The following is a 56,995-nucleotide window of genomic DNA, read 5'->3' as shown; positions in this document are numbered from 1 at the left end:
CGTGTGTGACGGTCTCGTCGAGCAGCAGCTTGCCCTCGCGGTAGAGCGACAACAGCCGCGGGATGTCCGCGCGCGGGTTGGCCTCGCCGTACAGGCTGCCGAGCAGGCGCTTCTGGAACAGCGTGAACATCATCAGCGACAGCGATGCCTGGTTGTCGGCCATCGTCGACAGGGCGGTCACCACGACCGCGCCGCCCTTGCGGATGATGTTGACCGCGTCATCGATCATCGTTCCCTCGAGCAGGCCGACGGTCAGGATCGCGGAATCGGCCATCACCCCGCGGGTCAGCTCGGCGACGAGCGCGGTCGCCTCGGGCAGCGACGTCACGAAATGCGTGGCGCCGAGCTGTAAAGCCTTGGCGCGCTTGTCTTCCACGGGCTCGACGACGACGATCTTCTCGGCACCGGCCAGTCGCGCGCCCTGCACCGCGCCGCTGCCGATTCCCCCGAACCCGATCACAACGACAGTGTCGCCGGGTTGGACGTCGGCGGTGTTGACGGCCGATCCCCATCCGGTTGTCACTCCGCAGCCGAGCAGGCACGCCCGCGAGAGCGGGACGTCGTCGTCGATCTTGACGATGGAGGCTTCGGGCACGGTGCCGTACTGGGAGAACGTGCCCACCAGCGACATCACGCCGATGTTCTGCCCGCGGGCGCGCCGCCTGTAGGTGCCGTCGATCTGCGTGCCGGCCATGATGATCGCGCCGAGGTCGCAGAGGTTCTGGTGACCCGTCGAGCAGAATCGGCAGCGGCCGCAGGCCGGAAGAAACGACGCGACGACGTGGTCGCCCGGGGCCAGGTCGCGAACGCCCGGTCCGACTTCGCGGACGATCCCGGCGCCTTCATGACCGCCGATCATCGGCAGCGGGAAGGGCAGGTCACCGGTGCGGATGTGCTCGTCGGAGTGGCACAGGCCGGTGGCCTCCCAGGACACCAGCACCTCGCCGTCACCGGGCGGATCGAGATCGATCTCCTCGATGCTCCAGTCGGAGCCGTACTCCCACAGAATCGCGGCGTTGGTCTTCATCGGCCGAGTCTAAGAAGCGCGTCGGCCCGCCCGCGGCGGATTCGCCCGACAGGTTCAGATCGCCGTCAGGGCCAGGCCGGCCAGTGCGATCAACCAGCTCGCGAAGCTGCCGACCAAGAAGTACTCGGTCACCTCATCGATGCCGGAACCGATTCCGGAACCGATATCCGTGTCGCGGGTTCCTGCGGATTCCTTGCGCGCGGCGCTGAGTTCGGGGAAGCGGATGATGCCCTTGGCCGCGATGACCGCCGAGGCGGCGCCGAACTGGCCGCCGAGCGCCAGCCCGACGATCAGCAGCCGCTCCATCGGGCCCAGCAACCGGCCGCCCTTGAGGCGGTCGGACGGTTGGGGCTCGCCGGCCGGGCGGACCGCACCGACCGCGCCGAGGACGAGCCGCACCAGCTGGTTCGCGGTGACCAGCTGCAGCAGGACGACCCCGACGATGATCAGCGCCCGGCCCGGGTCGACCTCTGCCAGGCCGATCCACGGCAGCCACCACCCGATCGGGCCGGCCACCGGGGACGCCCAGCCGCTGAACACGACGATCAGCACGGCGGCCGCGCCGAACACCGTGAGGGCACGACCGTGCCGCGTCCCGGTGTGTTCGGCGGCGTCGCCGAGGATCACCCAGACGACGGAGACTGCTGCCGCGGCGACGAGGAGGACGATGTCGCCGAGGTGCCAGAGCCCGGCCAAGGCGGCGCTGCCGAGCACGGCGACCGGACCAGCGACCAGTGCCGGCCATCGGTGTGCGCTGAGCTTGCGGCAGATGTCGGCGACGCCGACGGCGATGAGGAACACCGCCAGCGCGCCCATCACAGCTCCCGTAGTTCGGTGGCGGCCGCGAGGAGCAGATCCAGCCCGGCCCGGCCGGCACGCTGGGACACCGCCGAGGCGCTGATGCCCTCCGCCATCGCCAGCTCCTTCTTGGTTCGTCCTGCGCGCATCCCCGCGAGTATTCGCAGGGAGCGTTCGTCAAGCGATCCAAGCAGATGGTCCCGACACATCAGGGCGGCATTGATGGCGCGCGGTTCGGCACCGTCGCCGGTGTCGTTTCGGAATGCGGTGCGCACGTACGTCATTCCTGGTTGCTGCTGGGTGGCCGCGGTCCATTCGATGGCTGCGCGCGCAGCCCACCAGCCCGGTCCGTCCTGGATCCCGGAGTTTTCGTCGAGGGTGGTGACGTCGCCCCAGCCGAGCCCGAACCGGATGTCGACGTCCGGTGCCAGCGTCAGCCGCAGCGTGAGTGCGGCGTCGATCGCGAGCCCGACGGTGGGATACGCGCCCTGGAATTCGTCGCCCACCGTGAGGGCGGGTGCATCGACGGCGCCCTCGGTCACGGTGGCCAGCGCCGCAGTGACACGGCGGTGCAGACCGCGCCGGTCGGCGAACGTACGGGAGCCCACGACGTCACCGATGAGCGTCGCACGGGGCACTGAAGCCTGTAGCTTCACTCCATCCATATGAAGACTATAGCTTCATTCTCGCGATATGAAGCTGTCAGCTTTCGCCACAATCGTATAGCGAGGTTTGTCGGTGGTCGAATATATGTTCGAATCATGTCGGGGGCGCGGGAGGCGGTGGCGGTCTTGCGGGCCGCCGTCGATGGCGTGCTCGCTGCCGATCTGGACCTCGCGACGGCTGCGGAGCTCACGGAGCTACTCGACGAGGTGGAATCGGCGGGCTGCCGGTTGCCGGCGGCCCGGCATCGGGCGTTGGCGCGGCTGCAGGTGGAGACCACCCCGCATGCGATGGGGGCGAAGAACTGGAAAGACGTGCTGGCGATCCGCTGGCGCATCAGCGGCCCAGAAGCGCATCGCCGGTTGACCGAGGCCGCGCTGCTCGGGCCGCGGGTGTCGCTGACCGGAGAGCCGTTGCCGCCGGTGTTGCCCGCGACGGCGGCGGCCCAAGCTTCGGGTCGGATCACGCCCGAGCATGTGGAGATCACCCGTAAAGCGGTGGACAAGCTGCCCGGGTTCGTCGACACGGTCACGCGCGAGCAGTTCGAGGCCGATGTCGTGCGCATCGCGGTCGGTGCCGGCCCCAAGGCCACTCAGGATGCCGCGGATCTGGAGTTGTTTCTGCTCGATCAGGACGGCCCCGAACCCGACGACACCGAACGGGTCCGCAAACGCTCGCTCACGAAATCTCGGCAGGGTTGCGACGGCATGACGGCGTGGTGGGCGGATCTGACGCCGGAGGCGGCCGCGGTGTGGGAGGCGATCTTCGCCAGATACGCCGCCCCCGGGATGTGCAACCCCGACGATGACGAACCCTGTATCTCGGGGACGCCGACGCAGGCCCAGATCGACAACGATCACCGCAGCCTCGCCCAACGCCAACACGACGCGCTGCTCGTGGTGGGGCGGATCGCGTTGATGAGCGGGGAGGTGGGTCAGCTCAACGGGTTACCGGTGGCGGTGATCGTGCGCACCACCCTGCAAGACCTCGAATCCCGCGCCGGGATCGGGGTGACCGGTGGTGGGACCCGGCTGCCGATCAAAGACGTGATTCGGATGGGCGCGCACGCGAGCCACTATTTGGCGGTGTTCGACCGGGCCACCGGCTCCGCGCTGGACCTGTTCCGCACGCGGCGGGTGGCGTCGGTGGCGCAGCGGGTCATGTTGATCGCGCGTGAGGGTGGCTGCACCAAACCGGGCTGCCGTGTCGGCGCCTACGGATGTCAGGTCCACCACGTCACCGCCGATTGGGCTGCGGGTGGGCTGACCAACATCGACGACCTCGGCCTGGCCTGCCCACCTGACAACCGCTCCGTTGGCCCCGGCGGCTGGAGCACCGCGATGAACACCCGCCACGAGGTGGAATGGACCCCACCACCGGAGCTGGACACCGGCCAAACCCGGGTCAACACCCACCACACCCCCGAACGACTCCTCCGCCCACCCGAGGACGACGAGCCCACCCAAGCGTCGGCCGACGCCGCAGAACCCGGCGGACCCGCACCACCCGACAACCAAGTCGCCTGAGGGCCGCGAATGGATGATCGCCGCGTCCGGAATGGACTGTGCTCGCGACCGGATGCCACTTACTGCGTGATGCAGCCGGTGGCCTTCTCCAAGTGCTCGATCGCCTCGGCGACGATCGCAGGAACCAGTTCCGCGCAGGACGGTAGGTCGTCGATGATCCCGGTGACCTGTCCGGAGGCGAGCACACCCGCGTCGGTGTTGCCCTCCACCAGACCGGCTTTCAGCAGCATAGGGGTGTTGGCGGCCATCACGACCTGGGCCCACGTCAGGTCCTTGCCGTGCCGCATCGCCATGCCGTCACGCAGCATCGACCGCCACGTCATGCCACTCATCTTCTTGAACTTCTGCGCGTTGCCCACCGCGGCAGCCAGACCACGCACCGGTGACCCGCTCTCCAGCTTCTCCACCAGGCCCGTACGCAGCACACGGTGAGGCATGCCGTCGACCCGGGTGGAGACCACTGTTCCGTCGAGCGCGGTGTGCAGATAGCGCTGCTTGACGGCGTCCGGCACGGTCGAGTCGGTGGTGAGCAGGAACCGGGTGCCCATGGCGACTCCTGCGGCACCGTAGGACAGTGCGGCCGCGAGACCCCTGCCGTCGAAGAAACCGCCCGCGGCGATGACGGGCATCCCCGTGTCGGCGACCGCATCGAGCACGGAAGGCAGGAGCAGGGTCGTGGCGATCGGACCGGTGTGGCCACCACCCTCGCCGCCCTGCACGATCACTGCGTCGGCACCCCAGGCCGCTACCTTCTTCGCGTGCTTTGCCAACCCGACCGACGGAATCACCACGACACCTGCATCTTTGAGCTTGGCGATGAGATCGGGTTTCGGAGCCAGGGCGAAGGAGGCGACTTTGACTCCTTCGCTGATCAGGAGGTCGACGCGGTCGTTCGCGTCGCCGGCGTCGGCTCGGATGTTGATGCCGAACGGTTTGTCGGTGGAGGCCTTGACCTTGGCCACCGCGGTCTTGAGCTCGTCGAGGGTCATCGTCGCCGAAGCGAGAATGCCCAGCCCGCCGGCATTCGAGGTGGCCGCCACCAGGCGCGCACCCGCAACCCAGCCCATCCCGGTCTGCACGACCGGATGCTCGATGCCGACCAGCTCCGTCAGGGGAGTCTGCAGCTTCACTTGACTTCCTTGTCACGCAACGACTTCGGGTCGATCACCTCGCGCAGAATGCGCAGCTCGTCGGCGGTCGGCAGTCGCGTCGTGTCGGCATCATCGAGTCCGTGCACCTCGAACGAGGTGTTCTCGGTGACCTGCTCGGGTTCGACGCCCGGATGCAGAGACACGGCCCGCATCTGGTGGTCGGGTCCGTTGAAGTCGAAGACGCCGAGGTTGGTGATCACCCGGAAGACGTTGACGAATCGATAGGCGGGGTTGTCGGGATCTACTTTGTCCCATCCGATTCCGGAGACACTGTCCACGGATTCGCCGAACACCCGTGTCGAGTGGTTGCCGACCCAGTAGCTGGTGGCGTGGTTGATCGTATTGCCCGGCGCGCCGCGCACTCCGAACATCTGCCGCTTGGGGTGCTGCAGCGGCCCGAAGGCCGACAGGTTCTGATTGCCGTACCGATCGATCTGATTGGCGCCCATCACGACGTGGCGACGGCCCCATGACAGCGTCTCGAACACCCGGCCGAACGGCATCCAGCCTTCGATGGTGGCGGCCGCTCCGATGGCGGGTGTGTCGGCGATCAGCCGCGCCTCACCGTCGGTGAGCAGGATGTCGGGGGAGAACGTCAGACGAGCGAGCCGCGCGCCGATCGAGACGATCGTGGTCATCGGACTGACCATGATCTCGCCGGCGTCGCGGAACAATTCGGCGCACGCGACGGCGCACACCTCTGCGCGGGTTGCCGACATCACTGGACCGCCTCCTGGAACTTGCGCACCGCTGCCTGATAGTCGGATTCACTTCCGGACAGATACGTGTCGACGAACGCAGACCACGTCTCGTCGGAGCCTGCCGCCTCGGCGTAGTGCCGCTGGAACTTCTCGTCGCGGCGGTAATCGGGCTCGGCGGTGGTGAAGTGCGCTCCGTTCGGCGCCTCGACGACGCTGTCGACCATCATTCGGTTGATCAGCAGCGCCTGCGGTGGAACGGATTTGACGAGTTCGTCGGTCGGCACCACTTTCTCCACCGACAGGAACCGGCGCTGTGCCGACATCAGGAAGAGATCGTCGAAGTACGGGTCGATCCCGGTGTAGGCCGCATTGCCCTGTGCGTCACCGACATTCATGTGCACGAACGCGGCGTCCAGGTTCAGCGCGGGCATCGCGACGAGTTCCTCGTAGCCCCCGCCCGGGGCCGGATACGGCGACTTCACGGTCTTGAGTTCGTCGCCCCAGAACGCGCGCACATCGCTGCCCAGCCCGGCGCGGATCGGCAGGAACGGCAGACGCTGGGCGGCGGCCTGCAGGCCGCAGCGGAGCATGCCCTCGTCCATCTCCCTCGCCTCGATCGCACCGGAGGTGCGAGCCTTGGCGAACCACGGGTCGTAGAAGGGCGGTGAGTCCAGGGACACGAAGCCGTAGTAGGCCCGCTTCACCTTGCCCGCCGAGCAGAGTAGGCCCAGATCTGGTCCGCCGTAGGTGACGACGGTCAGATCGGTGACGTCGGTGCGCAGCAGCGCGCGCACGAAAGCCATCGGCTTGCGCCGCGAACCCCAGCCGCCGATGCCGATCGTCATACCGCTCTCGATGGACGAGACGGCGTCATCGAGTGACGTTCTCTTGTCTGACACTATTTCCCCGCTCGCTTCGCTCGTGCCCGCCGAATCACTATTTCCCCGCTCGCTTCGCTCGTGCCCGCCGCATCACTTCGACCCCTTCTCCGTGCCCGCGAACGCATCCCGATGTTCGTCGGAGACGCCGGCGAGGTTGAGCTCGAAGGTGAAGCCTTGCTCCATCCGGTAGCGGGCGGTGACCGGTTGCACGTCGATGAAGTTGAGTGCTTCCTTGGCCGCGCGGATCACCCGGGTGTCCTTGGACGCGATGTCACGCGCTACCCGCAGGGCCGACTCGTCGAGGTCGGCACGCGGCACGACCTCGTGCACGGAGCCGAAGTGGTGCAGCGTGTTCGCGTCGACTGTTGCCGCGGTGAAGAAGAGACGACGCATCATGTGTTGGGGCACAAGGCGAGACAGGTGGGTCGCGGCGCCGAGTGCGCCGCGCTCGACCTCGGGCAGCCCGAACTTCGCGTCGTCGGAGGCGACGATGACGTCGGCGTTGCCGACCAATCCGATGCCTCCGCCGACGCAGAAGCCGTTGACTGCGGCGATGACCGGAACCGCGCATTCGTAGACAGCCCGAAACGCCTCGTAGCAACCACGATTGGCGTCGATCAGCGCGGTGAAGCCTTCGGTGTTCTGCATCTCCTTGATGTCGACGCCGGCGTTGAAGCCGCGTCCCTCGGCCCGAAGGATCACCACGTGCGTGGTCTGGTCACGCCCGGCGGCGGTGATCGCGTCGGCGAGTTCGAACCAGCCGCGCGACGGAATCGCGTTGACGGGTGGGTAGTCGACGGTGACCGAGACGATCCCCGGCTCCACCGTCGCGGTGGTGATCGGCATGCGCAACTCCTGGGGTGGCTACCTAAGCAAGCACTTGCTTGGTACGCTAGCACAGTGACCGACGCATCCGACAGCGCCATCAGCCTTGCTCTCAGCGGCCGCGTGGTGCTGGTGACCGGTGGTGTGCGCGGTGTCGGGGCCGGCATCAGCACGGTGTTCGCCGATCAGGGTGCCACTGTTGTCACGTGCGCTCGCCGTCCCGTCGACGGGTCACCGTTCGAGTTCCGCGCCTGCGACATCCGCGACGACGGTGCGGTGGCCGCGCTGATCGCCGGCATCGTCGCCGATCACGGCCGGCTCGACGTCGCGGTCAACAACGCCGGCGGATCGCCGTATGTGCCTGCCGCCGAGGCCTCTGCCACGTTCAGCCGCAAGATCGTGGAGCTCAACCTGCTCGGTGCACTCTCGGTTGCCAGTCATGCCAACACCGTGATGCAGCAGCAGGATTCGGGTGGAGTGATCGTGAACATCTCCAGCGTCAGTGGGCGTCGGCCCACACCGGGAACCGTCGCCTACGGCGCGGCCAAAGCGGGGATCGAGAACATGACCGCCACGCTCGCGGTCGAGTGGGCGCCCAAGGTGCGGGTGAACTCCGTGGTGGTCGGAATGGTCGAGACCGAGCAGGCCGAACTCTTCTACGGAGATGCCGATTCGATCGCCGCGATCTCCCGCACCGTGCCCCTGGGCAGGCTCGCCCGACCGAGTGACGTGGGTTGGGCCACGGCGTTTCTCGCTTCGCCGGCAGCCTCCTACATCAGCGGGGCGTCGCTGGAGGTGCACGGTGGCGGGGAGCCGCCGCACTACCTGGCCACCACCACCGCCGACATCAAAAAGTAGAGGAGACAACGGGAATGGGACTGCTCGACGGCCGCGTGGTCATCGTGACGGGTGCGGGTGGCGGTATCGGCCGCGCGCACGCACTGGCTTTCGCCGCTGAGGGGGCCCGCGTCGTCGTCAACGACATCGGCGTCGGTCTCGACGGATCGCCGGCCGGGGGCGGCAGTGCCGCCCAGTCCGTCGTCGACGAGATCGTCTCTGCCGGAGGCGAAGCCGTGACCAGCGGTGCCAACGTCGCCGACTGGGCGCAGGCCGAGGGGTTGATCCAGACTGCTGTCGACGCGTTCGGTGGACTCGACGTCCTGGTGAACAACGCCGGCATCGTGCGCGACAGGATGTTCGCCAACACCAGCGAAGAAGAGTTCGACGCGGTCACCGCGGTGCATCTGAAGGGCCACTTCGCCACCATGAAGCACGCGGCCGCGTACTGGCGCGCCAAGTCGAAGGCGGGCGACGCCGTGGACGCCCGCATCATCAACACCAGTTCGGGGGCGGGCCTGCAGGGCAGCGTCGGACAGGCCAACTACAGTGCGGCGAAGGCCGGGATCGCGGCACTCACGCTCGTGGCCGCCGCCGAGATGGGGCGCTACGGCGTGTCCGTCAACGCGATCGCGCCGTCAGCGCGCACCCGGATGACCGAGACGGTGTTCGCGGACATGATGTCCACGCAGGGTCGGGATTTCGATGCGATGGCGCCAGAGAACATCTCGCCTCTGGTGGTGTGGCTGGGCAGCGTGGAATCCCGCGACGTCACCGGGAAGATGTTCGAGGTCGAAGGTGGCAAGATCCGCGTCGCCGAGGGATGGGCGCACGGACCGGAGATCGACAAGGGCGCGAAGTGGGACCCGGCCGAACTGGGACCCGTGGTCGCCGATCTTCTCGGCAAGGCCCGCCCGGCGGTACCGGTGTACGGGGCCTGACTCGAGGCCTGACTCAGGCCGGATCACAAATGACGATCGGAATCTTGCGATCGGTGTAGGAGCGGTAGTTCTGGAAGTCCGGATACATGGCGTCGAGCTTCGGCCAGTATTCTTCGCGTTCAGCGACGGTGGCATCGCGGGCGACCAGTTTTAGGGTTTCCTTCTTGGTCTGGAAGGTGATCTCGGGATTGGCCCGGAGATTGAGGTACCACATCGGGTTGGTGGCTCGGCCGCCTTGTGAGGCGACGAGCACGATGCGACGGCCCTCCTGGAGAAACAGCAACGGACTGTCCCGGGCCTCGCCGGTTTTGCGGCCGATTGTGGTCAGGATGCCGACTTCGGCACCGCGCAAGAACTTATTGCCGAGCCTGCCGCCCGACTTCTTGAACAGCCACGTATTGGCCTTCGACATCCATTTGATCGCGGTGCCGACCTTGGCCGAGTTGAGGCCTTCGATCTGCTTGGGACTCAGCGGGCGAGGCGGATTGGCCATGGATGCACCTTATCGCGACAGGAAGGGGCGGATCGAGGCGTTGATGTGGTGGATCTGCGCGCGACCCGCCGGGTCGTCAGCGGGGATGAGGAACGTCTCGTCGATGCGGGCGCCGACGCTGCGGCCGCCCATCTTGGGTTTGGTCGAGAGCTCGAACTGCGCGCGCACCGTGTCGCCGTCGATCGTGAACTCCGGTGCGGAGACCTTCTCGATGACCCGGTACTGCAGACCTCGATTGAGGCTGCGGCGCAGGTGATCTCCCGAGAAGCCGGTCTTGAGCCCGACTTCGACGCGGGTGCATCCGGGCGCAAACGGCACGTCGTCGGCGCGGTGGCTGGCCAGTGCGCTGATGTATGACTGCGCCGCGGCGATGCGCTCGGCGTCGGGAACCGCCATCAGATGCGCTCGATGATGGTCCCGGTCGACAGCGCACCGCCGGCGCACATGGTGATCAGCGCCGTCGTCTTGTCGGTGCGCTCCAGCTCGTGCAGTGCGGTGGTGATGAGCCGGCTGCCGGTGCTGCCCACGGGATGCCCCAGCGCGATCGCTCCACCGCTGACGTTCACCGTGTCCATGTCGGGCTCGTGGACCCGGGCCCAGGACAGTACGACGGATGCGAACGCCTCGTTGATCTCGGTGATGTCGATGTCGCCCATCTTCATCCCGGCCTTTTCGAGCACCTTGGCGGTCGATTGCACCGGCCCGTCGAGGTGGTAGTACGGCTCGGCGCCGACCAAGGCCTGGCTGACGATCCGCGCCCGGGGTCGCAGGCCGTGTGCCTTCGCGACCTCTTCGTCCATCCAGAGCACCGCCGCCGCTCCGTCGGAGATCTGCGACGACGTGCCCGCCGTGTGAATACCGCCCTCCATCACCGGGTTCAGCGATGCCAGGGCCTCGAGCGTGGTGTCCCGCAGCCCCTGGTCGCGGGTGACTGGCGCCCTCTCGGCGGTGGGTTGCTTGTTCTCGTCGAGCACCGGAGCCTCGATCGGGCTGATCTCCCGGTCGAAACGTCCTTCGGCCCACGCCTGCTTGGCTTTGCGCTGCGAATCGAACCCGAAGCGGTCGATGTCCTCACGGGTGATGCCGCGGCGCTTGGCGATTCGCTCGGCCGCCTCGAACTGGTTGGGCATGTCGATGTCCCACGACTGCGCGCGGATCTTCGACCGGTCCGGTCCGGCGTTGGCCCCCAAGCCGACCCGGCTCATCGCCTCGACGCCGCACGCGACGCCCATGTCGATGGCCCCCGCCGCGATCAATCCGGCGATCAGGTGGTTGGCTTGCTGGCCGCTGCCGCACTGGCAGTCCACGGTGGTGGCGCCGACGTGCTCGGGCAGACCCGCGGTCAGCCACGCCACGCGGGTGATGTTGTTGGACTGTTCGCCGTATTGCGTGACGCAGCCGCCGATCACCTGTTCGATCCCGGCGGCGTCGATGCCGGCCTTGTCGACGAGCGCCTTCTGGACCGCGCCCAGCAGCTCGGTGGCGTGCAGCCCGGACAGCCAGCCGTTGCGCTTCCCGATGGGGCTTCGGGTGGCTTCGACGATCACAGGGTTACCCATGGCGTCAGGCTAGAACACGTTTCATTACTCTGACAAGCGGCGATGCCGCTGTGCCTTTTATCTGCGGTGGAGGCATGTTTTACTGGCACTAGAACACGTTGCAATTGAGGAGCGCTTCCCTATGCCAGGCCCGAACACCTGCCCGATCAGCCCGCACTTCGACTTCCTCGACGCGAGTCTCAATCTCGAGCGTCTACCCGTCGAGGAGTTGGCAGAACTCCGCAAGTCCGAGCCCGTCCACTGGGTCGACATCCCCGGCGGCACCGGCGGCTTCGGCGACAAAGGCTACTGGCTCGTCACCAAGCACGCCGACGTCAAGGAGGTGTCGAAGCGCAACGACATCTTCGGCAGCTCGCCCGACGGCGCGATCCCGACGTGGCCGGCGGACATGACGCGCGATGCGATCGACCTCCAGAAGGCTGTCCTGTTGAACATGGACGCGCCGCAGCACACCCGGCTTCGCAAGATCATCTCCCGTGGCTTCACCCCCCGGGCCATCGGACGCCTCGAGGAGGAACTGCGGGCGCGCGCGCAGAAGATCGCCGAGTCGGCCAAGGCCGAGGGCACCGGTGATTTCGTCGAGCAGGTGTCCTGCGAACTGCCGCTGCAGGCGATCGCCGAACTGCTCGGCGTCCCGCAGGACGACCGCGACAAGATCTTCCGCTGGTCGAACGAGATGACTGCAGGCGAAGATCCGGAGTACGCCGACGTCGACCCCGCGATGTCGTCGTTCGAACTCATCACCTATGCGATGAAGATGGCCGAGGAGCGGGCCAAGAACCCGACCGAGGACATCGTGACCAAGCTGATCCAGGCCGACTTCGACGGGGAGAAGCTCTCCGACGACGAGTTCGGGTTCTTCGTGGTGATGCTCGCGGTTGCGGGCAACGAGACCACCCGCAACTCGATCACCCACGGCATGATCGCGTTCTCGCAGAATCCCGATCAGTGGGAGCTCTACAAGAAGGAGCGCCCGGAGAGCGCCGCGGACGAGATCGTGCGCTGGGCCACCCCGGTGTCGGCGTTCCAGCGCACCGCGCTCGAAGACACCGAGCTGGGCGGAGTGAGCATCAAGAAGGGTGAGCGAGTGGTGATGTCCTACCGCTCGGCCAACTTCGACGAGGACGTGTTCACCGATCCGGATAGTTTCGACGTCATGCGCAACCCCAATCCGCACGTCGGTTTCGGCGGCACGGGCGCCCACTACTGCATTGGCGCCAACCTGGCGAAGATGACGATCAGCCTGATCTTCAACGCCGTGGCCGATCACATGCCGGATCTCCGGCCGATCGGTGAGCCCGAGCGGTTGAAGTCGGGCTGGCTCAACGGCATCAAGCACTGGCAGGTGGATTACAACGGGCAGGGCTGTCCGGTCAGTCACTGACGCATCGAGACTCGAGGAGGAGTCGGGTGGATTTCACTCCAGACGAGGGTCAGCAGGCTGTTGCCGACGTGGTGACGTCCGTGCTGGACCGCGACAACACATGGGACGCACTGGTTTCCGGAGGCGTTCTCGCGCTGGCCGCCCCCGAGCGCCTGGGTGGTGACGGCCTCGGCATCGCCGAGATCGCGACCGCCCTGACCGAGATCGGCAGGCACGGCACCATCAGTGCGGCGCCGGTCACGCTCGCTGCGGCCGCGGTGCTGCTCGATGTGGCGTCTACGGCGCAGCAGGATCGCTGTCTCGCCGGCCTGGCCAAGGGTTCGGTGCTCACCGTCGCCCTAAACGAGCCGGGTTCATCTCAGCCTGATCGACCAGCGACCACGTTGTCGGGAGGCGCGCTCAACGGCACCAAGCTCGCCGTCGGATACGCCGCCGAGGCCGAATGGTTGCTCGTCACCGCGGATTCGGGCGTCGTCGTGGTGCGTGGGGACGCCGACGGTGTCTCGACGACGAAGACGCCCTCGGCGGCCGGGGCCGACGAATACGTGGTGACGTTCCGCGACGTAGCGGTCGCCGACGACGACGTGCTGGCCGGTGCCGACGCGCACCGTGTGAACCAGGTTGTGCTGGCGTGCTTCGGTGCCTTCGCGGCGGGGCTGGTGGCCGGGGCCCTGCGGTTGACGGCGGATTACGTTGCCACGCGCGAGCAGTTCGGCCGGCCGCTCTCGACATTCCAGACCGTGGCGGCGCAGCTGTCCGAGGTGTACATCGCCTCCCGCACGATCTCGCTGGTGTCGACGTCGGTGGTGTGGCTGCTGTCCCAAGGCCTCGACGCCGATGACGACCTCGCGATCCTCGGGTACTGGCTGACGTCCCAGGCGCCGCCGGCGATGCGGCTGTGCCACCATCTGCACGGCGGGATGGGCATGGACATCACCTATCCGATGGACCGCTATTTCTCCTCGATCAAGGACCTGACCCGCGTGCTCGGCGGCCCGACGCATCGTCTCGATCTGGTGGGAGCGTAAATGTACATCGAACTGACCCCTGAGCAGCGGGCACTGCAAGCCGAACTCCGCCAATACTTCTCAACGCTCATCACGCCCGAAGAAGCCGAGGCGATGACGTCGAACCGGCACAACGAGGCCTACCGCGCCGTCATCAAACGGATGGGTTCGGACGGCAAGCTCGGTGTCGGTTGGCCCAAGGAATACGGCGGCCTGGGCTTCGGCCCGATCGAGCAGCAGATCTTCGTCAACGAGGCCAACCGCGCCGACGTCCCGCTGCCACTGGTCACGCTGCAGACCGTCGGCCCCACGCTGCAGGTGTACGGCACCGACGAGCAGAAGAAGAAGTTCCTGCCCGGAATCCTCTCCGGTGACATCCATTTCGCGATCGGCTATTCCGAGCCGGACGCGGGGACCGACCTGGCCTCACTGCGGACGACGGCAATCCGGCACGGCGACGAGTTCGTCGTGAATGGCCAGAAGATGTGGACCACCGGCGCGCACGATGCCGACTACATCTGGCTGGCGTGCCGCACCGATCCGGAAGCGGCCAAGCACAAGGGCATTTCGATCCTCATCGTCGACACCAAGGATCCCGGCTTCTCCTGGACGCCGATCATCCTGTCCGACGGAGCGCACCACACCAATGCGTCGTACTACAACGATGTACGGGTCCCCGCCGACATGCTCGTCGGCGAGGAGAACGGTGGCTGGAAGCTGATCACCACCCAGCTCAACCACGAGCGGGTCGGGCTCGGTCCGGCCGGCCGAGTCGCGGGCATCTACGACCAGGTGCATGCGTGGGCGTCCAAACCGGGTTCGGACGGGGTGACGCCGATCGAGCAAGCCGACGTGAAAAGGCTTCTGGGCCAGATCAAGACAATCTGGCGGGTGAATGAGTTACTGAACTGGCAGGTGGCTGCGTCGGGCGAGACCATCGCTATCGCCGACGCCGCGGCCACCAAGGTGTTCTCCACCGAGCGCATCCAGGATGTCGGTCGGCTCGCCGAGGAGATCGTCGGCCGCTACGGCAATCCCGCGGATCCGGAGACCGGTGAGCTGCTCGACTGGCTGGACAAGATGACCAAGCGGAACTTGGTCATCACGTTCGGCGGCGGGGTCAACGAGGTGATGCGTGAGCAGATCGCCGCCTCGGGGCTGAAGGTCCCGAGGGTTTCACGGTGAGCGATCTGCGCGCCGGTATCGACGAGATCACTGCCGCGGGCAGGAGCGAGCCGCGCCGCGGTCCCGATCCGGTGAACCTGCCGATGATCCACCACTGGGTGGATGCGATCGGTGACACGAATCCGATCTACGTCGACGAGGCCGCCGCCAAGGCCGCCGGCCATCCCGGCATCGTCGCGCCGCCGGCGATGATCCAGGTCTGGACGATGGGCGGGCTCGGTGTGGGTCGCTCCGATGATGATCCGCTGTCGAGGATGATGGCGCTCTTCGACGATGCCGGCTTCGTCGGCGTGGTCGCCACCAACTGCGAGCAGACCTATCACCGGTACCTGCGTCCGGGCGATGAGGTCGAGATACACGCCGAGATCACCGATGTGGTCGGACCCAAGCAGACCGCGCTGGGCGAGGGCTACTTCATCAACCAGCTGATCACCTGGACCGTCGGCGACGGCGAGAAGGTCGCCGAGATGAAGTGGCGCATCATGAAGTTCGCGCCGAGCAAGGCGGACGGCCCGGTGGTGCCCGAGGATCTGGACCCGGACAAACTGATGCGTCCGGCGTCATCGCGGGACACCAAATTCTTCTGGGACGGGGTGGTGGCCCACGAGTTGCGCATCCAGCGTCGTCCCGACGGCAGCCTGCAGCATCCGCCGGTGCCCGCGGTGTGGGCCGACAAGGACGAGCCGGTGGACTACCTCGTGGCCAGCGGCAACGGCTCCGTGTACAGCTACGTCGTCCACCACGCGCCCAAGGTGCCGGGGCGCACCCTGCCGTTCGTGATCGCGCTCGTGGAACTGGAGGAGGGGGTCCGCATGCTCGGCGAGCTCCGGGGTGTCGATCCCGCCGATGTGAAGATCGGAATGCCTGTCACGGCAACCTATCTCGACTTCCCCGACAGCGACATCAGCCCCGCCTGGACCCTGTACGCATGGGAGCCGCGATCATGAGTGCACCGACCGTGCCGTCCTTCGAGGTGGGCACCACGCTGCCCGAGCTCGCCCTCTATGCAGACCCGACGTTCATCGTGTCCACAGCCATCGCCACCCGTGACTATCAGGACGTCCACCACGACCGGGACAAAGCGCAGGCCAAGGGTTCCAAGGACATCTTCGTCAACATCCTCACCGATACCGGGCTGGTGCAGCGCTATCTCACCGACTGGGCCGGTCCCACCGCGGTGATCAGATCGATCTCGCTGCGTCTCGGTGTGCCGTGGTACGCCTACGACACGGTCACGTTCCGCGGTGAGGTGACCGCCGTCGACGGCGATCTCGTCACCGCCAAGGTCACGGGCAGCAACAGTCTGGGACATCACGTGATCGCCACGGCCACATTGTCGTTCGGTGGTGCCCGGTGACCGGGGGACTGTCCGGCCGGGCGGCCATCGCCGGTATCGGCGCCACGGACTTCTCGAAGAACTCAGGGCGCAGCGAACTGCGTCTGGCGGCCGAGGCCGTGCTCGACGCGCTCGACGACGCGGGGTTGGCACCGTCGGACGTCGACGGTCTGGTGACGTTCACGATGGACTCCAACCTGGAGACCGCCGTGGCGCGCGCCACCGGTATCGGCGAGCTCAGCTTCTTCAGCCAGATCGGCTACGGAGGTGGAGCGGCGGCCGCGACCGTGCAGCAGGCCGCGCTCGCGGTGGCCACCGGTGTCGCCGAGGTCGTCGTCGCCTACCGCGCGTTCAACGAACGCTCGGAGTTCCGCTTCGGTCAGGTGTCGACGGGTCTGACGGCCAACGCGGACTCTCGTGGGGTCGAGTACAGCTGGTCCTATCCGCACGGGTTGAGCACCCCTGCCGCATCCGTGGCCATGATCGCGCAGCGTTATATGCACGAATATGGCGCCACGAGTAGTGATTTCGGGGCCATCTCGGTGGCCGATCGTAAGCACGCCGCCACCAATCCCAAGGCGCACTTCTACGGTAAGCCGATCACCATAGAGGATCATCAGAACTCCCGGTGGATCGCCGAACCGCTGCGCCTGCTGGATTGCTGCCAGGAGACCGACGGCGGCGTCGCGATCGTGGTCACCACACCCGAGAGGGCGAAAGACCTGAAGCACCGGCCCGCCGTCATCGAGGCTGCCGCACAGGCCGCCGGCGCCGACCAGTTCACGATGTACTCCTACTATCGCGACGAACTCGGACTGCCCGAGATGGGGCTCGTCGGTAGGCAACTCTGGCAGCAGTCGGGGTTGAATCCGGCCGACATCCAGACGGCCATCCTGTACGACCACTTCACCCCGTACACGCTGATCCAGCTCGAGGAACTGGGCTTCTGCGGTAAGGGTGAGGCGAAGGACTTCATCGCTGGCGGCGCGATCGAGATCGGCGGCAGGTTGCCGATCAACACCCACGGCGGTCAGCTGGGGGAGGCCTACATCCATGGAATGAACGGCATCGCCGAGGGTGTGCGCCAGCTCCGCGGCACCTCCGTCAATCAGGTTCCTGACGTCGAACACGTCCTGGTGACCGCGGGTACCGGCGTCCCGACCTCGGGACTGATTCTCGGCTGACGTTTCCAGCAAATTTATGACGCGAAAGTGACAGATCCCGGAGCTTTCCGGCGTGCATCATCGTCCGAGGACAGCGCGCACGTTGCGGTGATTTCGTTGTCCGATTTGCGCACTGCCGTCATCGCGCAGGTGCGGGGTCTCGTGGTCGCTAGGCCTACTAGCAGGCAAAACAGTCGGTGTTTGCGGAGGCGTCAACATATTGGGTGGTTGCCGACACAACTAGTAATCGGATTTCAAAAAATTCACACTTGACTGCAAATCTAGCAAACTTACATAATGTAGATGTCCGAGGCGCGGCGAAGGGGGGCGCTATGGCGTCAGGGGAGCATTCGGGTGAGGCCATGCGCTACGTGGCAGGGATTCGCGACGGACGAAAACGCGGGGCCCGACGATGACTCAGATGTGGGACTCGGTCGGCACTCCTGTACCAGCGGTTCGCGACAGATGGGGTGACCACAGTTCGCGCGATGACGCCCGCAGTGACGGCGAGATCGCGGCACTCCTCGACAGCGAAGGTGGACGGCAAGGCGTGTGCACGCCGAACTTTCCGTCGAGTCTGCCGATCACTGAGTCTGAACGGCGCCGAGCCCGCCTCGGCGGAGCCACTTCCGCCGACGGGGTACATCTGGAGTTGCCGGTCGAGGACATCCTGATCGTCGATGACTCCCGCCTCCAGCGCGAGAACCTCGCGACCATCCTTGCCGGCGACGCAGTGGCGCGGCCCGCCATGGCATGGAGTCTCGATTCACTGAGCGCAGCCCTGTCCAGACCGCCACGTATCGTTCTGCTCAATCTTCTGACATACCAGAGCATCTCACTGCTGCATTGCGTACGACAGCTGTGCCCGACAGCCAAAGTGATCGTCATAGGGATCGTCGATGAGGACGAGACCGATGTCATCGCGTGCGCAGAAGCCGGCGTCGCCGCTTACCATCTACGAAGCGAGTCCCTGGGTGAGCTGCGAAACCTGATCGCCAGGGTCGCATTTGGAGAGTCTGTGTGTTCGCCCCGGATCTCGGCGATCCTGCTCAGGTACCTGTCGACCGCGGCAACCGAGCGGCGGTCCGTTCCCGGTGATCCGGATCTGACCGCGCGCGAGATGCAGATCCTCCGGATGCTCGAGCAGGGTCTGTCCAACAAGGACATCGCCGACGAACTCTGCATCGCGGTGCACACGGTGAAAAACCACGTACACAGCGTCCTGGGGAAGCTCGGTGTCCGTACGCGCGCTGAAGCGGCGGCCTTCTGCCGGTCTCTGCGCTGACTGCGTCACCTGTGGGATCTAGACCGGGTCCCGCGTGACAAATCGCTCCATCGATCCATGTACGCGGGCCCCGTCGCTGCCGATAGTTGACGTGCGGGGTGTGGGTTAGCGGATTTCGCTTAGCCCGATGCATCTGAGTATCGCCGACTCTTCCTCGCAGCTGCTGAGGGGAGGTGGCATGTCTGTTCGTCGGAACAACACGGCTTCGCATCGAGCTTCCCGCTTCACCACGCGCCCCGTTCGACGGTCCCACGACATCATCAGCAGCGATGGCAGCGATGCCATTCCAAGAACCGGTGCCGACCCCGGCGCCCGCTCAGTCGACCGCCCCCCCGTTCGGTCGACTCGTCGGGGTCGGCACCCTTCACGGCAGGAGCTGCGGCGCCAACGGCGCCGTCAGCGCCATTTGTGATTGCCGCGATGATGCTCGCACCGACGACCCATGCGCCTCCGAGGCCGATCGAGGAACCATGCAGTGCTGACTACGCCGACGGAAGTGACGTCGATTCGTTTGATGATCAACAAGATTGTGGGAAGCAATCGAAGCCGGACTCGATGGTCTGCGTCCGCGGCGGACGCGACGGCCCCCGTGGCCGAACGTGACTCGCGCGCAGCAGTCCTGGGCAAGGTGTTGATCGTCGATGACTGCGCGCTGTATCGCGAAGCATTGGCTTCGGCACTGAGATCGAACGGAATACCGCGCGTCCGCACTACCTGGGACCTGCCCTCCCTGATCGGTGCCCTGGAATCCGCTGCACCGCAGATGATTTTGCTGAACATGAGCGCCGACAAGGTGCACACGTTCCTGCGGGCCGCTCGTAAATTGAGGCCAGAGGTCCCCGTGGTCGCGGTCGCGACTCCCGAAGACGACCCGAACATGATCTTCGCGTGTGCCGAGGCGGGAGTGGCGACCTACCACATGAAGGCTGATTCGTTGGCCGACCTCGTGGTGTTGATCCATCTCGTAGCGGAGGGACAAACGTGGTGCCCGCCGCAAATCGCAGCAACGCTCCTTCGAAGGGTGCCCACTGTCGCTGGTTCACGACGATCTGCAACCAAGGATTCAGGACTCACGGCGCGCGAGATCCAGGTCTTGCACATGCTGGAACTAGGCTGGTCGAACCAGGACATCGCGCGCGAATTGTCCATTGCGGTTCATACCGTGAAGAATCACGTGCACAACCTGCTGACAAAGCTGGGGGTCAACACCCGCGCCGAGGCTGCTGCGGCGTTCCACAGGCTGCGGGTGGACCATGGCGACCGTCGGGGGCCTGTATCCCGATCTAGTCAAAGTTGGCTCCGATGACCCATGTACGGCAGTTCTGACGACCCCGATAGTGGTTGGTGCCAGACGAGTTAGCTCTGCATCGCGTTCTCGGTGAGTCGGCGAACGGATCACACTGTGATCAACCCTCTCCCGCGACACACGTTGACACAGCCGGTATCCGGGGGGAGGGCCAGTGATGACACAGCTGCGTGTGGGGCGAGACGGTGGGATTGTGCCTTCGTCTCGAGTCGGAGGTGGGACTCGAGATGAATGAGCTTCCGCCTATCCGCCCACTGCTGTCGTCCTGGAATGATGACGACATCGCAAGGGCCGACGATCTGGCCCCATTCGACGGTGACCGTCGCGGAGCAACTTATGATCGGCATCCCGTCGGTAGACGCTCGCCCAACGGTCCACTGGCACTGCAGCATTCGACCGTCGAGTTCCTGGACCGGCTCGTGCGAAAAGACGACGGAGCGGACGCGCGCCACACGGTAGTGAGCGCACTCCAGTCGCACCGTGACGTCCGGATTCTGATCGTCGACGACTGCGCACTCCATCGCGACTGTCTGGTGGGTGTTCTGGCGGCACAGCCAGGCGTGGTAGGGGTCAGCGTGGCATGGGATCTGACGTCGTTGGTTGACGAGATCAAAACCTCACTCCCGCAGGTCATCTTGTTGAACATGGCAACCACTGATAGCGCGATGTTGTTACGACACGCATCGAGATTTGGCCCAGATGTGCGCGTGGTCGCCGTCGGTGTCTCCGAGGAGGACGAATCGGGCATCGTCGCGTGCGCGGAGGCCGGCGCAGCGGGCTATCACCTCCGTACGGAATCTCTCGACAACCTGCTTGTGTTGATACACAGAGTTGCTGCTGGTGAATCATTTTGTTCGCCAGCGGTGTCGGCAATATTGCTCAGGCGTCTGTCGACCTTGGCTTCACAGCGTCGGCGGCCCGCAGCCAGGGAACTACCTCTCACCGCTCGGGAGATCCAGATCCTCCGCATGTTGGAGGCGGGACTGGCGAACCGCGAGATCGCGGGCCGGCTCTGTATCGCCGTCCACACTGTGAAGAATCACGTGCATAGTGTGCTGACCAAGCTCGGTGTCAGCAGCCGGGAAGAGGCCGCCGCGCTCGCCCGCAACATCTTTGCAGCGGAGGACTTCTCGTCGTACTAGATCTCGATTCAGTTCCGGGTCCAGTCCGAAAATCGCTCTCATGGTCCATGTACGAACGGTAGCGAGGTCGTCAATAGTGAAGATGTGTTTGCGGGGGAAGATGAAAGTCGTTGCGAGACAGCGATGGCGATAGGGAACCGGCCGGGGCCGGACGAGTCCCTCTCGCATCGCAGTGCATCGCAGTGCGCAGTCGACAACGACGCATCGCGTGCACATGTTTCGCTTGTGAACTGTCAGGATCCGTCTCTCGCAACAGGGTCGTCCATCGCGGATTACCGACACACATCCGCTGGCGACGAACGAGGAGTTTGGTGATGTGCGGAATCATCGCCTGCCGGACACACCGGCCGGCATTGGACAACCTGCGGGTCGGGTTACGAAGTAGTTCCCTTGAGGCGCTGCTGGGTCGGTGTGCAGGAACCAAGTTCACCGGGGTGGGGATCGGTCACACGCGAAGGGCGTCCAGCCTGCGCGCCGGGCTCGCCTGCGCCGGAAACAGTTTCACGACCCCGGTCGACAGTGAAGTTCTCTGTCACCTCATCGAGGATCGGCGGCGCGACGGCGGTGACCTCGTTGATGCGGTGCGCAGCCGGGTCCGGGGCTCCTGGGCGATTGCGGTCCTGGAAAGAGACACCGACCGAATTGTGCTTGCCGCCAGCGGTTCTCCACTCCTCGATGAACCGACGAACACGCGACGGTGGCCCTGTGCAGATGTGCCACAACATATCGCCAAGCGGGTGACAGTCCCATGAACCCGCAACTGCAGCGAGCGATCGAGTCGTCGGTCGAACGAAGCCTCGATAGCTGGAAATCCATGTCTCACGACGCACTGTCGACCGCGCATCTCGCCCAATGCGAAGCCGAGCACGTAGCAGACGTCATCGATGATTTCATTGCCGCAGTGCGCGACTGGCCTGACCGGCCAGCGCTGGTGCACAACGGGACGGCCATCACGTACCGGGAACTCGAGGATCAGGTTCGTGTCGCGGCCTTGCATCTGCACGCGGAGACACCTGGTGTCAACAGGCTGCCCGGTCGTGTCGGTGTCTTGGCCTCCCACCATCCCGCTGTGGCGCGTCAGCTGTTGGGAGTGTTGCAGGCCCAGGCTACATATTGCCCCATCGACGCCGCGCTGCCGGCCGGGCGGGTGCACGCGCTCACTACGGCGATGGGCGTCGACCGTCTGCTGTCCGCGGCCCAGGCTCCGCGGGTGGAGGCCGACAGCGACCTCCCGGAGTTGCGCTGGCGTCCGAGCGACCCCGCGTATGTTCTGTGTACCTCCGGCTCGACCGGCACACCCAAGCCCGTCGTGGTTTCGCGCTACGCGCTCACCGTCACGGTGCGGGCACTGCGTTCGCTTTTCGCCCTCACCCCTGCCGACCGTGTGTTGCAGTTCGCCTCGCTTGGTTGGGACACGTGCCTGGAGGAGATCCTGCCCGCCCTGACTGCGGGGTCGGCTCTGATCTTCGACGAGGCTGCTCACTGCGGCTCGTTCCCGGCTTTCGTGCGCATGATCGCAGAACAGGCGATCACCGTCATCGATCTGCCCACGGCGTTCTGGCATGAACTCGTACTCTTCCTGCACGAGGAGCGGGTCTCCATGCCGGACAGCGTGCGGCTCGTCGTGATCGGCGGCGAGCGAGTCGATCCCACTCGTCTGCAGCAGTGGCGGGGTCTCGGTCTCGACGATGTCTGCTTGCTCAACACCTACGGGTGCACCGAGACGACGATGATCACGCACGCGGCACAACTGAGCGGTCCCGGAACAGAACCCCAGATCGGGGCGCACGCGGAGGCGCCGATCGGTCGTCCACTGCCTCACGTGCGTGACCATGTCACCGACGACGGTGAGCTGCTGGTGTCCGGCCCGGGGTTGGCCACCGGGTACCTCGACCTGCCCGAGGCGACTGCCTCCGCGTTCGCGTTCGCAGACCATGGAACGGGGCCGGCTCGCTGGTTCCGCACCGGGGACCTGGTCAGCCGTGCCGAAGGCGGCCCGTTGTTTTCGCATGGTCGCGCCGACGAACAGCTCAAAGTACTCGGTGTGCGCGTCCATCCTGCCGAGGTGGAGACCCAGCTGAACACGCATCCGGCGGTCACCGGCGCCGTCGTGGTCGGCGAGCGCGTCTTGGGGCGAACGTCGTTGACGGCCTACGTGGTTGCGAGTCGACCGACCACCGGCTCCGAACTCAAGGCTTACCTCCGTGAGCGCCTACCAGCGCAATTCGTGCCCTCCCGCGTGAATTTCGTCGATGCGCTGGCGTACAACGCCAACGGAAAAATCGATCGCGCGGGAACACGGCGAGCTGTCGTGAACAGAAACAACCAAGGAGCGAAACGGTGAGTCCCGATCATATCGTCCAGATCTTCCGGCGAGTCCTCAGAACCACCGAGGTGGACGAAGACTCCGACTTCTTCGAGCTCGGGGGTGACTCGCTGTTGGCGACCAGGGTGCTGAGCGCGATCGCTCGCGACTTCGGAATAGAACTCGTGTATGACGACCTCGTCGAGAACCCCACGGCGACATCGTTGTTCGACCTCGTCGCTGCCGTGGCGCCATGACTCGGGCAGATGCGCACGTCATCGTGGTCGGAGCCGGCCTCGCGGGCTTGATCGCGGCCCGCGACGTGGCCGCGTCTGGCGCCGAGGTCACCGTCCTGGAGGCACGCGACCGTGTGGGCGGTCGTATGCGCGGTGTGCCGGTGTCCCCGGATGTCGTCGCCGACGGGGGTGCGGCTTATCTCGGACGGCAGCACACCGAGCTGCTCCACCTCGTCAGCGAGTACGGACTGAACCTCGTGTCCACTGGTATGACTGGCGAGAGCACCTTCCTGATCGACGGCCAACGCACGACGACCGCGAGCAGGATGCCGCCGCTGGACGCCATCGCACTCGGCGACCTGTTCGACCGTCTCGATGATCTGGTTGAGACAGTCCGGCCGAATGCACCGTGGCTGACACCCGATGCCCATCGCCTCGACCATCTGTCTGCGCAACGGTGGCTTGCCGACGGGATCGCGCGTCCAGATGCACACGCCTTCTTCCCCTTGTTTCTCGGCGAGATGATGGCCGCCGATCCCGCGGCAATCTCTGTTCTACACATGGCTTTCTACCTTCGGTCGGGTGGGGGAATCCGATATCTGAACGCTTTCGAGGGCGGGGCGCAGCAGTGGCGAATCGACGGTGGCGCTCACCTGCTCACCAAGGCCCTGGCTGATCAACTCGGTGATCGGGTGCACCTGAATCACCCGGTCGTGGCCATCGATCAGGACGATGACGGTGTGGTGGTGCGATGCATCGTCGACACCGACCACCCAGAGGTCGAGTTTCGTGCTGATCGCGTGATCGTCGCCTTACCGCCACTTCTGGCGCAGCGCATCGACTTCCGTCCGGCTCTGTGCACGCCTCGCGCAACCGCCGCCACGGGTCGCGGCTGCGCCATCAAGGTCCACTTGGGTTACCGAGCTCCGATGTGGCGTGAGGGGGGACTGTCCGGGTGGTCGGTGAGCACCAGCGGGCCGCTGCTCTCGACGGTCGATGACTCGCCACCCGACGAATCCGCGGGGGTGCTGACGGGATTCGTCACCGGAGCTGCAGCATCCGCCTTCTCTGCGTTGCCACCGGGCGATCAGGAGGCTGCAGCACTCGCCCATATCGGGCGGCTCTTCCCTGAGCTTCCTCCACCGGTTACCTGCTCCGTGACCGACTGGCTGGCCGAAAAGTACAGCGGGGGCTGCTACGCCGCGCTGTTCGGTCCCGGCGACTGGCTTCGCCTCGGGCCGGTACTGACCGAGCCGCATGGCCGGATTCATTGGGCAGGTACGGAAACCAGCCTGGAGTACTTCGGCTTGATGGAAGGCGCGATCAGATCAGGGCAACGGACCGCGGCCGAAGTGATCGGTACAGCACATGCCAGAAACAACTCGCGGAAGGCGCTGGTCTGATGACAACAGTCGTCGAAAGTGACGAGACCGGCGTCACCGCGGTCGCCGAACAGCCGTACATGTACGTGCGCAAGTTGTTGGTCGAGCCGGACTGGCGGCGGTACCCGGGTTGGGCGAATGTATCCCCCTCCGACTGGCACGATCCGCAATGGCAGCGCGCGCACTCACTCAAGAACATCGGTCAACTCCGCGCGGTGGTGGGCGAACTCCTCGAGGAGAAGTTCTATGCCGACCTGGCCGCCGACCAGCGGCATCGGGCGACGATGTCGATGCTGTTGCCACCGCAGATGCTGAACACCATGGCACCGCAATGGGATTCGGCGCAGTCACTCACTGAGTTGTTCTACGCCGATCCGGTCCGGCGCTACATGCTTCCTGTGTTCAGCGACCGTCAACCCGAATGGTGTTCGCATCCCTACGCAGAGCGAGACTCGCTGCACGAGAGCGATATGTGGGTCGTAGAAGGATTGACCCATCGATACCCGACCAAGGTCCTCGCTGAATTGCTGTCGACGTGTCCGCAGTACTGCGGACACTGCACGCGGATGGATCTGGTCGGCAACTCGACGCCGTCGGTGACCAAGACCAGGTTGACGCTTCAGCCCGCCGATCGGCAACGACAGATGCTGGATTATCTGCGAGCTACACCCACGGTCCGTGATGTCGTGGTCTCGGGGGGTGATGTCGGTAATGCTCCCTGGCCGCGACTGGAATCGTTCGTCACCCAATTGCTCGAGATCGACACGATCCGAGACATCCGACTGGCAACCAAGGCCTTGGCTGCACTGCCGCAGCATTGGCTGCAGCCGAAGGTGCTTGACGGGGTCAGCCGGGTGGCGCGCCTCGCAGCCGAGCGCGGCGTCAATCTGGCGCTACACACGCATATCAATCATGTGCAATCGGTGACCCCCCTCGTCGCCGCCGCAGCCCGCGGTCTGCTCGACGCCGGGCTACGGGATGTGCGAAACCAGGGTGTCCTGATGCGCGGAGTCAACGCCACCACTGAAGACCTTCTCGATCTGTGCTTTGCGTTGCAGGGTGAGGCCAACATCCTTCCCTACTACTTCTACATGTGCGACATGATTCCGAACGCCGAGCACTGGCGAACACCGCTGTGGCAGGCTCAGCAGTTGCAATTGTCGATCATGGGTTATCTGCCCGGCTTCGCCACACCACGTGTGGTCTGCGACGTTCCCTTCGTCGGAAAACGGTGGGTACACCAGGTCGTTCGTTACGATCAGAACCTCGGAATCTCCTACTGGAACAAGAATTACCGCACCGTTCTGGAGGGTGCGGACGGTGACGCTCTGAACCGGGCGTACCCGTACTTCGATCCGATCGACACCCTGCCGGCGCTGGGTAAAGCCTGGTGGCGCAAGAACGGCCATCACGCTTGGGACGCAGCTGTTTCCGCTGCCGAGATGGACTCCTCCGCGCCCGCCCCGGTCGGCGGCACCGTATGTGAATCGTACGGTGCCGCCGCTGGCACGAACGCGCAGCAGGAATCCGCTTCCCCCGCAGAGAAGCCTGCGTTGATCCCGTTGCCGCAAGGAGGCGCTCGATATGCATGACATGGCGACCACCCAAGGTGGCGCAGCATGACTGCACCCCCCCTCGTTCGTCGATTCAGATCATCCATCAGTTCCCGGTCGGAGTCTGCGGACCGAGTGATGAAGCAGGTCAAGGAAACCAAAGCGCGCGCGTACCAATGGAAGAAGTCGCACAGAAGGCACGTGGTCGTGACGGATGCCGTTGCTGTGGTGGTTGCCGTAACGGTTGCGCAGTTCGCGCGCTTTGGGCTGCCGGACCTGAACGGCTCCACGATAGGCGACCACTGGCGAGACGTGACTGCGTGCTCGATCATGCTTGCAGTCATCTGGCTGGCCGCCCTGGGGTTGCAGGAGTCTTGGGATCTTTCGCTGACGGGAATCGGCTCGGAGGAGTACCGCCGTGTAATCACCTCTACTGCATGGGCTTTCGGGATCATCGCTGTCACAGATCTGCTCCTGCAGCTCGGATTGGTCAGGGGTTACCTGGCCATCGCACTCCCGTTGGGGCTGGCGGGATTGCTGGCGGGCAGACACCTTTTGAGACGTGATCTCGCCAACAAGAGATCACGTGGTGCGTTCACGAGCCAGGTCGTCGTGCTCGGAAAGCCACGTTCAGTGATCGCGCTGTGCAACACCTTCAGCCGGTGTAGTCATGCCGGATATCGGGTGGTCGGCGCCTGCCTGCCTGACTACGAGGGCAAAGTCGGTTTCGAGATCGACACACGGACCGGGCCTGTGCCGGTACTGGGGGATCAGAATTCGGTGGCGGAGGCGGTGCGACTCACCAACGCGGATGCGCTCGCCGTCACCTCTGCTGAGCACCTCGGCCACGAGCACATGCGGACCTTGACGTGGCAACTCGACTCGTTGGGAACCGACCTGATCGTCATGCCAGGCATGGTCGACATCGTCGGTCCCCGCCTCAAGATCCGACCGATAGACAACATGCCGCTTTTCCACGTGGCACGGCCCCGTCATGATGGAGCGCTTCACTATCACAAGCGCTTCTTCGACCTCGTCCTGGGAGCAGTCGCTTTGCTCCTGCTCAGCCCCGTCATGGTGGTGGTTGCCGCGGCGATCAAGTGGCACGACGGTGGTCCGGTGTTCTTCTGCCAGGAACGCGTGGGTTACAACGGAGTCCAGTTTCGGATAGTCAAGTTCAGAACGATGAAACCGGAGTCCGAGAACCAACTGGATGCGGAACGGATCGTCTGTGGGCAGTCCGACGGCATCTTCTTCAAGTCGGCTACCGACTCGCGAATCACACCGATCGGCCGGTGGCTCCGCAAGACCAGCATCGACGAGATCCCCCAGCTTCTCAATGTTCTCGCAGGCTCGATGAGCATCGTCGGTCCTCGACCGCTGGTGCCGGGCGAGGGATCGTCTGTGGAGTACTTCATCGAACGCCGGGGACTCGTCAAGCCGGGCATAACCGGTCTGTGGCAAGTCTCGGGGAGGTCTGACGTATCTGCTGCAGAGCGCATTCGCCTCGACCACTTCTACGTCGACAACTGGTCCTACGTCCAGGATTTGGTGATCATCCTGCGGACGGTACGGACGATCATCCAAGGCCACGGAGCGTACTAGGGCCATGACACAGAACGGATCGATCATGAAGTCGTCACCTGTGATGCGCGCCGAGACGCTCGACGTGCATGCTGACGGCGCAGTACCTCACCAAAGCATGGCGGATTCCGCGTCCCGCTACGATCCCGATTCCAGCACCGGCTCGCTGTCTGGTCTCCGAGTGTGCGTGGTCGCATGTCATTTCCGCCCTGAGTCATCGGGCAGCGCGCCCTACAACTCGTTGCTCGTCGACACTCTTGCTGATGCCGGGGCAGCCGTGAAGGTCGTCACCGGTGTTCCACACTATCCGCACTGGTGTGTGGTCGACCCGCAGTATCGGGCAGGCCTGCGATGGCGTGAATCACCGACCCGCGCATCAGGTACCGGCTCGGTCGACATCGTGCGACTGCGTCACGCGGTTCCCCGGAATCCCGACCTCCTCGGGCGAATGCGCCTCGAGCTGAGCTTCGCTGCGCTGAGCGCGCCTACTGTCGCCGCGGCTGATTCAGACGTAGTGATCGCTGTGACGCCGCTACTGGGCGCCGCGGTGGCGGGCGTGATAGGGCGGCGGCGGCGGCCGTTCGGCGCCATCGTGCACGACCAAGTGGGTAAGGCTGCTGTCCAATCGGGAAGTGCGGGTGCCAAGCTCTCGAATCTCATTGCTGCAGCCGAGTATTCGGTACTGCGCCGCGCCGATCGCATCGGCGTGATCACGGAGGGGTTCAGGCCCGCGCTGATTGCGGGCGGAGTGGACGATCGACGGATCGTCAACGTTCCGCTGTTCTCGCACGTGACTCGTGCGGACCTCACCCCAGCGGCGGCACGGCGCGCACTCGGCTGGCCTGACACCGGCCGTCTCACGGTGGTGCACACCGGGAACATGGGGATGAAGCAGGGCCTGGAGCACGTCCTGGAGGCCGCCCGAGTTGCCGCGGTGCGGTATCCGGGAGAATTCGAGTTCGTCTTCGTGGGGGACGGCAACACGAGGCAGGCGTTGGAACAGCAGGCCTGCGGACTGGACGGGGTCAGGTTCGTCGATCCGGTGTCCGACGCGATCTACCCACTCACGCTGGCTGCGGCAGATGTCCTGCTGGTTCACGAGCGTCCCGGGGTCAGGGAGATGTCGCTTCCCAGCAAGCTCACCTCGTACACGACCGCTGCGCGACCGATCATCGCCGCGGTCGCCGAAGACGGGATCACCGGATCGTTGTTGAGCTCCCGCGACGCAGCGCTACTCGTGCCGAACGGTGATCCGGAAGCGCTCATCAGCGGCCTGTGCGGGATCCGGTCCAACGATGTGCTGCGTGCGCGGCTCGTCGGTAGCGCTGCGCGGCTCGGGGAGTCGGAGTTCTCCGAGCGTCGCGGCCGACAGCATTTCGTCACGTTCGCCAGAGCACTCGCCGACCAAGACTCACGTGCCCCGATCGAGAGCGTCTGCTCAAGCCCTCGACGCGGTCATCAAGCAACCTTTCGGAACAAAGGATGAGACACGACATGAAAAAGGCTGTCATCACCGGGATCACCGGCCAGGACGGGTCGTACCTCGCCGAGCTGCTGCTCGACAAGGGTTACGAGGTGCACGGCCTGATCCGTCGATCGTCGACGTTCAACACATCGCGGATCGACCATCTTTACGTGGACCCGCATGATCCAGATGCCCGATTGCACCTCCACTACGGCGATCTCAGAGACGGGGCCCGCCTGGTGACCTTGCTGTCGCAGATCTCGCCTGACGAGGTCTACAACCTCGGTGCGCAATCACACGTGCGGGTGAGCTTCGACGAGCCGGAGCACACCGGCGACACGACAGGCATGGGGTCGATTCGGTTGTTGGAGGCGGTCCGGCTCTCAGGAGTGCAGTGCCGGTTCTATCAGGCGTCGAGTTCGGAGATGTTCGGAGCATCACCGCCCCCTCAGAACGAGGACACATTCTTCTATCCGCGTTCGCCCTACGGAGCCGCCAAGGTGTACTCCTACTGGATCACCAAGAATTACCGTGAGGCCTACGGCATGTTCGCGGTGAACGGAATTCTGTTCAATCACGAGTCTCCTCGCCGCGGCGAGACATTCGTGACCCGCAAGATCACCCGTGCGGTTGCGCGGATCAGAGCCGGGCTGCAGGAAGATCTCTATCTGGGCAATCTCGACGCCGTCCGTGACTGGGGTTACGCGCCGGAGTACGTGGACGGCATGTGGCGGATGCTTCAGGTCGACGAGCCGGACGACTACGTGCTGGCGACCGGCCAGGGCCACACCGTGCGGGATTTCGTGAGCATCGCATTCGAGAGGGCAGGGCTCGATTGGCAGGATCATGTGAGGTTCGACCAGGGGTATGTCCGACCCACTGAGGTCGACTCGCTCATCGGCGATGCATCGAAGGCAGCGCGTGTCCTGGACTGGAAAGCCGAGGTGCGGACTCCCGATCTCGCCGCGATCATGGTGGACGCCGATATCGAAGCGTTGCGTTGCGCGGGCACGCCGTGGGTGGACAGGCCGCAGTCAGTCGGCCGGATCTAGCGAACCGATCCCATGACAACGTGGACAGGCGATGCGGGCGGCATGCGGATACTGCATGCGGTCACGTTGCTGACTCCGGACGGTGCGTACGGCGGACCCGTCCGGGTTGCTCTCAACCAGGCCTCGGCACTACGCATCCGTGGCCACTCCGTGACGCTCGCGGCGGCCGAACGAGGGTTCGATGTGAGACCCACGGGGGCCGAGGGGAACCCGCTTGTCGTTCGGCGCGCTGTGCGGTTGGTTCCCCGCGTGGGCTATGCAGGTCTGTCTGCTCCAGGTCTCCTGGCGTGGTTTCTCAAGGAACACAACGACTTCCAGGCCGCACACGTTCATCTCGCACGTGATCTCGTCCTCCTACCGCTGGCTATGGCCATGATGCGGGTGAGACTGCCTTATGTGCTGCAGGCGCACGGCATGATCCTGCCGGGAGCGCATCCACTCGCGCCGTTGACTGACCGAGCCATCGTTCGGAAGCTGCTGTGCCGCGCGCACGAAGTCTTCTACCTCACCACCGATGAACGCGACGCGCTCGATGAGATCGCCGGTGGAAACGCCCGGCTGACACCGCTGCCGAATGGCGTACCGCTGTATCCCGCCGCGACGCACTCTCGGCGGGTACCGGAGGTGATGTATCTGTCACGGCTGCATCCACGCAAGCGACCCACCGATTTCGTCACCGCCGCAATGGAGTTGAACGCGCGAGGGGTATCGGCGACCTACACTCTCATCGGACCGGACGAAGGCGAAGGCCGGAGGGTGCAAGAGGCTGCCGCCCAGACGCCCAACGTCAACTGGGAAGGCCCGGTCGAGAGCGGAGCGGGGCCTGCGCGCATGCGGCAGGCATCGATATTCGTGTTGCCGTCGCTGGCCCCGGAGCCCTACCCGATGGCAGTACTCGAAGCGATGTCTGTCGGCCTGCCGGTAGTCGTGACCGATCAGTGCGGGTTGGCGCCTCTGGTCCGAAAGTGCCGGTGCGGCATCGTCATCGAGCCAGGTGCGCCGAGCATTGCCCGGGCAGTGGAGTACCTGCTGTCAGCCCCTGACGTTGCGAGGTCAATGGGTGAACGCGGGCGCAGTGCCGTCAAGCACGACCTCGGTATGTCGTATGTGGGCCAACGTTTGGAGACGAGCTACTCCGCCGCGTCGCACGATCGCAGGTGGCTTCCATGACGTGGTGGTATTCCTCGTGGCGATCTGCGATCGGGACTGTGGCGCTGGGGCTTCTGCTCGTGGCGGCGACGGCCACCGTGACGGTGGTTCTCACCAGCGATGGTGGGGAACCGGTATCCGTTCCTGCTGATGGACCGCTGCGGATCTCGGTGATCGGTGATTCGTACAGTGCAGGCGCCGACAACGACGTGACCTGGCCGTCGCTGGTGGCCGCCGCGTCACCGCTCAGCATCTCGAATGTCGCAGCGGCTGGCTCGAGTTACGCCGGCCGTGCGGGACAGAGCGGACGCTTCGCCGACCAGGTCGACAAGGCACTCGCGGCCAAGCCTGATGTGATCGTGGTGTTCGGCGGTATCGGCGATGTGACGCTTCCTGATCAACAGATCACCCAGTCGGCGGTCGATCTTTTCACCGAACTCAGCAGACGAGCCCCCGACGCTGCACTCGTCGTCTTCGGTCCCATCTGGCATCAGCATCCGGTACCTGATGTCTTCATGACTCTCGACTCCGATATCGCCAAGGCCGCCAACATCACTCACACCCTCTATGTACCTCTGATCGGGGAGAATTGGCTTGCTGCCGAGGGTTTGATGCGGCGGAACATCGCTCCGACCGACGAGGGGCAGTCCGTGTTGGCACAACGCTTGAGGCCCCTTCTCATGGAGCACATCCGCGAGACGAGCAGGGCGGTTCTCCCGTGATCTGCAGGCTCAGGGGTCGCGTGCCGATGCCCCGGCGATCGACGTTTCTTCTCGCTGTCCTGTCGATCGCCGCTGCCATAGCTGTCCCTCACGTCGTTCTGGACAGTTCGACAGCAGGCCCGGACGGGCCACCATTGCAGATCGTTGCTGCTCCACCCACATTGCCGAGTCGGGTGGCACCCGCTGTCTTGTTCATCGGTGACTCGTACACCAAGGGTCCCTCCTCGCCGGACCTGAGCTACGGATGCCTGACGGCCACGGCATTGGGGTGGGAATGCAACATCGCTGCCGAAGGCGGGACGGGCTACCTCAGCGGCGGTCCAGGACACCGGCTCGAGGTCTCCCAGCCCGACTTGCCGTCCACATCGTTCGTAGAGCGGCTACCTCGTCTGCGAGAACTGTATCGGGCGGACGTTGTGGTCCTCGACGGTGGCCGAAATGACATGCAGTTTGCGACCTCCGACGTCGATCCCATATTCGCGTACACCGTGAAGCAGGTCGTCGAATCGTGGCCGAACAGTCACATCGTCGTGATCGGACCATGGTTCCTCAACGAGCCGGTGATCAGGCCGCCATCGTTGGCGGGCAAGACGATCGGCGACGACTTCCGATCGGTTCTTCGCTCCAATCCTGAGTTCGATGCCGTCGAGTTCATCGATCCTGGAGCGCTCGGCTGGTTTGTCGGTATCGACACATCCCCGTACGTGGGTGACGACGGGATCCACCCCACCTTCGCCGGCGTGAAGAAGATCGCTGAACTGCTCACCAAAGCACTGAAGGCGCAGGGGGTTGTGCATTCATCATGAACTCGACCCTGACTGATTACCTGGTCGTGCTCCGGTGCTGGTGGCGGGTCCCGGTCGCATTCGCTGTCCTGTCACTTCTGGCGACGGCCCTGTTCTTCATCGCGAGGCCGCCCGAATACGCCTCCAAGGCAGTGCTGTTCGTGACGACCCCACGCGACGATGAGCGCAGCTTCTACGAGGGTGACGACTACGCCAGGAAGCGGGCCGACACCTACTTCGCCTTGAGTAGGAGTCCGGAGATCGCGAAGCGGGTGATCGACGACCTCGGAATGGACATCGCCCCAGGGCAAATGATCGACCGTGCCGACCTCTCCCCGGTTCACGACACCGTGCTGCTCCAACTGACGACGACAGGTGACACCCCGCTGCAGGCTGAAGCGATCGGCAACGCCTACATCGAGGAACTTCGCCGAAGCATCAACGCGCTGGAAACGGTGTCGGCAGGATTGGCTCCACGCGTGGACTTGATTCCGGTGAAGGCCCCGTCCTCTCAGGGCCGGGCGGGGATGTTCTCGCCCTCGCTGATCCTCGGCGTCGCAGGAGTCCTCGGCCTGATCGCCGGTGCGTTCGTCGCGGTGGTTGTTGCTCTTCTCGACGGGAGGATTCGTCGCCCCGAGGATGCCGCGGAAGCCACGAAGACTCCTGTGCTGGCGAGCGTCCCTTCCGTTCGGTGGGAGTCTCCGCAGTCCCGCGTCTGGGGTGAAGAGTCCGGCCGGCAGATTCGAGGCACGCTGGACCGGCTCGCAATACTCGGGTCGAAGGTCATCATGGTGGCCTCCGCTGAACGAGCCGCAGGAAAGACAGGCATCGCCCTGATGGCGGCACGGGCACTGGCAAGCAGAGGTTCGACCGTGGCCATGGTCGACTTCGATTCGCGAGGCTCCCGAATGGCCTCGGTTCTCGGGCTGGACACCGCGCAGACGGTCAGCGGGCTCGTGCATGGCGGCGAGCCGCAGCGCGAGCTCTCATTGTCTGTGCAGACGATGGCTCTTGCGCATTGGCGGGGTGTCACCGTCATCCCGTTCGGTTCGATCGAGGGGGACCCGGGAGCAACGGCCGATCATCCGGGAACGGCCCAGATGTTCGACGAACTCCGTGACGGATACGACTGGGTCATCGTGGACACCCCTGCGTTGATGGAGTTCAGCGACGCAGTGCGACTGGTTCGCCACGCTGATGCGATCGTCCTGGTCGCCCGGGCGGCCCACACCAAGTTCGACGCACTGCGTTCGGCATGTCAGCAGTTGACGCTCGCTGCCGGAAATGTGCTGGGAGTGGTGTGCGTCGCCCACAGCGCTCCCGGACAGCGACAAGGCCGCGATGTCAGGTCGTCCGGCCGCGAGGTGTTCTCACATCGGATTCAGCGAGGAGACTGTGATGGATTTCCAGACCGTCGTTAGCGCGATACGACGTAGATGGTGGGTTCTCGCGATCACAGCCCTCGTCGGGATCTTCGTCGGAAACCTGGTGAGCACTCACGAAGTTCGTCAATACACGGCGACGACGAGGTTGTTCGTTGCCGCCACCGGCGGTGGCAACAGCTCGTCAGAGGCCTACTCCGGCGGCCAGTTCTCAGAGCAGCGCGTCCAGTCGTACGCACAGATGATCACCGGTCAGCAATTGACCAGGCGCGTCGTCGACAGATTGCATCTGCCGCTGTCGGCCGACGAACTCTCGTCGAAGGTGAACGCTGCCATCGTGCCGCGAACGGTGCTCCTCGACGTGTCCGCAACTGATCCGTCCCCTGAACGCGCCACCGATATCGCCAATGCACTTGCAGACGAGTTCATCCGGTACGCCGGTCCGCTGGAGACGCCGATCGGTGAGAGTGCGCCTCGCGCGACGATCACTGTGGTGAATCGCGCCCAGATACCGTCGTCGCCGAGCTCCCCGGACGTCGTCACAAACGCCGTCTACGGGTGCATCGGTGGCCTACTGATGGGGTTGCTGTGCCTCTCGTTGACCCCTGTCGTATCACGGCGTATCACATCGGCTGAGGAACTCGGCCGGCTCACGGGTGTACCCACCGCAGGACCCCTGGTGATGCCCGATCCTTGCCTCTGGACCCCACACGCGTTGTTCGACGCGTCGCGTCCAGAGGAGTCAGAGGGCCTTCGGCGCCTCCGAGTGCAGATAGACGCGCACGACCCGGCGCCGCAGGTCCTCCTCGTAGCGCCGGCTTCCTCCGGTCGAGCGGCCGCTGCCCTTGGAGCCGGTGTCGCTGCGGCCTTCGCCGAGACAGGACGCACTACGGCACTCATAGCCGCAGATTCGACACTGGACAGCAGGTGGTTCGGTGTACCAGGTGACGGCCCGGGGCTGGCCGAACTGCTCAGCGGCCGATCAGAATTCGACGACGTACTACACAGCACCGTCCGTCCCGGATTGTCCGTCATTCCCCACGGCGGGACGCATGCGATCGAGGCGTTGCTCTCATCCGCTGCGATGAGCGCATTCGTCGACGACCTCCGCAAAGAGTTCGATCGCGTGGTCATCGTCACCGCGTCCGTGATCGACAGCAGCGCTGCCTCCGTCTTGTCCGCGGTCGTCGACGCTGATCTGTTGGTGGTCGACACGTCGAGGTCTCATCGCGGGGAAGTCGCCGAGGCCCTCAGTGAATTCGCGGCAGCGAGGGCCCATCTCCTGGCCGTGGTGATGGCCAAAATCGTGGCCCCCGAGCGGCCGCACCCAACGTCGAAAGGGTCCCGATGAACAAGGTGGCATACATCAGTACCGACCGAAGCGACGATGCGGCCTCGGAGCCGGGCCGCCGTTTCTGCCTCAGTGGCTTCACCGGACGGGGATATGAGCGCGGCCGCAGCGTCGGAGTTCAAATTCTCTGGCTGCTCGCCCGGGAAGTCCTGATGAAGTGGTGGTGTCCGAACAGACTTCGCATCACAGTGCTACGGCTCTTCGGCGCCAGAATCGGTGCTGGAGTGCTGATTCGACACCAAGTCAAGATCCATTGGCCATGGAAACTGGATGTCGGAGACAACTCGTGGATAGGCGAAGAGGTGTGGATTCTGAACCTCGAACACGTGACGATAGGGTCGAACACCTGCATCTCGCAAGGAGTACTCGTCTGTACCGGAAGCCATGACCGGCGCAGTCCCACTTTCGAATTCGACAACGCGCCCGTCGTCATCGGTGACTCGGTGTGGGTGGCGGCCCGGGCGACCGTCCTGCGGGGCACACGAATCGGAGACGGCGCAACCATCGGCGCATCGGTGGTCGTGACCGGTGATGTGCCCCCCGAGACGACCCTGCTTTCGAGCCGTCCGCGGGTCCTGCGTTGATGAATCGACCGAATGAGACGACGGTGCGCAACCAACCGAAGGTCTACGTCGCCGGCCACCGCGGCATGGTCGGATCAGCCATCACGCGCCGTCTCCGCGAGGGCGAGCACGCTCATGTCATCACTCGCTCACACGATGAGCTGCCCCTAGACGACGCGGCAGCGGTAGAGGACTTCTTCGCCGCAGAGCGGCCCGATGTCGTGGTGCTCGCCGCGGCGAAAGTCGGCGGCATCATCGCCAACGCAACGCTGGGGGCCGACTTCATTCGCGAGAATCTGATGATCCAGACGAACGTCATCGACTCTGCACACCGCAACGGAACTCAGAAATTCATGTTCCTCGGATCGAGTTGCATCTACCCCAAGTACGCGGTCCAACCGATCACGGAAGAGGCGCTTCTGACCGGTCCTCTGGAGGAGACGAATCGTCCGTACGCAGTCGCGAAGATCGCAGGCATCACGATGTGCGATGCCTATGCCCGGCAGTACGGTTTCAACGCATTCGCGGTGATGCCGTCGAACGTGTACGGGGTAGGGGACAACTTCCATCCGGAACATTCCCACGTTGTCGCGGGGTTGATGCGCCGCTTCCACGAAGCGAAGCTGTCGGGTCAGCCGAAGGTCGTCGTGTGGGGGAGCGGAACACCTCTACGAGAGCTCATCGACGCCGATGACCTTGCTGATGCCTGTGTCTTCCTCCTGCGCAACTTCGACGATCGAGGAATCATCAATGTGGGTTCAGGACAGGAGATCTCGATCCGCGACCTGGCACTGCTGATGAAGGTGGTCGTGGGATACGACGGCGAGGTCGAGTTCGACGCAACCCGGCCAGACGGCACACCTCGCAAGGTCATGGACAACAGCAAGTTGAGGGCGCTCGGCTGGCAGCCGACGCTGACAATCGAGGCCGGGTTGAAGAAGATGTACGCCTGGTTCGTCGAGTCGCATTCCGACATCTGCTGACAAGGAGAATGGTCGGTGAAGAAGAAACTCGAGATTCTGGTCTGGCTTCTGCCGGGCAGCGCGCTGAAGAACCGGCTCTTACGGCGATTCGGCCACGATGTTGCCCCGTCTGCCGGTATCGGTCCACTCCTGGCCTTGAATGTCGGCCGCGCCGTCATCGGGGAGGGCGCGACGATCGGGCCAATGAACATTTTCCGCCGCGTTCGCGTCCTGAAAGTGGGTGACGGCGCGTCGATTGGATCACTCAACACGATCTCGGCACATCCCGCGTTCCAAGCGTTGCACCCAGATGTCGGAACCCTCGTCGTGGGTGACGGCGCGATAATCACGAGTCGACACAACATCGACTGTTCCGGGTACGTTGCGCTCGGCGACATGTCCGGTATTGCCGGCCAGCGAACGACCATCCTCAGCCACGAGATCGACATCATGCTCGACGTACAGTCCGCAGGATGGGTCACCATCGGTGCACGTTCCGTAGTGCTGACCAATTGTCTGGTGCTGAAGGGCGCAGTGCTGCCGCCCCATTCGCTGCTGATCGCGAACTCGATGCTGAACCGCCCCAGGAAGGCGAATCAACCCCCGGGCGTATACGGCGGATCGCCCGCCCAGTTCATCAGATCGATTTCCTTGGAGGGAGGCAGTTGGTTCGAGCGAAAGGAGAGCGCGACGACCACGCTGAGGGTGGATCTTCCCCGCAGCATGCGGCCGAACGGCAATCGTCGAGCAGTCGTCGTCGCACCGTCGACACCGTCAACCGAGGCGGGCTTGGACGGCTGCGAGAGCCGGCTTGGCTGTGAAATCTGACTGGACCAGGCCGTAGTTGTATTCGACGTTGCGACTTCCTGTTTCGACATCGCGGAAGTCGAAGAGGAAGATGGGACCCCCATTGTGAAGAGACCGCAGGAAATCTATCCCGTTGGTCAGGATCTCGCTCTGACGTTGAGGGGACACGCCGACCTGCTGACCCGAAAGATCCGGGGCGGCGGCTCCAGGGGTGGCGGTCGACGCGCCGAACTCGGTGAACCAGATCAGCTTTCCGCCCTGGCCCTCCTTCACCATCAGCTCGCTGACGTCCTTGATCGCTTGGTTCGAGTTCGAGGTGTCCGACGTTCCCCCGGTCGTCAACAGCTCGGGGGTGCTGTAGGGGTGCATGGCGATCGCGTCGAAGAAGTCAGCTGCGCCGTTGTCGTACAACCCCCTGATGAAGGAGACAGGCGACAACTCCGTGGGATTGTCCACCGCGGGGGACGTACCGCCGGTGACCACCACCGATTGAGGGTCGACATTCTTGATGGCCCGGTAAGACTCCTTGAGCATCGACGAGTACAAGGCCAGATTGGGTCCGGGGGCGAAACTGTCGTCGATGTTCGGCTCGTTCCAGATCTCCCAATTGCGAATGACATTCGAGTAGCGCTTGGCGGCTTGCGCAACGAAGTTGGCCCAGGGCCCCGCATCGGCCGGTGCCGGGTGGACGAGGTCTCGGTATCGAGGGGGAACGGCCCACGACGGCGCATAGGACAGCACTCCGAGGATGGCGATACCTCGGCTGGCCGCGCCGTTGACGAGCGAATCTGTCTCGCTCCAGTCGAATTGACCTGGCGAGCGCTCGATGAGATCCCATTCGATTTGAAGCCGAACCGCCCTGAAGCGGTCGGCCGCAATCTGATCGAACTGCCTGTCTCGGGTGGTGGAGTCGGTCAGAGTGACGGCGTTCACTCCGACGAGACCCGGCGGCAACGCCGCGCCCGTGGGCATCGGCCTCGCGAAAGAGTCAGGTGGCCTGACCGCCTGGCAACCGACGATCACGATGACCACCGCCACGATGGCCAACACGTGCAATCGCGAAACTGGTTTGGGGCGTTGGCCCCTCAGGACATCCAATGTCTGGCTCCCCTTCGATCGACAACCCGAGGACTGGGCGGTTCCGGTGCTCTTCGAGCAAGAATGCCCGGCGGGCGGCTGATCTGCAATGGTCTGCTCGATCGATATCGCATCCGGGATCTGATCGATGGATCACCGCGATGAACGGGGTGATTGCGCAATCCAGGCCCAAAGACGGCGACAACGCTGAGATGCGAGTCGCCTCTGGCGTCGTCGCTCCGGCTACGCGCGGGTCGTTCGAGAGGCGGCGGACAAGCGCACGCCGCGCACTCACCGTCATCGTGCTGATCGCACTGGGCGCGACAACGGCTGTTCAGATCCAGGGTTTCACACTGACGATGCTGGCCCCGATCTGTCTTCTCCTGGCACCCGCATTGCTCTTGACGCGCCCGACGCTCGGGCAGTGGCTACCTCTCGCCCTTGCCGTGATCGGGTTCGCAGCGTTCTGCGTCTCGGCCCAGATCAACAATCTGAGTCTCGTCGACCAACGAGTGCAACAGTGGGGCGCATTTGCGCTCTATTTCGTGGGGTTCTTGGTACTCGCCGGCCGAGATCTCCTCCGCATCTTCGCGATCTACTGCGGCATTGCAATCGGGGCATCCTGCTACAGCATCATCCACGTCGGGGCATCCGTCGACACCTACGGTTCGACGGCAGAACTGTGGAAATACGGCTTCGGCCAATGGGTCGTCATCATCTTGCTCTTCTGCCTGGTTCTCCTGAAGGTCCCGCTGCCGCTTCAAGCGCTGTCGCTTCTGCTCGTAGCCACCTACAGTTTGAGTGCGGATTACCGATCACTGGCGATCAATTGCGCGCTCACGACCGTGATGGCTCTGGTGGGGTGGGTCGCTGCCGCCCGCGTTCCCCGTTGGGTGCAAGTCACTTTCGTGGCAGTCTCAGGGACGGCGATGTGTGCGATAGTGCCGCAGTTGGCCGCGAACGGCTTCCTGGGCGATGCGATCCAAAGGAAGACGGAGGATCAACTGGCCGAGGGGGTCCCGTTGATACTGGCCGGCCGAACGGAGTCGCCATTGTCGATTTCGGCCATCCTCGAACGCCCGTGGTTCGGCTGGGCCAGTGCGAACAACATCAGCGCGGAGGCATTCGATCGCGCGAAGTCCCTCGCTGTCTCCCTTGGCTTCGATCCTGCAGCACCCATCGAGAGCGGTTGGTACTTCGCCAACGGAGACGTTTCCCTCCACTCGGTGTTGCTCGGTGCATGGGCGGAAGGCGGAATCTTCGCCGCACTACTGCCGCTGGGGCTTGTCATCGCAGCACTGGCCATGGTCTGGAACGCATCCCGATATGGGCGCTGGTCCGTTCTGGTGATCGCTGCGTCACTGCAGGCGGTGTGGGATCTCTTCTTCTCACCATGGTCCTACGGTTCCCTCGCCGGTTTCGCCATGCTCGCAGTTGTCTTCACAGCGAGGCACATGCCCTCGCAGCCGCACGTGGATCCGAAGGAGTTCGTCCGTTGACTATCGAGCCCACAGTGAGCGTCATCATCCCAACAGTCGGCCGAGCGAGTCTGCGCACCGCGGTCGAATCTGTCCTGAATCAGACCGTCCCACCCCTTGAAGTCATCGTCGTGGTCGATTCGGACAGCGAGCCGGAACTTCCGGAATCGGATGAGATCCGCGTCCTGCGGACATCCGGACACGAGGGTCCCGGTCGTGCCCGACAACTCGGGATCGACTCTGCGAAGGGCACTATCATCGCGCTCCTCGACGATGACGATCTCTGGAAAGAGTTCAAGCTCGAGAGGCAGCTCGCCGCAGCACCGGATTGTCGGGGACGGTGGATCGTCTCCTGTCGGTACGAGAGACGGGCAGAGGGCCACAAGCCCCTGACGATGCCGCGCAGGTTGATCGATCCGCACGAACGAGTGGCCCCGTACTTGATGCAACTGGTCTCCATGAGACGAGCGAGACCTTCGCTCGCGGTGCCGACACTCATGTTCCCCAGGACAGTTGCCGATGCGGTGCCCTTGTCGGTGTCGGCCGGCTCGATCCACGACGACCCCTCGTGGTTGATGAGAGTCCAGCACGAGCTACCGGATCTCCCGATTCTCCAACTCCCCGACTGCCTCGTCGAGGTCAACGTTACGGCCAACTCGACGTCTCGTCCGGGGGTGGATCGCAGCGCCGACTACATCGATTGGGGAAGAAGCGAACTCGCCGACGAGTCGAAGCGGGTGCGAGGTGACTACTTCCTTTACAGCCCTGTCAGTTCCGCCCTCGAAGCAGGCTCGTTCCGGAGCGTTCTCCGATCGGTTGTCGCGAGTGTCCGATGGGGTCGCCCAGGAGTCTGGGCATGGATCTACGCGTTGTCGGCAATTGTCCGGATCGCACTGCGAAAGGCGCGACGTTGGCTGAGGAATGCTTCGAGGAAGACGGACCAATGAGCTCTGCTCCGACTGTTTCGGTGATCACCATCACCCTGAACGACCTCGACGGTCTGAGACGAACCGTCGACAGCGTCCGTGCTCAGCGGTACGCGGGACCCGTGGAACACATCGTGATCGACGGTGGCTCGGGTGACGATGTGGTGGACTACCTGCGCCAGATCGAGTCCGGCCTGAGGTACTGGCAGTCTCAACCCGATGCCGGGAGATATGACGCGATGAACCAGGGGATCGGCCATGCATCGGGAGATATGTTGTGGTTTCTGCATTCTCGCGATTGCTTCTCCGATGAGGACTCGCTGGCCCACGTAGTGCAGACGGTCGCCCGCCATGGTCCTGTGAACGACCTCTGGGGCTACGGCATCGAGAACTTGATCGGGCCGGACGGGGCCACCGTCGGTCTGCAGGCACCCATGCCCTTCGACATGCGCAAGTTCCTGATGATCCAGGCGACCATCCCGCATCAGGCATCGTTCTTCGGTTCGTCCGTAGTCAGGAAGGTAGGTGGATACGATCTCGAGTTCGAGATCGCTGCCGATCAACTGTTCATGCTGCGCGCGGCACTGATTCACGAACCCATCACCATCGAGCGCGTAGTCGCCGACTTCGACATCACGGGCGCCGGTTCGGCACGCTCGGTTGACGACGTCTTCGACGATATGCGGAGGATATGGGACTCGGTCGGCTGTTATCCCTTCCACGGTAGGCGGACCTCCCGCGCTCTCCTTCGCTGCTGGGAATATGCGGTGAAAACGAAGATCGCCATGCTCCCGGCGGTGACCGCCATGAGAGAACGGTCTGTTCACATGCCCGCCAACAAGCTCCTGCGGAGAGTTCCGTGCAGTGATGCGCCTCTGTGACCGTGGCCGGACCTCGCGCGCCTCCCAGCCGGACCGGATGCTGCGAGGGGTGATCGATGCGCTGGCACCGCCGGGGGCGAGGGGATGCACGGGCTCGAGCGCAAGGGCCACAGAGAGTTTGATGTCTTGTCTGGGGGAGTAATGAACGATCCGTTTGTCCGCAAGAGTGGCCTGCAGCGCGCCGCGCACTGTGCCGTCGATGCTGTCGTCGGTAACCGTTGGGGGTCGATCCGAAGTGTGCGGACCCGTCAGCCACTCGTGGCGTTGACCTTCGATGACGGGCCCAGTAGTGAGTGGACACCCAGAATACTGGACATTCTGGCGGAAAACCGCTCACATGCAACGTTTTTCATGCTGGTGGAAAGTGCTCGCAGGCTACCGGAGTTGGTGCATCGCGTCGTCGACGAGGGCCACGAGATCGGTCTGCACGGATTCGATCACCGCAGGCTTGCCGGCGGTTCGAGGCGATCAACGCGACTGACGCTCGCTGCAGCGGCATCAGAACTCGCCGCGATCTCCGGAGTACCAGTCAAATATTTCCGTCCCCCCTTCGGTGCCCAGACTGTGGGTTCGTTCCTGGGTGAGCGCGATGCCGGCCTCGAGACGGTGATGTGGGATCTGGACAGTTTCGACTGGAGCGGTTTAGGGGAGAGCGAAGTAGCGTCCGAGGTGATCGACCAAATGGAGCCAGGGAGCATCGTGCTGCTCCACGACACCCTCGCCGATGATCCCGATTGTGAGTTCGATCGGGCCGTCGCCGCAGAAATGATCGTCGACGGGTTGCGGCGTCGCGCTCTGCAGAGCACCACCGTCTCCGCACTGTTGGAATCGGGCCAGGTGCGGCGCGCCGCCTACTTCTCCCTGTCGGCGTGGTGCGGCTCGAGCGTACGAGCTCCTGCCCGTATTCGGACAGGACGCAGCGATGACTTCTACTGACGCCGTCCGCTACGACGCGACGCTTGCGCCCATCGAACGCAAGGCGATTCTGCTGGGCACGGCGTTCCGCATCGTCGGAACGCCGTTGGTGGCGCTGATCGGGCTGGCCAACACGGCAGTGATCGTGCGTCAGACCGGGGAGGCGGTCTTCGGAGTCGTTTCACTCGTCACAACGCTCAGCCTTCTCATTCCGTTCGCGGATCTCGGGATCGGCGCGGTCGTGACCAGTGCGTGCTCGAGGCCCGGCCGGCTGACCGACGACGGCGTGGCTCTGGCCACCGTGCAGCGTGGTTTGCGAATGCTGAGTGCCGTTGCAGCCGGATTGATCGTGATCAGCCTGCTGGTCATGGCCACGGATTCATGGCATCTGTTGATCGGGACGAACACGGGCTCGGCCGACCGTATCGCGATCACAGTGGCCGTGTGTCTGATTGCTCTGGGGATCCCCGCCGGTATCGGCATCCGGATCATCATCGGCTTGAACATGAATCCGCTGGCAGTGCTGATGACAATCGCCAATGCCGCGTTCACCTTGCTGCTGACGCTGACGCTGAAAAGTCTTGATGCGGACAGCATTTGGTATGCCATATCGGGTGCCGGCGGGGTTCTCGCAGGGAACTGCGTTGCCACGATTTTCGCGTTCAGGAAAAGTGGTCTCGGATGGGCGTCGTTCGCACGTCCCAGCGCGGACTACTCGAGACGCGAGGTTCTGCACGGCTCGTTGTGGATGTTCGTGTTGAGTATCGGCCTACCGCTTGGTCTTCAGTCTCACCGATTGATCCTCTCCCACGTGTCAACGCCTCAGGAACTCTCGCGTTATGCGTTGACAGCGCAGATCTTCGGCGTGGTGTGGATGGTCTTCGATACGGCAGGAATGGCGCTGTGGCCGGTTTTCGTCAAACGGCGAACAGCCACGATCGCTTCCGCGCAGCTGTGGCTGAGATCGGTCGCCGCGTTCGGGATGTTCTCCGCAGTCGCCGGCGTCGGGATCGTGGCATTCGCGCCGTGGGCCACCTCGGTGCTTTCAGGTGGCCTTGTCACCGCGCCGCGGGCATTGGCGGTTGCGTTCGCAGTGATGCTCTTCGTCGAATGCATTCACCTGCCAGGCGGGGTGATGCTGACGATGCCGCGTGAAGCCCGGTGGCAATCGTTCTGTATCACGGCCATGGGAGTGACGGCCGTGCTGCTGGGCATCTGGTGGGGCGCACGATGGGGCGCCACCGGCGTGGTGGCCGCAGCGGCCGTTGCGATGCTGCTTACGCAGGTGATTCCAGATTTTGTGTGGATTCCGCGGATGCTGAGGGCTCGAGAGCAGGATGAGCTCACCGACAGCACAACGATGTCCGCGATGCGGTAGTCATCTGCGTGCTTCGCATGTCGCGAGGGCCCGGTACGCAGTCGCCCGCATCGCGCTCAGTCTGGGCTTGAGCGGAGAATCCTTCAATCGAGCGATCGCCGTCCGCTGGGCGGCGATGCGAGTCACTCGTAGTTTCCGCCGCCATGGGGCGGCCGTGACCTCGCCCTGGGCCACTGAAATCGCGCCGGTCATCGCCCGCCTCTTGTAATCCTCATCACCGGGACCGAGATCGATGCGAGCCAAACCCAGCTGTGGGGCGGCAGAGACCAGTTCGCGCAACAGAATCCATCCAGGTGCCAACTCGGCGAAGGACCGGTCGAACACGGGGAACCACCAATGCAGCACCGGACCGTCACGGAGACCGAAGTGCGCCGCAAGCAGCGTATCGCCCGCGTACACCGCCGACAGCATGCCGGCAAAACCGTCGACTCTGGTCTGAGCCAGATGGTGGATCATGTCCCGACGGCGCTGCATTGCGAAGAAGTCGTATGCACCGGTCGCTGCGTATTGGTCGCGTTTGGTGTCGATCAACCAGTCCAGCACGCGGGGGTCCCGGACATCCCACACGAGACGCACGTCGCCGAGTTGACGTGCTGCCTTGTTGGTCATCCGACGCACTCGAGAAAGCTTGTCCCGACTTGCCTTGTTGATTCGGCTCACATAGCCGTCAAGGCCACCGGTGACGTCGATGAAGGGCGCTTCCAGATAACCGTCGACCCACGGCGCGAATTCATCACGTGTTTCTGAGAAGTGGTCGAAGGTCAGCGCGTGAACGCCTGTGGTGCGTACCAACTCGAGAAGATCGACCGGAACACCCGGCGCCGCCACCGGTCCTTGGAAGTCGGCTCCTGGCCAGCCGACCGGCCGTGCGCGTCGCTTGTGTATCTGGATGGGCAACCAGATACGACCGTCGTTCACAGCCACCTGCACGTCGCCGAACATCGCGTGTACAGCGCCGGCGAAGGCGGGATGGAAGTACGGGCTGTCGAGCGCCGGATTGCTGGCGCGAACTTCGGACCACGCTTTGCGTTGATTCGCATCAAGCGCGGCGAAATCCGTCAGGGTCCAGGCCACACAGGTCAACCTACAGGGGAGAGTGGTAGCGGTGCTGCTGTTCGCCTCACTTGAGTGCCTGCCGAGTGAGTCCCGTTCGTGCGCAGACTACTTCACGGACGAGGCACGAGCGTATTGGTGGGACCCGATGATGCCCGCCATCGCCGGATCTCGACGCGAGTATCGGTACTGGCGTTGCCGTAGAACTGCTCGACCGTGACATACGGAGCTGTCACATCCCTGATCTGGGTGTGCGTGAACGGGCCGTAAACGGCGCCCGTCGGTCCCAACACCCACGCCTGGCCCGCCGCCTTGTCGACGGAGACCGCAACGTGCTGAGTTTCGGTTGTGAAGCGGCGCCCGTATGGCACATTCGCGATGACCGTCAGAACATGGTCGTGCCATACGCCGTACTCGAAGTGATCATCGAGGAACACGACGTGCGCCGGACTGTCCGGTGTGAGTGTGTCGCCCAGGTACCCAGAGGGGATCGCGGTTGCGTACAACCCCAAAGCCAGCGCGCCGCTCGCCGTTCCGCCGGATCCGAAGTTCCAATCGGCCTCGACATAGGAGACCGTGGCACCCAATTGTGCTGTGGCGTAACCGGCTCCGCGGCTCGGGGCGTTGTAGTCGATGATCGACCTCCCCCCTCGGATGGTGGGACGGGCGGACTCGTTCGGCGTGTAGGTGAGAATCGCGGTCTGCCCGGAGTCGAACACGGCAGGATGGCTACCGTCCGGCTCAGTGCTGTAGTCCTGGTAGAGGTCAGAGTGGGCCGACGGCGACGCGCACGTGCACAGCAGCAGGCACAGAAGCGTTCCGCACAGGGCGCGAATGGAGCCGTCGATGACGCACTTCACCCACTGCCAGGCGCCGCCGCGCCCGTGCTCGCAGCCGTCGCGTTTCGCCGGCGCGGCTGGCATGTCCCCGTGATTCACCGACGAAGTGGGTGGTGTCGTCATCAATGCCCTTCGGTCGGTGTGCCACCGTGACCCTGACTGGATGATCGCAGACACAGGAGTGGCGCCGCGAAATTTTCGCCAGGTCGGAGTGAACATGGGCCTTCGGCAGAGTTCACAATGACATTGACACCGTTTGTCGATTACAGCAACCGATATTATCGGACGACGAAATGTTTCCTTTCGAGAGTTCATCTGGCAGATCCACGCTGGTCCGCGCGGTGAGATTCATGCTTTTCGGCAAGGATCTAGTTCTTTCCTAGGTACCGGTACGAACGAGATTGATGGCCGCTAGGAGTGCTGAGTACGCCTCGTAAGAAGGAAGATTCGGGGTGTTCGGACATGTGGGCACCGGTCCACGGCCCACCGTCGACCACAACAGGTCGCCTAGCGTCCGTCGTCGAATGTTCGGGTCGATTTCCGTCTGTCTGACTAATTGTCTGGTCTGACTCGCCGCGTTATTGACACTCTGTCTGGCAAAGTTCTACTCTGTTTGCACAGCCTACCGACCCAAGAATGAGGAGGGTGGCCCGTGAGCGAAACGCCGCGTGTTCGCGCATCGGCTCCGTGGGTGGCTATTCGAAAGATCGTCGACCATCCGGAGCTCGTCGGCGACCACATGTCTACAGGAGCTCGCCGCGGCTTCCTGCTGTTCCTCGTCTCGGGCATCGCGATTCAGACGTGGGCTCTCATCCCGTCGACAGTGCCGTCTGGGATCTACGTTTCACTTCCTGATATGACGAAAGTTGCTGCCGCTGGCGATGACTCACCGAAGAAGGGTGCCGACATCAAAGGCCCGACCGATATTCGCAGTGTGGTGAGCACCGAGTCGGTGGAGTTCAAGACGTTCGGGGGCGCCAGGGTGGGTATGGCGCCGGGTCCGCAAATCGCCGCCAACCCACAACTTTTCGGCATTCTTGGCGAAGCACCGGTGAAAGCCAAGTTGCAAGCGCTGCTGATCCTCTTGACGTCGAGGTTCGGCGACAGAGACGTGTCAGCTCTGGTCGACAAACTCCGTGCGTTACTGGCGTTGCCCGATTCCGCACTGACTGCTGTGCTCGGTCTTCCCGAAATGAGGGACTTGAGTCGGCTGCTCGACGCCGCTTCGCTGGGAACGGTGGATCTCCCGAGGATCACCATGGAGATGGGCAAGATCGCGCTGACGTCAGCTCCCAAAACGCCCTACCAGGTGGAGATCGCGGTCAACGGTAGGCCGACCGTCAGCGTGGACATGCGCTATGTCCGCAGCGACTCTGCGGCGCCATTCGCCGCTACCGCGCCTACGACGGCGCCTGCGATGGCGCCTGTCGGATTTGTCAATGTCGAGCCGGGCGTCTCCATCGTCGCTGACGCCATCACGGCCAATGTCATGCGTGCGATTTCTGCTGCGCCGATGCCGGCGCCCGAGATGCTCGCTGCGACGGTGGAGGCAGCTCCTACAACAGCACCGGCTCCGATGACTTCGATGGAACCGGTGACCATCACACCCGAGACGTTCGCTCCGACGACCGTGACAGCTGCTCCTGAGACGTTCTCTGCACCAACGATGACGGCTGCGCCAGAAACTGTTGCACCATCGGTGTTATCGACGCCGGAGCCGACTGAACCCACCCGTACCACCATCGAAGGCGACGTGCCGGATACGGTGCCGGACGCCGATGAACTGAACTCGGACGACAACGCTGAGTCCCCAGGCGACGAACCGCAGGGCGGACAAAGCAGGTCACCTTCAGACAACGCGTCAGAGTCGACCGGAATGGCGGGAACTGGGGAAGGCACTGCCGAGGGTGGTGGCGCTGGCCCGACGGGAGAACGAGAAGCGGGTGGCGGCAATGACTCTGCAGGTGGCGGCAATGATTCTGCCGGTGGCGGCGACGGGTCCGACGGGGGTTCGCCCGGCTCGTGACTCGCGGGGGCACAGTCGCCGGCACAGCATGAAGCGATCGAGGTCCAGCACGCATTAGCCTGGGCAGCATGAGTCCTCAGGAGCCGGAACTCGACGACGAGGACACCGGGCCGCTGCAGATCAGCTCGCGTGTGTCGCCGCCGGCCGCGGCGGATCGTCGATTCGATGCGCCGCTGTCGGTGAATCCCCGGCCAGTTCGCCGCGACAACCGGCCGTTCCTTCTGATCGCGGTCGCAACCGTCGCCGTGCTCGTCCTCGGTGTGCTCGCATGGCTGTTCTGGCCGTCGTCGAACGACGCGGCGTCCGCGGGCGGCGACGCCTCGGCGACATCGACGACGGAGAGCCCGGAGCAGGCTCAGGCGCGGTTGCTGGGCATGTTGCCACCGGGTTATGCCCCGGATTCCTGCGAGACCGTTGTCCCCGCGCAGGGGGCGCTGGCACAGGTCAGCTGCGGACAGAACACCGATCCGGGCGGTCCGCTGAGCGCCACGTATTCGCTTGCCAGCGACAAGGCTGCCGCGAAGAACCTGTTCGACAACATCGTCAGTACGTCGTCGGTCGTCGATTGCCCTGGCAACATCCAATCGCCCGGTCCGTGGCGCCGCAACGCGACCCCGCAGCAAACGGCAGGAACGCTGGTCTGCGGGTTCCAGCAGAGCAAGCCGACGGTCGGCTGGAGCACCGATGCCGATCTGTTGGTCAGCCAGGTTCAGTCAGGACCGACGGGCCCGAACATGGTCCAGCTGTACACCTGGTGGGCATCTCACTCCTAGCGGAACACCCAGTGAGGAGACCGTTTACGACGGTGGCGGCACCACAACGGTGGTCGTGGGCGGGCTCTGCACGGTCGCGGGGGTGCCGCTACTGCCCGCCGGAAGCGGGGTGCCGGAGCTGCCCTGAGGTGGCGGGCTGACCGCGGCGGGCACCGGTGCCGGGCTGGCCGGAGCGGGGCTCGCGGGAGCCATGTCGGCGGGGATCGGAGTGCCTGCACTGCCGGCCGGCAGCGGAGTTCCCGAGCTCCCCTGTGGCAGCGGCGTACCCACGCTGCCCGCAGGAACCGGACTCGGGAATTCGGTGGCCGAGGCAGGTGCGGCGCCCGGAGTCGGAGTCGTCGACGTCGGGGCGGTCTCCGGGGTCGCTGTCTCGGCGGCGCCGGAGGATGCCGAGCCAGACGATGCGGGGGCGCGGTAGCCGCCTGTCGATGGCGGGGGCGGCGGCGGTGGCTCCACCCACAGCAACAGCTGGTCAGGGCCTCCATCGGAGTAGAAAACGCTGTCGGGCTTCTCGCCGGTCACGTCGAAGTAGATCTTCCCGCTGGTCTTCTCGCCCTGCGCCAACGTCGACGGGTTCACGCCCTGCGGAGTGGCCACGGTGAACAGCACCCGGTAGGTGTCGCCGTTGCGGGCGCGCGCGTTGAGATTGGGCACGATCGGTGTCACTGACCCGGCGATCGCCTCATCGGTGGCGGTGGCCTCCCACAGCGTGCCGGCCGGCTGATAGGGGATCATGTCGCTGCTGGGCTTGAGGCCCGTGATCGTCCAGTGCTGTACCACGTTGCCGTTGACGAGTTCACCGGGCTGGCCGAGGTACTGCACCTCCGCGTCGGCGGACGCCATCGGTGCACCGGACACGCCGAGCGCGGTCGCCGTGGCGGCGGCAGCGATCACTGCGGGCTTGAATTTCACTGGATTCGTCCTCCCGACGTTCATTGGCGAGCAGCGGGTTTTACCCCCGAGCAACCTAACAGTTCCCGCACCACCCCAGTGCACCAATTTGTTCGGTGAGGTGGCTTCGGCCTTAGCGGACAGCGGAACTGGGCTAGCGCCGGCCTGTGTGTCCGACCTGCCGACACGACCGTCGGCAGCAAATCGCGAGTTTCCGTTCACGTCGACGCTCGAAGGACTAGTGTCCCCGGCTGACGGGGATTCGATCACGAACAAGGGGACCTTCTTTCATGGGCAAGCATTCCAAGAGCGGCGCACGCTCGATGTCTGTGCGCACCTATCTCGCCGCCGGCGTCGCGGCCGGTGTCACCAGTGCGGCGATGGCCGGCATCGGGACGCTGATGTTGGCGCAGGACACCATGCCGGCGCCGGTGACGCACCAGGTGCAACTGGTCAACGACGAGGACGTGCTGTGGTGGCAGCAGGTCGGCGCGAACAGCCACAAGGGGGCCGCTGCGGACGACGTCCCCGCTCCGGTCAAGCCCGCGCTGCGGCCGATGATCGGCGAGGGTGGCTGGCTCTACGGAGACGGCGTCGACGCCGCCGCCGACTGCACCGGCACCGCCTGCAACGGCGGCGACGCCGGCCTGCTCGGCGGCAACGGTGGGGACGGGGCCAATGGTGGTTCGGGCGGCGATGCCGGTAAGTGGTTCGGCAACGGCGGCAACGGTGGTAACGGCGTCGACGCTGCCGCCGACTGCACTGGCGCCGCGTGCAACGGCGGCGCAGGTGGCGCGGGCGGCAATGGCGGCAAGTTCGGCGGCAACGGCGGTAGCGGCGGCAACGGTGGCAAGGGTGTGAACAACACCGCCAACGTCGTCGATGACCCGGCCACGACGGACAAGGACGAATCCGCCGTCAACAACGCATTCGGCGGAAACGGCGGCGCCGGTGGCAGTGGCGGCCGGTGGGGCGGAAAGGGCGGCAACGGCGGTAACGGTGGCACCGCCGCCTCGACCAACGGCTCGGCTCAGGGTGGCAAAGGCGGCGCAGGCGGCGACAGCGGTGAGGTCGGAAGCGTGACCGCGGGCAACGGCGGTAACGGCGGCAGTGCTCAGACCTCGGGCACCGACGAGATTGCTGTCGGCGGTGCCGGCGGCTCCGGCGGCCGCTCGGAGCTGGGCACCGGCGGTACCGGCGGTACCGGCGGCGACGCGACCGGCAACAACGACAACGACACCTTCGGTGGCAAGGGTGGTGCCGGCGGCGGCACCAAGAACGGCCAGGCCGGTGGCGGCGGCGCGGGCGGAAACGCCACCGCTGGCGCAGGAGACGCGACCGGCGGCAACGGCGGCGACGGCGGTGACGGCACCGGCATCGTCGGCAAGGGGGGTAACGGCGGCAAGGGCGGCAACGGCACGTCTGCCACGGGCACGGCCAAGGGTGGCACCGGTGGCGCGGCCGGCGGGGGCGGCTTCTTCGGGAAGTCCGGGACCAAGGGCGCCAACGGCACGCCCCCGCCTGCATCGAACGGTTAAGTAACCACAACCACGCAGGCACGGGCGTCGACACGTAGTCGACGCCCGTGTCGGCGTGTGCGCAATTGAAAGTGTCTGCAAATCAAGGTGATTCGCATCGGCTATCATCGCTGGCATGTCTGACACCAAACCCGCGTGGATGGCCCCGGCCGCGCTCGTCGTCGCCGTGATCGCCCTCGCCCTCGCCGCGTGGGGTGTGCTGCGCCCGTCGTCGACCGACAGCGGCAACGCCGCGGGTGCCCCATCCTCCGGTGATGCCAAGACCGAGATCTGTCAGGCGTTCACCACGGTGCGCAACGCGGTCTCATTGCAGACAAACGCGAATCTCGGCACCGACAAAGTGGCCCGCCAGGCGGTGGCCGCGAATGCCCGGCTCGCCACTCTCGGCGGCGGTGAGTTCCTGCTGTCCCGACTCAACCCCGCTGTCCCCGGCGATCTGGCCGATGCAGTGCGGTCCTTCGCCAATGACCTCACCTACATCGGCATGGGTCAACTCGCCGGCGCCCCCGGAGACGACCCCGCTCAGGCCCAGCGGCAGACCAGCGCGCAGGACACCGCGACCAAGATCGACGAGTTGTGCCGCTAGCGGATCAGGCGGGCACGAACTCCACACCGGCCAGCGCCACGGCGTCGTCGCGCTCCGGCGCGGTGACAGTCGCGCGATAGATGCCGGCGTCCTTCCACACGTTCACTGTCAACGTCTCGCCGGGGAACACGACACCCGCCATCCGCGCACCGTAGGACTTCAGCGCAGCGACGTCGCCGTCCAGGAGGTTGTCCACCAGCGCCTTGCAGGTCATGCCATAGGTGCACAGCCCGTGCAGGATCGGCCGCGGAAAGCCTGCTGCCGCAGCGAATTCCGGGTCCGAATGTAGCGGGTTGCGGTCGCCGCACATCCGGTACAGCAGCGCCTGCTGCGGCGAGGTGGGAAGCGTCAGTTCGACATCGGGTGCGCCGTCGGGTGCTTCTGACGATCCCGACGGGCCGCGGTCGCCGCCGAAGCCGCCCTCGCCGCGGGCGAAGATCGATCTCTTCTGTGTCCACAGCAGCGTCCCGGCGGTATCGGTGACCTCGGTCTCCGACCAGATCACCGCCGCCTTGCCCTTGTCCCAGATCTCGGTGAATCGAGTGACGGCGGTGGCCGTCCCCGACGGCGGAATGGGGCCGGGCACGGTCACTGCCTCGCTGGCGTGCAGCACCTTGGACAGTTCGATGTCGATGCCGGGAAACTTCACGGCGGGAGGTTCGGTCATGTGGAAGCTCTGCGCGACGTTGCCGAAGGTGGGCAGGACCTGCGGTGTGCCGTCGGTCAGGTAGCGCAGCTCGCGGGGGTCCATGGGGTCGGCGCCCGCGCCGAGGCCGAGGTGGTAGAGCTGCACATCGCTACTGGTCCAAGAGAATTGGACCGGGGGGAGTTCGGCGCCGATCGCCTCGTCGAGATTGATGGGCATGATGGGTTCCTGCTACTCCTTGCCGGCCAGATGCCGCGCCGCGAGGTATCCGAAGGTCATCGCGGGTCCGATGGTGCCGCCGGGGCCGGGGTAGGTGTGCCCCATCACCGGTGCGCTGACGTTGCCCGCCGCGTAGAGCCCGTCGATGATCGAACCGTCGTCGCGCAGGGCGCGCCCGTAGATGTCGGTGACGATGCCGCCCTTGGTGCCCAGGTCTCCAGGGACCATCTTCGCGGCGTAGAACGGGGCGTGGCTGATCTCGCCGAGGTTGGGGTTCGGCTTGTTGGTGGGATCGCCGTAGTAGCGGTCGTACGCACTCTCTCCGCGCTTGAAGTCCTCGTCCACGCCGGCGCGGGCGAATCCGTTGAAACGCTGGACGGTCGAGGCGAGGGCATCGACGGGAAGGCCTGTCTTGGCGGCCAACTCGTCGAGCGTGTCCGCCTTCACGATGACCCCGGACTCCATCCACTTGTTCGGAATCCGTTGTCCCGGTTGCAGACCGGCGAAGATATAGCGGTCGCGGTATCGCTGATCGAAGATGAGCCAGGCCGGGATGTTCTCACCGGGGCCCTGGCCCTGACCGAACTGTCCGCCGTACATGTGGTGGCACGCTTCGACATACGGCATCGACTCGTTCATGAAGCGTTTGCCGTTCATGTTGACGATGATCGAGCCGGGGGAGTTGCGCTCGGACAGCGCGAACCACGGTGCGCCCTTGAGCGGAACCGTAGGACCCCACCAGGCGTCTTCCATGACATCCAGTGCGGCGCCCAGCTTTTCGGCGGCGAGGATACCGTCGCCGGTGTTGGCCACCGCGCCCACCGTCCACTCGGTGGTGATGGGGGCGCGCTGGTACTTCACCCGCATCTGCTCGTTGTGCTCGAAGCCGCCGCTGCCCAGGATCACCCCTCGACGAGCCCGGATCAGCGTCGGCTCGGCACTCTCGGGTGCGGAGGTGTCGCGGACGTAGATGCCGCGAACCACGCCGTCTTCGACGTGGAGGTCGGTCATCGCGGTGTTGAGCTGCACCGGCACCCCGGCCTTCTGCAATCCGATGCGCAGCGGCGCGATGAGTGCGCGGCCCATCCCGACGAGGTTCTTGCCGGTGGCCTGCGCCCACATCGTGCGGGCGCCGACCTTCAGGCTGCGCAGCACGCCGCGAGGATGGCGCTTGAGCTGGTTGAGCCGCACGTAGTCCTGCTGCATCACCACCACGTTGAGCGGCACCTTGCCGTACGGCGGTTCCAGCCCCTTCATGTCGGGGCCGAGCTTCTTGGCGTCGAAGGGCTTGGGCTCCACCGAACGGCCGGTGGACTTGCCGCCCGGCGACTCGGGGTAGTAGTCCGAGTAGTTCGGCACCCAGCACAGCTTCAGTGGCGAGTGCTGGAGCACGAAGGACAGCATCTCGGGACCGCGGTCGAGGTAGGTGTCGATCTTCTCCGCCGGCACCACGTCACCGATGATCGAGTGCAGATAGGTGCGGGCGGCCTCGCGGGTGTCGCTGACCCCGTCGCGCTCGAGGATTTCGTTGTTCGGAATCCACACCCCGCCACCTGAGCGTGCGGTCGAACCACCGTAGTGCGGGGCCTTCTCGACGACTATCGTCGAGAGGCCCTGATGAGCGGCCGTGAGGGCGGCGACCATACCCGCGGCGCCGCTGCCCACCACGACGACGTCATACTCGTGCTCGGTCATGTAGAACACGTTATAGAATTGCCCGGCCGACTAACAACTGTGCCGGTGGACGAAACGAGGGGAATTCACATGTTGCCCGCGCAGGTGCGCGAAAAGCTCGCCGCCGACCTGGCCGAAGCCGAGCGCACGCGTCAGCCCATCTCGCCTCTCACCGATGCCCATCCCGACATCGACGTCGTCGACGCCTACGAGATCCAGCTGATCAACATTCGGTCGAAGGTGGCCGACGGCGCGCGGGTGATCGGGCACAAGGTGGGACTCTCCTCGGAGGCCATGCAGAAGATGATGAACGTCGACGAGCCCGACTACGGGCATCTGCTCGACGGCATGGAGGTGTTCGAGGACCGGCCCGTCGAGTCGGCCCGCTACCTGTACCCGCGCGTCGAGGTCGAGGTCGGCTTCATCCTCTCCGACGACCTGCCGGGCGCCGGGTGCACCGAGGACGACGTGCTCGCCGCGACCGCGGCGTTCGCGCCGGCAATCGAGTTGATCGACACGCGGATCACGAACTGGCAGATCAAGTTGTGCGACACCATCGCCGACAACGCCTCGTCGGCGGGATGGGTGCTGGGCGAGGCCCGGGTCTCGCCCAAGGATGTGGACATCAGGGCCATCGACGCGGTGCTGACCAACAATGGCGACGTGGTCGCCGAGGGCCGCAGCGATGCGGTGCTGGGCAACCCCGTCACCGCGGTGGCGTGGCTGGCACGCAAGGTGGAGAGCTTCGGTGTCCGGCTCAAGGCCGGCGACATCGTGCTGCCCGGCTCGTGCACCCGCGCGATCGACGCGCCTCCGGGTAGCCACTTCGTCGCAGATTTTTCCGGATTGGGTTCGGTACGACTGGATTTCGAGTAGGAGCCGACACATGGGTGACAAGGCAACCGTGGCGATTGTGGGGTCGGGGAACATCAGTACCGACCTGTTGTACAAGCTGCTGCGTTCGGAGTGGTTGGAGCCGCGGTGGATGATCGGTATCGACCCCGAGAGTGAGGGTTTGGCGCGGGCCGGCACGCTGGGCCTGGAAACCAGCCATGAGGGTGTGGATTGGTTGCTCGCGCGTGAGGAGCTGCCCGATATGGTGTTCGAGGCGACCAGCGCCTATGTGCATCGGGATGCGGCGCCGCGTTACGCCGAGGCCGGTATCCGGGCCATCGATCTGACGCCGGCCGCGATCGGGCCGGGGGTGATTCCGCCGGCGAATCTGCGTGAGCATCTGGATGCGCCGAACGTGAACATGGTGACCTGCGGGGGGCAGGCGACGATACCGATCGTGTACGCGGTGTCGCGGGTGGTGGGGGTGCCGTATGCCGAGATCGTGGCGTCGGTGTCCTCGGCGTCGGCGGGTCCGGGCACGCGGGCCAACATCGACGAGTTCACCAAGACCACCAGTGCGGGTGTGCAGCACATCGGTGGCGCGGCGCGGGGTAAGGCGATCATCATTTTGAATCCGGCGGATCCGCCGATGATCATGCGCGACACCATTTTCTGTGCGATCCCCGAGGATGCCGACCACGCGGCGATCACGGCGTCGATCAAGGATGTGGTGGCCGAGGTGCAGACCTATGT

At 64.7% G+C, this 56,995-nt stretch carries 55 protein-coding genes (1 of these 55 cut by a window edge); 39 read left to right on the top strand and 16 right to left on the bottom strand.

Translation table 11 applies throughout. The annotated features are described in order from the left end of the window. The 3 genes in view from ACZY1G_RS13325 to ACZY1G_RS13315 are tightly spaced (at most 54 nt apart) and all read right to left on the bottom strand, a layout consistent with a single transcriptional unit that may run on beyond the window. Nucleotides 1-1,027, bottom strand: the 5' portion of a protein-coding gene (locus tag ACZY1G_RS13325) for an NDMA-dependent alcohol dehydrogenase (protein ID WP_463822657.1). The gene continues 86 nt to the left of window position 1, outside the view; only the first 1,027 of its 1,113 coding nucleotides appear in the window; it begins with the start codon at nucleotides 1,025-1,027; its stop codon lies off the left edge, out of view. A 54-nt stretch (nucleotides 1,028-1,081) separates the two neighbouring features. Continuing rightward, the gene (locus ACZY1G_RS13320) at nucleotides 1,082-1,843 is read right to left on the bottom strand and encodes a hypothetical protein (protein ID WP_463822656.1); all 762 of its coding nucleotides are present in this window, start codon (nucleotides 1,841-1,843) and stop codon (nucleotides 1,082-1,084) included. Beyond that, complete coding sequence (locus tag ACZY1G_RS13315) at nucleotides 1,843-2,490, bottom strand: SatD family protein (protein ID WP_463822655.1); 648 nt, start codon at nucleotides 2,488-2,490, stop codon at nucleotides 1,843-1,845. The genes ACZY1G_RS13320 and ACZY1G_RS13315 overlap by 1 nt, the downstream gene beginning before the upstream one ends. A gap of 81 nt (nucleotides 2,491-2,571) precedes the next feature. Between ACZY1G_RS13315 and ACZY1G_RS13310 the strand changes: the two genes are divergently transcribed. Continuing rightward, the gene (locus ACZY1G_RS13310; protein ID WP_463822999.1) at nucleotides 2,572-4,014 is read left to right on the top strand and encodes an HNH endonuclease signature motif containing protein; all 1,443 of its coding nucleotides are present in this window, start codon (nucleotides 2,572-2,574) and stop codon (nucleotides 4,012-4,014) included. Nucleotides 4,015-4,073: 59 nt separating this feature from the next. On the opposite strand, the gene ipdC is transcribed toward ACZY1G_RS13310, so the two are convergent. The 4 genes from ipdC to echA20 form a co-directional block, all read right to left on the bottom strand. Next, on the bottom strand, nucleotides 4,074-5,144 hold the full coding sequence (gene ipdC / locus ACZY1G_RS13305) for a (3aS,4S,5R,7aS)-5-hydroxy-7a-methyl-1-oxo-octahydro-1H-indene-4-carboxyl-CoA dehydrogenase (RefSeq protein WP_463818320.1): 1,071 nt from the start codon (nucleotides 5,142-5,144) through the stop codon (nucleotides 4,074-4,076). Beyond that, the gene (gene ipdB / locus ACZY1G_RS13300) at nucleotides 5,141-5,884 is read right to left on the bottom strand and encodes a cholesterol ring-cleaving hydrolase subunit IpdB (protein ID WP_463822654.1); all 744 of its coding nucleotides are present in this window, start codon (nucleotides 5,882-5,884) and stop codon (nucleotides 5,141-5,143) included. The genes ipdC and ipdB overlap by 4 nt, the downstream gene beginning before the upstream one ends. Next, a complete protein-coding gene (gene ipdA, locus ACZY1G_RS13295; protein WP_463822653.1) occupies nucleotides 5,884-6,765 on the bottom strand; it encodes a cholesterol ring-cleaving hydrolase subunit IpdA in 882 nt (293 codons plus the stop codon). Before ipdA ends, ipdB begins: the two co-directional genes overlap by 1 nt. 72 nt (nucleotides 6,766-6,837) lie before the next feature. Beyond that, on the bottom strand, nucleotides 6,838-7,593 hold the full coding sequence (echA20, locus tag ACZY1G_RS13290; protein ID WP_463818323.1) for a (7aS)-7a-methyl-1,5-dioxo-2,3,5,6,7,7a-hexahydro-1H-indene-carboxyl-CoA hydrolase: 756 nt from the start codon (nucleotides 7,591-7,593) through the stop codon (nucleotides 6,838-6,840). A 54-nt stretch (nucleotides 7,594-7,647) separates the two neighbouring features. Here echA20 and ACZY1G_RS13285 point away from each other — a divergent pair, with 54 nt between their 5' ends. Both ACZY1G_RS13285 and ACZY1G_RS13280 read left to right on the top strand, forming a co-directional pair. Further along, a complete protein-coding gene (locus ACZY1G_RS13285; RefSeq protein ID WP_463818324.1) occupies nucleotides 7,648-8,430 on the top strand; it encodes an SDR family oxidoreductase in 783 nt (260 codons plus the stop codon). A 14-nt stretch (nucleotides 8,431-8,444) separates the two neighbouring features. Further along, the gene (locus ACZY1G_RS13280) at nucleotides 8,445-9,350 is read left to right on the top strand and encodes an SDR family oxidoreductase (RefSeq protein ID WP_463822652.1); all 906 of its coding nucleotides are present in this window, start codon (nucleotides 8,445-8,447) and stop codon (nucleotides 9,348-9,350) included. Between the two features lie 13 nt (nucleotides 9,351-9,363). Here the strand turns inward: ACZY1G_RS13280 and ACZY1G_RS13275 are convergent, their stop codons facing one another. From ACZY1G_RS13275 to ACZY1G_RS13265, 3 genes are read right to left on the bottom strand one after another with little or no spacing between them, the layout of a single operon-like run. Continuing rightward, nucleotides 9,364-9,843: a nitroreductase family deazaflavin-dependent oxidoreductase gene (locus ACZY1G_RS13275; RefSeq protein WP_463822651.1), complete on the bottom strand. Its 480-nt coding sequence runs from the start codon at nucleotides 9,841-9,843 to the stop codon at nucleotides 9,364-9,366. A gap of 9 nt (nucleotides 9,844-9,852) precedes the next feature. Beyond that, complete coding sequence (locus tag ACZY1G_RS13270) at nucleotides 9,853-10,239, bottom strand: DUF8021 domain-containing protein (RefSeq protein WP_463822650.1); 387 nt, start codon at nucleotides 10,237-10,239, stop codon at nucleotides 9,853-9,855. Further along, entirely contained in the window at nucleotides 10,239-11,402 is a 1,164-nt protein-coding gene (locus ACZY1G_RS13265) for a steroid 3-ketoacyl-CoA thiolase (RefSeq protein WP_463818328.1), read from the bottom strand. The genes ACZY1G_RS13270 and ACZY1G_RS13265 overlap by 1 nt, the downstream gene beginning before the upstream one ends. 121 nt (nucleotides 11,403-11,523) lie before the next feature. Here ACZY1G_RS13265 and ACZY1G_RS13260 point away from each other — a divergent pair, with 121 nt between their 5' ends. The 25 genes from ACZY1G_RS13260 to ACZY1G_RS13140 all read left to right on the top strand — a co-directional run bounded on the left by ACZY1G_RS13260 (nucleotide 11,524) and on the right by ACZY1G_RS13140 (nucleotide 38,529). Continuing rightward, on the top strand, nucleotides 11,524-12,786 hold the full coding sequence (locus ACZY1G_RS13260; protein ID WP_463818329.1) for a cytochrome P450: 1,263 nt from the start codon (nucleotides 11,524-11,526) through the stop codon (nucleotides 12,784-12,786). Between the two features lie 26 nt (nucleotides 12,787-12,812). Continuing rightward, the gene (locus tag ACZY1G_RS13255; RefSeq protein WP_463818330.1) at nucleotides 12,813-13,814 is read left to right on the top strand and encodes an acyl-CoA dehydrogenase family protein; all 1,002 of its coding nucleotides are present in this window, start codon (nucleotides 12,813-12,815) and stop codon (nucleotides 13,812-13,814) included. Further along, nucleotides 13,815-14,978 carry an acyl-CoA dehydrogenase FadE29 gene (gene fadE29, locus ACZY1G_RS13250; RefSeq protein ID WP_463818331.1) on the top strand — a complete coding sequence of 388 codons (1,164 nt, stop codon included), beginning with the start codon at nucleotides 13,815-13,817 and terminating at the stop codon, nucleotides 14,976-14,978. Then, a complete protein-coding gene (locus ACZY1G_RS13245; protein WP_463818332.1) occupies nucleotides 14,975-15,925 on the top strand; it encodes a bifunctional MaoC family dehydratase N-terminal/OB-fold nucleic acid binding domain-containing protein in 951 nt (316 codons plus the stop codon). Before fadE29 ends, ACZY1G_RS13245 begins: the two co-directional genes overlap by 4 nt. Next, nucleotides 15,922-16,335: a MaoC family dehydratase gene (locus ACZY1G_RS13240; RefSeq protein ID WP_463818333.1), complete on the top strand. Its 414-nt coding sequence runs from the start codon at nucleotides 15,922-15,924 to the stop codon at nucleotides 16,333-16,335. Before ACZY1G_RS13245 ends, ACZY1G_RS13240 begins: the two co-directional genes overlap by 4 nt. 8 nt (nucleotides 16,336-16,343) lie before the next feature. Next, a complete protein-coding gene (locus ACZY1G_RS13235; protein ID WP_463822998.1) occupies nucleotides 16,344-17,498 on the top strand; it encodes a lipid-transfer protein in 1,155 nt (384 codons plus the stop codon). Between the two features lie 400 nt (nucleotides 17,499-17,898). After that, nucleotides 17,899-18,762 (top strand): LuxR C-terminal-related transcriptional regulator, encoded by an 864-nt coding sequence (locus ACZY1G_RS13230; protein ID WP_463818334.1) that lies wholly within the window; start codon nucleotides 17,899-17,901, stop codon nucleotides 18,760-18,762. A gap of 475 nt (nucleotides 18,763-19,237) precedes the next feature. After that, nucleotides 19,238-20,068, top strand: coding sequence for a LuxR C-terminal-related transcriptional regulator (locus ACZY1G_RS13225; RefSeq protein WP_463818335.1), 831 nt, complete (start codon nucleotides 19,238-19,240; stop codon nucleotides 20,066-20,068). 227 nt (nucleotides 20,069-20,295) lie between these two features. Continuing rightward, entirely contained in the window at nucleotides 20,296-21,210 is a 915-nt protein-coding gene (locus ACZY1G_RS13220) for a LuxR C-terminal-related transcriptional regulator (RefSeq protein ID WP_463822649.1), read from the top strand. A 314-nt stretch (nucleotides 21,211-21,524) separates the two neighbouring features. Next, on the top strand, nucleotides 21,525-21,962 hold the full coding sequence (locus ACZY1G_RS13215; RefSeq protein WP_463822648.1) for a hypothetical protein: 438 nt from the start codon (nucleotides 21,525-21,527) through the stop codon (nucleotides 21,960-21,962). Between the two features lie 62 nt (nucleotides 21,963-22,024). Next, nucleotides 22,025-23,554 carry an AMP-binding protein gene (locus ACZY1G_RS13210; protein WP_463822647.1) on the top strand — a complete coding sequence of 510 codons (1,530 nt, stop codon included), beginning with the start codon at nucleotides 22,025-22,027 and terminating at the stop codon, nucleotides 23,552-23,554. Beyond that, entirely contained in the window at nucleotides 23,551-23,772 is a 222-nt protein-coding gene (locus tag ACZY1G_RS13205) for a phosphopantetheine-binding protein (protein WP_463818339.1), read from the top strand. Before ACZY1G_RS13210 ends, ACZY1G_RS13205 begins: the two co-directional genes overlap by 4 nt. Next, a complete protein-coding gene (locus ACZY1G_RS13200) occupies nucleotides 23,769-25,154 on the top strand; it encodes a flavin monoamine oxidase family protein (RefSeq protein ID WP_463822646.1) in 1,386 nt (461 codons plus the stop codon). Before ACZY1G_RS13205 ends, ACZY1G_RS13200 begins: the two co-directional genes overlap by 4 nt. Then, nucleotides 25,154-26,725 (top strand): KamA family radical SAM protein, encoded by a 1,572-nt coding sequence (locus ACZY1G_RS13195; protein ID WP_463818341.1) that lies wholly within the window; start codon nucleotides 25,154-25,156, stop codon nucleotides 26,723-26,725. Before ACZY1G_RS13200 ends, ACZY1G_RS13195 begins: the two co-directional genes overlap by 1 nt. Before the next feature lie 99 nt (nucleotides 26,726-26,824). After that, nucleotides 26,825-28,291 (top strand): sugar transferase, encoded by a 1,467-nt coding sequence (locus tag ACZY1G_RS13190; RefSeq protein ID WP_463818342.1) that lies wholly within the window; start codon nucleotides 26,825-26,827, stop codon nucleotides 28,289-28,291. A gap of 25 nt (nucleotides 28,292-28,316) precedes the next feature. Then, nucleotides 28,317-29,756: a glycosyltransferase family 4 protein gene (locus tag ACZY1G_RS13185; RefSeq protein ID WP_463822645.1), complete on the top strand. Its 1,440-nt coding sequence runs from the start codon at nucleotides 28,317-28,319 to the stop codon at nucleotides 29,754-29,756. A gap of 8 nt (nucleotides 29,757-29,764) precedes the next feature. After that, nucleotides 29,765-30,787: a GDP-mannose 4,6-dehydratase gene (gene gmd / locus ACZY1G_RS13180; RefSeq protein WP_463818344.1), complete on the top strand. Its 1,023-nt coding sequence runs from the start codon at nucleotides 29,765-29,767 to the stop codon at nucleotides 30,785-30,787. 12 nt (nucleotides 30,788-30,799) lie between these two features. Further along, nucleotides 30,800-31,957, top strand: coding sequence for a glycosyltransferase (locus tag ACZY1G_RS13175; RefSeq protein WP_463822644.1), 1,158 nt, complete (start codon nucleotides 30,800-30,802; stop codon nucleotides 31,955-31,957). After that, entirely contained in the window at nucleotides 31,954-32,658 is a 705-nt protein-coding gene (locus ACZY1G_RS13170; protein ID WP_463822643.1) for an SGNH/GDSL hydrolase family protein, read from the top strand. The genes ACZY1G_RS13175 and ACZY1G_RS13170 overlap by 4 nt, the downstream gene beginning before the upstream one ends. A gap of 26 nt (nucleotides 32,659-32,684) precedes the next feature. Then, nucleotides 32,685-33,464 (top strand): SGNH/GDSL hydrolase family protein, encoded by a 780-nt coding sequence (locus ACZY1G_RS13165; protein ID WP_463822642.1) that lies wholly within the window; start codon nucleotides 32,685-32,687, stop codon nucleotides 33,462-33,464. Beyond that, nucleotides 33,461-34,864, top strand: a complete 1,404-nt coding sequence (locus tag ACZY1G_RS13160; protein WP_463822641.1) for a tyrosine-protein kinase domain-containing protein — start codon at nucleotides 33,461-33,463, stop codon at nucleotides 34,862-34,864. Before ACZY1G_RS13165 ends, ACZY1G_RS13160 begins: the two co-directional genes overlap by 4 nt. Continuing rightward, the gene (locus ACZY1G_RS13155) at nucleotides 34,842-36,176 is read left to right on the top strand and encodes a Wzz/FepE/Etk N-terminal domain-containing protein (protein WP_463822640.1); all 1,335 of its coding nucleotides are present in this window, start codon (nucleotides 34,842-34,844) and stop codon (nucleotides 36,174-36,176) included. Before ACZY1G_RS13160 ends, ACZY1G_RS13155 begins: the two co-directional genes overlap by 23 nt. Next, entirely contained in the window at nucleotides 36,173-36,760 is a 588-nt protein-coding gene (locus ACZY1G_RS13150; RefSeq protein WP_463822639.1) for a DapH/DapD/GlmU-related protein, read from the top strand. Before ACZY1G_RS13155 ends, ACZY1G_RS13150 begins: the two co-directional genes overlap by 4 nt. Continuing rightward, a complete protein-coding gene (locus ACZY1G_RS13145; RefSeq protein WP_463822638.1) occupies nucleotides 36,760-37,722 on the top strand; it encodes a GDP-L-fucose synthase family protein in 963 nt (320 codons plus the stop codon). The genes ACZY1G_RS13150 and ACZY1G_RS13145 overlap by 1 nt, the downstream gene beginning before the upstream one ends. A gap of 15 nt (nucleotides 37,723-37,737) precedes the next feature. Further along, nucleotides 37,738-38,529, top strand: a complete 792-nt coding sequence (locus ACZY1G_RS13140) for an acyltransferase (protein ID WP_463822637.1) — start codon at nucleotides 37,738-37,740, stop codon at nucleotides 38,527-38,529. On the opposite strand, the gene ACZY1G_RS13135 is transcribed toward ACZY1G_RS13140, so the two are convergent. After that, nucleotides 38,476-39,558, bottom strand: a complete 1,083-nt coding sequence (locus ACZY1G_RS13135) for a cellulase family glycosylhydrolase (protein WP_463822636.1) — start codon at nucleotides 39,556-39,558, stop codon at nucleotides 38,476-38,478. The genes ACZY1G_RS13140 and ACZY1G_RS13135 overlap by 54 nt on opposite strands. Before the next feature lie 188 nt (nucleotides 39,559-39,746). Between ACZY1G_RS13135 and ACZY1G_RS13130 the strand changes: the two genes are divergently transcribed. The 5 genes from ACZY1G_RS13130 (at nucleotide 39,747) to ACZY1G_RS13110 (ending at nucleotide 45,163) form a co-directional block, all read left to right on the top strand. Then, nucleotides 39,747-41,084 (top strand): hypothetical protein, encoded by a 1,338-nt coding sequence (locus ACZY1G_RS13130; RefSeq protein WP_463822635.1) that lies wholly within the window; start codon nucleotides 39,747-39,749, stop codon nucleotides 41,082-41,084. Between the two features lie 14 nt (nucleotides 41,085-41,098). Beyond that, nucleotides 41,099-42,010 (top strand): glycosyltransferase family 2 protein, encoded by a 912-nt coding sequence (locus ACZY1G_RS13125; RefSeq protein ID WP_463822634.1) that lies wholly within the window; start codon nucleotides 41,099-41,101, stop codon nucleotides 42,008-42,010. After that, nucleotides 42,007-42,870, top strand: a complete 864-nt coding sequence (locus ACZY1G_RS13120; RefSeq protein ID WP_463822633.1) for a glycosyltransferase family 2 protein — start codon at nucleotides 42,007-42,009, stop codon at nucleotides 42,868-42,870. Before ACZY1G_RS13125 ends, ACZY1G_RS13120 begins: the two co-directional genes overlap by 4 nt. 84 nt (nucleotides 42,871-42,954) lie before the next feature. Then, the gene (locus ACZY1G_RS13115; protein WP_463822632.1) at nucleotides 42,955-43,806 is read left to right on the top strand and encodes a polysaccharide deacetylase family protein; all 852 of its coding nucleotides are present in this window, start codon (nucleotides 42,955-42,957) and stop codon (nucleotides 43,804-43,806) included. An 88-nt stretch (nucleotides 43,807-43,894) separates the two neighbouring features. Further along, nucleotides 43,895-45,163 (top strand): lipopolysaccharide biosynthesis protein, encoded by a 1,269-nt coding sequence (locus ACZY1G_RS13110; protein ID WP_463822997.1) that lies wholly within the window; start codon nucleotides 43,895-43,897, stop codon nucleotides 45,161-45,163. Here the strand turns inward: ACZY1G_RS13110 and ACZY1G_RS13105 are convergent, their stop codons facing one another. Together ACZY1G_RS13105 and ACZY1G_RS13100 are read right to left on the bottom strand one after the other, a co-directional pair. Then, on the bottom strand, nucleotides 45,164-46,237 hold the full coding sequence (locus ACZY1G_RS13105; protein ID WP_463822631.1) for a GNAT family N-acetyltransferase: 1,074 nt from the start codon (nucleotides 46,235-46,237) through the stop codon (nucleotides 45,164-45,166). Nucleotides 46,238-46,329: 92 nt separating this feature from the next. After that, entirely contained in the window at nucleotides 46,330-47,139 is an 810-nt protein-coding gene (locus ACZY1G_RS13100; RefSeq protein ID WP_463822630.1) for a hypothetical protein, read from the bottom strand. A gap of 568 nt (nucleotides 47,140-47,707) precedes the next feature. Between ACZY1G_RS13100 and ACZY1G_RS13095 the strand changes: the two genes are divergently transcribed. Continuing rightward, nucleotides 47,708-49,081: a hypothetical protein gene (locus tag ACZY1G_RS13095; protein WP_463822629.1), complete on the top strand. Its 1,374-nt coding sequence runs from the start codon at nucleotides 47,708-47,710 to the stop codon at nucleotides 49,079-49,081. Nucleotides 49,082-49,149: 68 nt separating this feature from the next. Then, the gene (locus ACZY1G_RS13090) at nucleotides 49,150-49,854 is read left to right on the top strand and encodes a hypothetical protein (protein ID WP_463822628.1); all 705 of its coding nucleotides are present in this window, start codon (nucleotides 49,150-49,152) and stop codon (nucleotides 49,852-49,854) included. Nucleotides 49,855-49,878: 24 nt separating this feature from the next. On the opposite strand, the gene ACZY1G_RS13085 is transcribed toward ACZY1G_RS13090, so the two are convergent. Beyond that, complete coding sequence (locus ACZY1G_RS13085; RefSeq protein WP_463818360.1) at nucleotides 49,879-50,766, bottom strand: MPT63 family protein; 888 nt, start codon at nucleotides 50,764-50,766, stop codon at nucleotides 49,879-49,881. A 269-nt stretch (nucleotides 50,767-51,035) separates the two neighbouring features. Between ACZY1G_RS13085 and ACZY1G_RS13080 the strand changes: the two genes are divergently transcribed. Together ACZY1G_RS13080 and ACZY1G_RS13075 are read left to right on the top strand one after the other, a co-directional pair. Further along, nucleotides 51,036-52,283, top strand: coding sequence for a hypothetical protein (locus ACZY1G_RS13080; RefSeq protein ID WP_463818361.1), 1,248 nt, complete (start codon nucleotides 51,036-51,038; stop codon nucleotides 52,281-52,283). Between the two features lie 115 nt (nucleotides 52,284-52,398). Further along, nucleotides 52,399-52,869 carry a hypothetical protein gene (locus ACZY1G_RS13075; protein ID WP_463818362.1) on the top strand — a complete coding sequence of 157 codons (471 nt, stop codon included), beginning with the start codon at nucleotides 52,399-52,401 and terminating at the stop codon, nucleotides 52,867-52,869. A 4-nt stretch (nucleotides 52,870-52,873) separates the two neighbouring features. On the opposite strand, the gene ACZY1G_RS13070 is transcribed toward ACZY1G_RS13075, so the two are convergent. Then, entirely contained in the window at nucleotides 52,874-53,734 is an 861-nt protein-coding gene (locus tag ACZY1G_RS13070; protein WP_463818363.1) for a MaoC/PaaZ C-terminal domain-containing protein, read from the bottom strand. A 12-nt stretch (nucleotides 53,735-53,746) separates the two neighbouring features. Then, on the bottom strand, nucleotides 53,747-55,429 hold the full coding sequence (kstD, locus tag ACZY1G_RS13065) for a 3-oxosteroid 1-dehydrogenase (RefSeq protein ID WP_463822627.1): 1,683 nt from the start codon (nucleotides 55,427-55,429) through the stop codon (nucleotides 53,747-53,749). 69 nt (nucleotides 55,430-55,498) lie between these two features. Here kstD and ACZY1G_RS13060 point away from each other — a divergent pair, with 69 nt between their 5' ends. Further along, the gene (locus tag ACZY1G_RS13060) at nucleotides 55,499-56,284 is read left to right on the top strand and encodes a 2-keto-4-pentenoate hydratase (RefSeq protein ID WP_463818365.1); all 786 of its coding nucleotides are present in this window, start codon (nucleotides 55,499-55,501) and stop codon (nucleotides 56,282-56,284) included. A gap of 10 nt (nucleotides 56,285-56,294) precedes the next feature. Beyond that, the coding region (locus ACZY1G_RS13055) for an acetaldehyde dehydrogenase (acetylating) (RefSeq protein WP_463822626.1) at nucleotides 56,295-56,995 on the top strand (701 nt) is incomplete at its 3' end.

The sequence above is a fragment of the Mycobacterium sp. IDUB_5 genome, assembly GCF_055419565.1.
Note: the sequence above shows the minus strand (reverse complement) of the source record. Positions and strands in the feature narration are given on the sequence as shown.

Bases quoted from the DNA above. Each gene is read 5' to 3' on its own strand.
- ACZY1G_RS13130 (WP_463822635.1), top strand. From the start codon at position 39,747: ATGAACGGGGTGATTGCGCAATCCAGGCCCAAAGACGGCGACAACGCT.
- kstD (WP_463822627.1), bottom strand. From the start codon at position 55,429: ATGACCGAGCACGAGTATGACGTCGTCGTGGTGGGCAGCGGCGCCGCG.
- ACZY1G_RS13145 (WP_463822638.1), top strand. From the start codon at position 36,760: ATGAATCGACCGAATGAGACGACGGTGCGCAACCAACCGAAGGTCTAC.
- ipdB (WP_463822654.1), bottom strand. From the start codon at position 5,884: ATGTCGGCAACCCGCGCAGAGGTGTGCGCCGTCGCGTGCGCCGAATTG.
- ACZY1G_RS13160 (WP_463822641.1), top strand. From the start codon at position 33,461: ATGAACTCGACCCTGACTGATTACCTGGTCGTGCTCCGGTGCTGGTGG.
- ACZY1G_RS13240 (WP_463818333.1), top strand. From the start codon at position 15,922: ATGAGTGCACCGACCGTGCCGTCCTTCGAGGTGGGCACCACGCTGCCC.
- ACZY1G_RS13275 (WP_463822651.1), bottom strand. From the start codon at position 9,843: ATGGCCAATCCGCCTCGCCCGCTGAGTCCCAAGCAGATCGAAGGCCTC.
- ACZY1G_RS13060 (WP_463818365.1), top strand. From the start codon at position 55,499: ATGTTGCCCGCGCAGGTGCGCGAAAAGCTCGCCGCCGACCTGGCCGAA.
- ACZY1G_RS13200 (WP_463822646.1), top strand. From the start codon at position 23,769: ATGACTCGGGCAGATGCGCACGTCATCGTGGTCGGAGCCGGCCTCGCG.
- ACZY1G_RS13215 (WP_463822648.1), top strand. From the start codon at position 21,525: ATGTGCGGAATCATCGCCTGCCGGACACACCGGCCGGCATTGGACAAC.
- ACZY1G_RS13175 (WP_463822644.1), top strand. From the start codon at position 30,800: ATGACAACGTGGACAGGCGATGCGGGCGGCATGCGGATACTGCATGCG.
- ACZY1G_RS13210 (WP_463822647.1), top strand. From the start codon at position 22,025: ATGTCTCACGACGCACTGTCGACCGCGCATCTCGCCCAATGCGAAGCC.
- fadE29 (WP_463818331.1), top strand. From the start codon at position 13,815: ATGTACATCGAACTGACCCCTGAGCAGCGGGCACTGCAAGCCGAACTC.
- ACZY1G_RS13150 (WP_463822639.1), top strand. From the start codon at position 36,173: ATGAACAAGGTGGCATACATCAGTACCGACCGAAGCGACGATGCGGCC.
- ACZY1G_RS13155 (WP_463822640.1), top strand. From the start codon at position 34,842: ATGGATTTCCAGACCGTCGTTAGCGCGATACGACGTAGATGGTGGGTT.
- ACZY1G_RS13270 (WP_463822650.1), bottom strand. From the start codon at position 10,239: ATGGCGGTTCCCGACGCCGAGCGCATCGCCGCGGCGCAGTCATACATC.
- ACZY1G_RS13165 (WP_463822642.1), top strand. From the start codon at position 32,685: ATGCCCCGGCGATCGACGTTTCTTCTCGCTGTCCTGTCGATCGCCGCT.
- gmd (WP_463818344.1), top strand. From the start codon at position 29,765: ATGAAAAAGGCTGTCATCACCGGGATCACCGGCCAGGACGGGTCGTAC.
- ACZY1G_RS13315 (WP_463822655.1), bottom strand. From the start codon at position 2,490: ATGGATGGAGTGAAGCTACAGGCTTCAGTGCCCCGTGCGACGCTCATC.
- ACZY1G_RS13080 (WP_463818361.1), top strand. From the start codon at position 51,036: ATGGGCAAGCATTCCAAGAGCGGCGCACGCTCGATGTCTGTGCGCACC.
- echA20 (WP_463818323.1), bottom strand. From the start codon at position 7,593: ATGCCGATCACCACCGCGACGGTGGAGCCGGGGATCGTCTCGGTCACC.
- ACZY1G_RS13320 (WP_463822656.1), bottom strand. From the start codon at position 1,843: ATGGGCGCGCTGGCGGTGTTCCTCATCGCCGTCGGCGTCGCCGACATC.
- ACZY1G_RS13120 (WP_463822633.1), top strand. From the start codon at position 42,007: ATGAGCTCTGCTCCGACTGTTTCGGTGATCACCATCACCCTGAACGAC.
- ACZY1G_RS13090 (WP_463822628.1), top strand. From the start codon at position 49,150: ATGAGTCCTCAGGAGCCGGAACTCGACGACGAGGACACCGGGCCGCTG.
- ACZY1G_RS13185 (WP_463822645.1), top strand. From the start codon at position 28,317: ATGAAGTCGTCACCTGTGATGCGCGCCGAGACGCTCGACGTGCATGCT.
- ACZY1G_RS13190 (WP_463818342.1), top strand. From the start codon at position 26,825: ATGAAGCAGGTCAAGGAAACCAAAGCGCGCGCGTACCAATGGAAGAAG.
- ACZY1G_RS13075 (WP_463818362.1), top strand. From the start codon at position 52,399: ATGTCTGACACCAAACCCGCGTGGATGGCCCCGGCCGCGCTCGTCGTC.
- ACZY1G_RS13195 (WP_463818341.1), top strand. From the start codon at position 25,154: ATGACAACAGTCGTCGAAAGTGACGAGACCGGCGTCACCGCGGTCGCC.
- ACZY1G_RS13280 (WP_463822652.1), top strand. From the start codon at position 8,445: ATGGGACTGCTCGACGGCCGCGTGGTCATCGTGACGGGTGCGGGTGGC.
- ACZY1G_RS13070 (WP_463818363.1), bottom strand. From the start codon at position 53,734: ATGCCCATCAATCTCGACGAGGCGATCGGCGCCGAACTCCCCCCGGTC.
- ACZY1G_RS13170 (WP_463822643.1), top strand. From the start codon at position 31,954: ATGACGTGGTGGTATTCCTCGTGGCGATCTGCGATCGGGACTGTGGCG.
- ACZY1G_RS13100 (WP_463822630.1), bottom strand. From the start codon at position 47,139: ATGCCAGCCGCGCCGGCGAAACGCGACGGCTGCGAGCACGGGCGCGGC.
- ACZY1G_RS13220 (WP_463822649.1), top strand. From the start codon at position 20,296: ATGAATGAGCTTCCGCCTATCCGCCCACTGCTGTCGTCCTGGAATGAT.
- ACZY1G_RS13115 (WP_463822632.1), top strand. From the start codon at position 42,955: ATGCACGGGCTCGAGCGCAAGGGCCACAGAGAGTTTGATGTCTTGTCT.
- ACZY1G_RS13230 (WP_463818334.1), top strand. From the start codon at position 17,899: ATGTGGGACTCGGTCGGCACTCCTGTACCAGCGGTTCGCGACAGATGG.
- ACZY1G_RS13260 (WP_463818329.1), top strand. From the start codon at position 11,524: ATGCCAGGCCCGAACACCTGCCCGATCAGCCCGCACTTCGACTTCCTC.
- ACZY1G_RS13265 (WP_463818328.1), bottom strand. From the start codon at position 11,402: ATGGGTAACCCTGTGATCGTCGAAGCCACCCGAAGCCCCATCGGGAAG.